The 57,671-nt window shown below is 29.6% G+C and carries 59 protein-coding genes (2 of these 59 running past the window's edge); 17 read left to right on the top strand and 42 right to left on the bottom strand.

The genetic code is table 11. The features are described from left to right. Positions 1 to 1,351, bottom strand: the 5' end (the start) of a protein-coding gene (locus EYW44_RS00710; protein ID WP_207893727.1) for a LodA/GoxA family CTQ-dependent oxidase. 1,838 nt of this gene lie to the left of the window's left edge; only the first 1,351 of its 3,189 coding nucleotides appear in the window; it begins with the start codon at positions 1,349 to 1,351; its stop codon lies beyond the left edge, outside the window. Positions 1,352 to 1,539: 188 nt separating this feature from the next. On the opposite strand from EYW44_RS00710, the gene EYW44_RS00705 reads away from it, so the two are divergent. Continuing rightward, positions 1,540 to 2,319, top strand: coding sequence for a hypothetical protein (locus EYW44_RS00705; protein ID WP_132721380.1), 780 nt, complete (start codon positions 1,540 to 1,542; stop codon positions 2,317 to 2,319). Between the two features lie 80 nt (positions 2,320 to 2,399). On the opposite strand, the gene fumC is transcribed toward EYW44_RS00705, so the two are convergent. Beyond that, positions 2,400 to 3,797, bottom strand: a complete 1,398-nt coding sequence (gene fumC, locus EYW44_RS00700; protein ID WP_132721378.1) for a class II fumarate hydratase — start codon at positions 3,795 to 3,797, stop codon at positions 2,400 to 2,402. Positions 3,798 to 4,162: 365 nt separating this feature from the next. Between fumC and EYW44_RS22040 the strand changes: the two genes are divergently transcribed. The 9 genes from EYW44_RS22040 (at position 4,163) to EYW44_RS00660 (ending at position 12,606) form a co-directional block, all read left to right on the top strand. After that, positions 4,163 to 4,336 (top strand): hypothetical protein, encoded by a 174-nt coding sequence (locus tag EYW44_RS22040; RefSeq protein WP_165872123.1) that lies wholly within the window; start codon positions 4,163 to 4,165, stop codon positions 4,334 to 4,336. Between the two features lie 98 nt (positions 4,337 to 4,434). Then, positions 4,435 to 5,586 (top strand): class I SAM-dependent methyltransferase, encoded by a 1,152-nt coding sequence (locus tag EYW44_RS00695; RefSeq protein WP_132721376.1) that lies wholly within the window; start codon positions 4,435 to 4,437, stop codon positions 5,584 to 5,586. Between the two features lie 188 nt (positions 5,587 to 5,774). Beyond that, entirely contained in the window at positions 5,775 to 7,448 is a 1,674-nt protein-coding gene (gene recN / locus EYW44_RS00690) for a DNA repair protein RecN (RefSeq protein WP_243643583.1), read from the top strand. 7 nt (positions 7,449 to 7,455) lie between these two features. Further along, positions 7,456 to 7,971, top strand: coding sequence for a hypothetical protein (locus EYW44_RS00685; protein ID WP_132721374.1), 516 nt, complete (start codon positions 7,456 to 7,458; stop codon positions 7,969 to 7,971). 11 nt (positions 7,972 to 7,982) lie between these two features. Further along, complete coding sequence (locus tag EYW44_RS00680; protein ID WP_132721372.1) at positions 7,983 to 8,795, top strand: enoyl-ACP reductase FabI; 813 nt, start codon at positions 7,983 to 7,985, stop codon at positions 8,793 to 8,795. A gap of 63 nt (positions 8,796 to 8,858) precedes the next feature. Further along, on the top strand, positions 8,859 to 9,638 hold the full coding sequence (locus EYW44_RS00675; RefSeq protein ID WP_132721370.1) for a DUF3050 domain-containing protein: 780 nt from the start codon (positions 8,859 to 8,861) through the stop codon (positions 9,636 to 9,638). After that, positions 9,635 to 10,639 carry a glycosyltransferase gene (locus EYW44_RS00670; RefSeq protein WP_132721368.1) on the top strand — a complete coding sequence of 335 codons (1,005 nt, stop codon included), beginning with the start codon at positions 9,635 to 9,637 and terminating at the stop codon, positions 10,637 to 10,639. Before EYW44_RS00675 ends, EYW44_RS00670 begins: the two co-directional genes overlap by 4 nt. Then, positions 10,640 to 11,575 carry a UDP-glucuronic acid decarboxylase family protein gene (locus tag EYW44_RS00665; RefSeq protein WP_132721367.1) on the top strand — a complete coding sequence of 312 codons (936 nt, stop codon included), beginning with the start codon at positions 10,640 to 10,642 and terminating at the stop codon, positions 11,573 to 11,575. Between the two features lie 110 nt (positions 11,576 to 11,685). Then, positions 11,686 to 12,606 carry an EamA family transporter gene (locus tag EYW44_RS00660; protein WP_132721366.1) on the top strand — a complete coding sequence of 307 codons (921 nt, stop codon included), beginning with the start codon at positions 11,686 to 11,688 and terminating at the stop codon, positions 12,604 to 12,606. A gap of 61 nt (positions 12,607 to 12,667) precedes the next feature. On the opposite strand, the gene EYW44_RS00655 is transcribed toward EYW44_RS00660, so the two are convergent. From EYW44_RS00655 to EYW44_RS00610, 10 genes are all read right to left on the bottom strand, one after another. Continuing rightward, positions 12,668 to 13,027 carry a hypothetical protein gene (locus EYW44_RS00655; protein WP_132721365.1) on the bottom strand — a complete coding sequence of 120 codons (360 nt, stop codon included), beginning with the start codon at positions 13,025 to 13,027 and terminating at the stop codon, positions 12,668 to 12,670. 162 nt (positions 13,028 to 13,189) lie between these two features. Beyond that, on the bottom strand, positions 13,190 to 14,089 hold the full coding sequence (locus tag EYW44_RS00650) for a DUF4835 family protein (protein ID WP_132721364.1): 900 nt from the start codon (positions 14,087 to 14,089) through the stop codon (positions 13,190 to 13,192). Positions 14,090 to 14,166: 77 nt separating this feature from the next. After that, positions 14,167 to 15,375, bottom strand: a complete 1,209-nt coding sequence (gene coaBC / locus EYW44_RS00645) for a bifunctional phosphopantothenoylcysteine decarboxylase/phosphopantothenate--cysteine ligase CoaBC (protein ID WP_132721363.1) — start codon at positions 15,373 to 15,375, stop codon at positions 14,167 to 14,169. Then, positions 15,376 to 15,699, bottom strand: a complete 324-nt coding sequence (locus EYW44_RS00640; RefSeq protein ID WP_132721361.1) for a DNA-directed RNA polymerase subunit omega — start codon at positions 15,697 to 15,699, stop codon at positions 15,376 to 15,378. It abuts the gene before it with no gap. 3 nt (positions 15,700 to 15,702) lie between these two features. After that, positions 15,703 to 16,530 (bottom strand): outer membrane protein assembly factor BamD, encoded by an 828-nt coding sequence (locus EYW44_RS00635; RefSeq protein ID WP_243643582.1) that lies wholly within the window; start codon positions 16,528 to 16,530, stop codon positions 15,703 to 15,705. Between the two features lie 216 nt (positions 16,531 to 16,746). Further along, positions 16,747 to 17,595, bottom strand: a complete 849-nt coding sequence (locus EYW44_RS00630; protein ID WP_132721357.1) for a hypothetical protein — start codon at positions 17,593 to 17,595, stop codon at positions 16,747 to 16,749. A gap of 128 nt (positions 17,596 to 17,723) precedes the next feature. Further along, entirely contained in the window at positions 17,724 to 18,461 is a 738-nt protein-coding gene (locus EYW44_RS00625) for a LytR/AlgR family response regulator transcription factor (protein ID WP_132721355.1), read from the bottom strand. After that, complete coding sequence (locus EYW44_RS00620) at positions 18,454 to 20,298, bottom strand: tetratricopeptide repeat-containing sensor histidine kinase (protein WP_132721353.1); 1,845 nt, start codon at positions 20,296 to 20,298, stop codon at positions 18,454 to 18,456. The genes EYW44_RS00625 and EYW44_RS00620 overlap by 8 nt, the downstream gene beginning before the upstream one ends. 161 nt (positions 20,299 to 20,459) lie before the next feature. Next, positions 20,460 to 21,152: a hypothetical protein gene (locus tag EYW44_RS00615; protein WP_132721351.1), complete on the bottom strand. Its 693-nt coding sequence runs from the start codon at positions 21,150 to 21,152 to the stop codon at positions 20,460 to 20,462. Positions 21,153 to 21,162: 10 nt separating this feature from the next. Then, positions 21,163 to 21,369, bottom strand: coding sequence for a hypothetical protein (locus EYW44_RS00610; RefSeq protein WP_132721349.1), 207 nt, complete (start codon positions 21,367 to 21,369; stop codon positions 21,163 to 21,165). 157 nt (positions 21,370 to 21,526) lie between these two features. Between EYW44_RS00610 and EYW44_RS00605 the strand changes: the two genes are divergently transcribed. After that, positions 21,527 to 22,564 (top strand): bestrophin family protein, encoded by a 1,038-nt coding sequence (locus EYW44_RS00605; RefSeq protein ID WP_132721347.1) that lies wholly within the window; start codon positions 21,527 to 21,529, stop codon positions 22,562 to 22,564. Positions 22,565 to 22,658: 94 nt separating this feature from the next. Here EYW44_RS00605 and glyA read toward each other — a convergent pair whose 3' ends face one another. Genes glyA through EYW44_RS00590 form a run of 3 tightly spaced genes read right to left on the bottom strand, consistent with a single transcriptional unit; the run spans position 22,659 to position 25,406 of the window. Further along, positions 22,659 to 23,933 (bottom strand): serine hydroxymethyltransferase, encoded by a 1,275-nt coding sequence (gene glyA, locus EYW44_RS00600; protein ID WP_132721345.1) that lies wholly within the window; start codon positions 23,931 to 23,933, stop codon positions 22,659 to 22,661. Next, positions 23,908 to 24,243, bottom strand: a complete 336-nt coding sequence (locus tag EYW44_RS00595) for an LETM1 domain-containing protein (protein ID WP_132721343.1) — start codon at positions 24,241 to 24,243, stop codon at positions 23,908 to 23,910. The genes glyA and EYW44_RS00595 overlap by 26 nt, the downstream gene beginning before the upstream one ends. Continuing rightward, positions 24,243 to 25,406, bottom strand: coding sequence for a proline dehydrogenase family protein (locus EYW44_RS00590; protein WP_132721341.1), 1,164 nt, complete (start codon positions 25,404 to 25,406; stop codon positions 24,243 to 24,245). Before EYW44_RS00590 ends, EYW44_RS00595 begins: the two co-directional genes overlap by 1 nt. Before the next feature lie 101 nt (positions 25,407 to 25,507). Here EYW44_RS00590 and aroB point away from each other — a divergent pair, with 101 nt between their 5' ends. After that, positions 25,508 to 26,566: a 3-dehydroquinate synthase gene (aroB, locus tag EYW44_RS00585; RefSeq protein WP_132721339.1), complete on the top strand. Its 1,059-nt coding sequence runs from the start codon at positions 25,508 to 25,510 to the stop codon at positions 26,564 to 26,566. Positions 26,567 to 26,570: 4 nt separating this feature from the next. Further along, on the top strand, positions 26,571 to 26,924 hold the full coding sequence (locus EYW44_RS00580) for a hypothetical protein (protein ID WP_132721337.1): 354 nt from the start codon (positions 26,571 to 26,573) through the stop codon (positions 26,922 to 26,924). Between the two features lie 67 nt (positions 26,925 to 26,991). On the opposite strand, the gene EYW44_RS00575 is transcribed toward EYW44_RS00580, so the two are convergent. From EYW44_RS00575 to hisG, 16 genes are all read right to left on the bottom strand, one after another. Continuing rightward, positions 26,992 to 28,020: a glycerophosphodiester phosphodiesterase gene (locus tag EYW44_RS00575; RefSeq protein ID WP_132721335.1), complete on the bottom strand. Its 1,029-nt coding sequence runs from the start codon at positions 28,018 to 28,020 to the stop codon at positions 26,992 to 26,994. Between the two features lie 189 nt (positions 28,021 to 28,209). Further along, a complete protein-coding gene (gene hisIE / locus EYW44_RS00570; RefSeq protein ID WP_132721333.1) occupies positions 28,210 to 28,839 on the bottom strand; it encodes a bifunctional phosphoribosyl-AMP cyclohydrolase/phosphoribosyl-ATP diphosphatase HisIE in 630 nt (209 codons plus the stop codon). Between the two features lie 73 nt (positions 28,840 to 28,912). Continuing rightward, entirely contained in the window at positions 28,913 to 29,251 is a 339-nt protein-coding gene (locus EYW44_RS00565; RefSeq protein WP_132721331.1) for a cyclic-phosphate processing receiver domain-containing protein, read from the bottom strand. 4 nt (positions 29,252 to 29,255) lie between these two features. Continuing rightward, entirely contained in the window at positions 29,256 to 29,942 is a 687-nt protein-coding gene (locus tag EYW44_RS00560; RefSeq protein WP_132721329.1) for a hypothetical protein, read from the bottom strand. A gap of 92 nt (positions 29,943 to 30,034) precedes the next feature. Next, positions 30,035 to 30,790 (bottom strand): imidazole glycerol phosphate synthase subunit HisF, encoded by a 756-nt coding sequence (gene hisF, locus EYW44_RS00555; RefSeq protein WP_132721327.1) that lies wholly within the window; start codon positions 30,788 to 30,790, stop codon positions 30,035 to 30,037. Positions 30,791 to 30,795: 5 nt separating this feature from the next. Continuing rightward, the gene (locus EYW44_RS00550; protein WP_132721325.1) at positions 30,796 to 31,305 is read right to left on the bottom strand and encodes a DinB family protein; all 510 of its coding nucleotides are present in this window, start codon (positions 31,303 to 31,305) and stop codon (positions 30,796 to 30,798) included. A 2-nt stretch (positions 31,306 to 31,307) separates the two neighbouring features. Beyond that, entirely contained in the window at positions 31,308 to 32,075 is a 768-nt protein-coding gene (gene hisA, locus EYW44_RS00545; RefSeq protein ID WP_132721323.1) for a 1-(5-phosphoribosyl)-5-[(5-phosphoribosylamino)methylideneamino]imidazole-4-carboxamide isomerase, read from the bottom strand. 143 nt (positions 32,076 to 32,218) lie between these two features. Next, positions 32,219 to 32,581 (bottom strand): four helix bundle protein, encoded by a 363-nt coding sequence (locus EYW44_RS00540; RefSeq protein WP_132721321.1) that lies wholly within the window; start codon positions 32,579 to 32,581, stop codon positions 32,219 to 32,221. A gap of 126 nt (positions 32,582 to 32,707) precedes the next feature. Then, a complete protein-coding gene (gene hisH / locus EYW44_RS00535) occupies positions 32,708 to 33,295 on the bottom strand; it encodes an imidazole glycerol phosphate synthase subunit HisH (protein WP_132721319.1) in 588 nt (195 codons plus the stop codon). 85 nt (positions 33,296 to 33,380) lie between these two features. After that, positions 33,381 to 34,520: a bifunctional histidinol-phosphatase/imidazoleglycerol-phosphate dehydratase HisB gene (gene hisB, locus EYW44_RS00530; protein WP_132721317.1), complete on the bottom strand. Its 1,140-nt coding sequence runs from the start codon at positions 34,518 to 34,520 to the stop codon at positions 33,381 to 33,383. 31 nt (positions 34,521 to 34,551) lie between these two features. Beyond that, a complete protein-coding gene (locus EYW44_RS00525; protein WP_132721315.1) occupies positions 34,552 to 34,869 on the bottom strand; it encodes a GIY-YIG nuclease family protein in 318 nt (105 codons plus the stop codon). Positions 34,870 to 34,890: 21 nt separating this feature from the next. Continuing rightward, entirely contained in the window at positions 34,891 to 35,925 is a 1,035-nt protein-coding gene (hisC, locus tag EYW44_RS00520; RefSeq protein WP_132721313.1) for a histidinol-phosphate transaminase, read from the bottom strand. Positions 35,926 to 35,958: 33 nt separating this feature from the next. Next, positions 35,959 to 36,723 (bottom strand): tRNA(His) guanylyltransferase Thg1 family protein, encoded by a 765-nt coding sequence (locus EYW44_RS00515; protein WP_132721311.1) that lies wholly within the window; start codon positions 36,721 to 36,723, stop codon positions 35,959 to 35,961. Next, positions 36,713 to 37,159: an AAA family ATPase gene (locus EYW44_RS00510; RefSeq protein ID WP_132721309.1), complete on the bottom strand. Its 447-nt coding sequence runs from the start codon at positions 37,157 to 37,159 to the stop codon at positions 36,713 to 36,715. The genes EYW44_RS00515 and EYW44_RS00510 overlap by 11 nt, the downstream gene beginning before the upstream one ends. A gap of 22 nt (positions 37,160 to 37,181) precedes the next feature. Then, the gene (hisD, locus tag EYW44_RS00505; RefSeq protein ID WP_132721307.1) at positions 37,182 to 38,465 is read right to left on the bottom strand and encodes a histidinol dehydrogenase; all 1,284 of its coding nucleotides are present in this window, start codon (positions 38,463 to 38,465) and stop codon (positions 37,182 to 37,184) included. Positions 38,466 to 38,472: 7 nt separating this feature from the next. Next, positions 38,473 to 39,330, bottom strand: coding sequence for an ATP phosphoribosyltransferase (hisG, locus tag EYW44_RS00500; RefSeq protein WP_132721305.1), 858 nt, complete (start codon positions 39,328 to 39,330; stop codon positions 38,473 to 38,475). Between the two features lie 343 nt (positions 39,331 to 39,673). On the opposite strand from hisG, the gene EYW44_RS00495 reads away from it, so the two are divergent. After that, the gene (locus EYW44_RS00495; RefSeq protein ID WP_132721303.1) at positions 39,674 to 40,690 is read left to right on the top strand and encodes a helix-turn-helix transcriptional regulator; all 1,017 of its coding nucleotides are present in this window, start codon (positions 39,674 to 39,676) and stop codon (positions 40,688 to 40,690) included. An 88-nt stretch (positions 40,691 to 40,778) separates the two neighbouring features. Here the strand turns inward: EYW44_RS00495 and EYW44_RS00490 are convergent, their stop codons facing one another. Next, the gene (locus EYW44_RS00490) at positions 40,779 to 41,378 is read right to left on the bottom strand and encodes an OmpW family outer membrane protein (RefSeq protein ID WP_132721301.1); all 600 of its coding nucleotides are present in this window, start codon (positions 41,376 to 41,378) and stop codon (positions 40,779 to 40,781) included. 669 nt (positions 41,379 to 42,047) lie between these two features. On the opposite strand from EYW44_RS00490, the gene EYW44_RS00485 reads away from it, so the two are divergent. Next, on the top strand, positions 42,048 to 44,693 hold the full coding sequence (locus EYW44_RS00485) for a starch-binding protein (RefSeq protein ID WP_132721299.1): 2,646 nt from the start codon (positions 42,048 to 42,050) through the stop codon (positions 44,691 to 44,693). Positions 44,694 to 44,789: 96 nt separating this feature from the next. Here the strand turns inward: EYW44_RS00485 and EYW44_RS00480 are convergent, their stop codons facing one another. The 3 genes from EYW44_RS00480 to guaB all read right to left on the bottom strand — a co-directional run bounded on the left by EYW44_RS00480 (position 44,790) and on the right by guaB (position 48,233). Continuing rightward, positions 44,790 to 44,975: a hypothetical protein gene (locus EYW44_RS00480; protein ID WP_132721297.1), complete on the bottom strand. Its 186-nt coding sequence runs from the start codon at positions 44,973 to 44,975 to the stop codon at positions 44,790 to 44,792. Positions 44,976 to 45,160: 185 nt separating this feature from the next. Then, a complete protein-coding gene (locus tag EYW44_RS00475; protein ID WP_132721295.1) occupies positions 45,161 to 46,480 on the bottom strand; it encodes a sugar MFS transporter in 1,320 nt (439 codons plus the stop codon). A 277-nt stretch (positions 46,481 to 46,757) separates the two neighbouring features. Then, positions 46,758 to 48,233, bottom strand: a complete 1,476-nt coding sequence (gene guaB, locus EYW44_RS00470) for an IMP dehydrogenase (RefSeq protein ID WP_132721293.1) — start codon at positions 48,231 to 48,233, stop codon at positions 46,758 to 46,760. Positions 48,234 to 48,535: 302 nt separating this feature from the next. Between guaB and EYW44_RS00465 the strand changes: the two genes are divergently transcribed. After that, positions 48,536 to 48,940 (top strand): DUF1842 domain-containing protein, encoded by a 405-nt coding sequence (locus tag EYW44_RS00465; RefSeq protein WP_132721291.1) that lies wholly within the window; start codon positions 48,536 to 48,538, stop codon positions 48,938 to 48,940. A gap of 72 nt (positions 48,941 to 49,012) precedes the next feature. Here the strand turns inward: EYW44_RS00465 and EYW44_RS00460 are convergent, their stop codons facing one another. The 6 genes from EYW44_RS00460 to EYW44_RS00435 all read right to left on the bottom strand — a co-directional run bounded on the left by EYW44_RS00460 (position 49,013) and on the right by EYW44_RS00435 (position 56,478). Next, the gene (locus EYW44_RS00460) at positions 49,013 to 49,756 is read right to left on the bottom strand and encodes a LytR/AlgR family response regulator transcription factor (protein ID WP_132721289.1); all 744 of its coding nucleotides are present in this window, start codon (positions 49,754 to 49,756) and stop codon (positions 49,013 to 49,015) included. A gap of 71 nt (positions 49,757 to 49,827) precedes the next feature. Then, positions 49,828 to 51,540, bottom strand: coding sequence for a tetratricopeptide repeat-containing sensor histidine kinase (locus tag EYW44_RS00455; protein ID WP_132721287.1), 1,713 nt, complete (start codon positions 51,538 to 51,540; stop codon positions 49,828 to 49,830). Between the two features lie 2 nt (positions 51,541 to 51,542). Then, on the bottom strand, positions 51,543 to 52,028 hold the full coding sequence (locus EYW44_RS00450) for a hypothetical protein (RefSeq protein WP_132721285.1): 486 nt from the start codon (positions 52,026 to 52,028) through the stop codon (positions 51,543 to 51,545). Between the two features lie 77 nt (positions 52,029 to 52,105). After that, complete coding sequence (locus EYW44_RS00445) at positions 52,106 to 53,698, bottom strand: tetratricopeptide repeat-containing sensor histidine kinase (RefSeq protein ID WP_132721283.1); 1,593 nt, start codon at positions 53,696 to 53,698, stop codon at positions 52,106 to 52,108. Positions 53,699 to 53,812: 114 nt separating this feature from the next. Further along, positions 53,813 to 55,276 (bottom strand): sigma 54-interacting transcriptional regulator, encoded by a 1,464-nt coding sequence (locus EYW44_RS00440; protein WP_132721281.1) that lies wholly within the window; start codon positions 55,274 to 55,276, stop codon positions 53,813 to 53,815. A 74-nt stretch (positions 55,277 to 55,350) separates the two neighbouring features. Next, positions 55,351 to 56,478, bottom strand: a complete 1,128-nt coding sequence (locus tag EYW44_RS00435) for a vWA domain-containing protein (RefSeq protein ID WP_132721279.1) — start codon at positions 56,476 to 56,478, stop codon at positions 55,351 to 55,353. Between the two features lie 83 nt (positions 56,479 to 56,561). Here EYW44_RS00435 and EYW44_RS00430 point away from each other — a divergent pair, with 83 nt between their 5' ends. Further along, on the top strand, positions 56,562 to 57,377 hold the full coding sequence (locus EYW44_RS00430; protein WP_132721277.1) for a DUF1853 family protein: 816 nt from the start codon (positions 56,562 to 56,564) through the stop codon (positions 57,375 to 57,377). A 43-nt stretch (positions 57,378 to 57,420) separates the two neighbouring features. On the opposite strand, the gene EYW44_RS00425 is transcribed toward EYW44_RS00430, so the two are convergent. Then, positions 57,421 to 57,671, bottom strand: partial view of a class I SAM-dependent methyltransferase gene (locus tag EYW44_RS00425; protein WP_243643580.1) — the final stretch only. The gene runs 334 nt beyond the window's last position; 251 of the gene's 585 nt are visible here — the last part of the coding sequence; its start codon lies off the right edge, out of view — the gene reads right to left on this strand; it ends in the stop codon at positions 57,421 to 57,423.

Genomic DNA, 57,671 nt, shown 5'->3' with positions numbered 1-57,671 from the left:
CTGCTGCTTCAGGAATATCTAATGCTAACTGAAATTGATACCAAGATGCTTTTTGATTTGCTAAATGACTATGCCAAGTTATAATTGCATTATCTGCTGTTAGTTCTTTAACCGCTTTACCAGCTGCATTAAAACCATAAATCCTAAACTGTGCCGCTTGTCTTTTTAAAGCACCTACTGAATCTCTATAAGCATATGGATCTTCTTTTGCCACTGGATCATCAACTAAAGGACCTAAAAAATAATCATTTTGACTATTACCAACTCTCATCACTCCAATAGGCGGATAAATACCTGCAGTAACAATACAATCATCATCTTCATCTGTATTTCCTTCAAATTTTGGACTTCTTTCTTTTGGTTCTTGCAGTTGTTGTCCGTTTGCTTGATGACGAGCTTCTGCACTTGCTGCATACACTACTTTTCTTACAGCTGCAATAGATCCTAATGGCTCGTGCTCTGGTAAAGTCCTCCAAATATTAAAGGCTAAATTAGTTCCAAACTCTGCTTGTCCAATACTCGCAACATCTTGCTGAGGAAGATGAAGTTTTGCAATACATATATATGGACTTTCTTCTTCACTCCATACCACCTGAGCATCATCTAAAGGCATTGTTTGATCATTGGTTCTCAACTGAATCTCAAACCTAAAAGTCGCTTCTTGTTTTAATAATCTTCTTTCTAAATCAATTGCCAAATAATTGTTCTCATCAAAAGGCACTCCTTGATAAGCATCTTCTGGTACCAATCGATATTTTACAATTTGATTATCACCCAATTTAAAAGGTAAAATTGCCCAATAATTAGCACTTAAAACACTACCTTCTTCCTTAGTCATTGCTTTTAAAATGCCAGCAAGTTCAGGATGTTTATCAATATATGAATCGTAATCTCTATCTATAACTCCTGCTGTGGTAAAACTACACATCTGTTTGGCATCACTTGCAAAAAAACGATCTATGTTTTGAAAAATAAAATCTGCATTGGTTCCTTCTCCTAACAACTTAGGACCTTCAACTCCAAACAATTTTAAACCTACTCCTAAAGTAGAATGCAAATCTGGAGAAGTTGGCGAGGTATCACTAGAAAAACGAACAGCACATTCATAAGAATTTCCTGAAAAAATCCCTAGTTTAAATTTATCGTCAATATCTTTATTAATTACAAAATTTCCATAAGCAATTCCGTGCTGCTTTCTAAAAACTGCTCTTTCTGCTGGTTGTTGTCCTTTTTCAATTCGAGTTTTTTGTCCCATTTCTACAAACATTTCTTTTAAACGTTTGGTTATAGTTTCAATATTGCTATCACAATTCCAGCATGAAGATGATTGTTCTTTTGAAGATTTAGTCATTTTAAATTTATTTTTTAGATAGTTAGGTTATTCCTATCTAAAAATAATTAATTAATCATTTCATTATTTTTTAAAAATCATGAGCGTTTTATTTTTAGGCATGAAGCACTTAAAATGTCTATTAACTGTAAAGAAATAACTATTACTAAGATTTTGATATTCATTTATATTTTAATTATTTTGCGTTTATGGTAAATCCGTACGATGACATATTTGGAAATAATGAAAAAGAAAATACAAAAGAGCAATCTAAAACGAAAAAGATTTCAGAATTAGAAATTAATCACGATATTCAGTTTGTTACTAATGGAAAAGAATTATTAGATGAAGTTTTAGATAATATTGAATTATTTAACACACAAGTTGAGCCTTTCTCTCAACTATTAACTTTAACAAGTGCCATAGACCACAAAGTAACTAAAAACATTTTTAGTTTATTTATAATAGCAAATGATCCTCACGACCAAAAGAGTTTAAAAAAGGAGCGTATATATTACAACTTATTAAAACAAAAGTTCAGTTCCATTATTTTACCAATGTCGGAATTAGCTAAAATACATTTGCAAACTGTTATACAATTTAATAATGATATAGGAAATGATTATTATTCAGTTGAAAAAACAGATAAAAAAGTAAAGCTCGATAAATTAGAAGTTATGGAAGCTATTAACAGACAAAGAAGGATTTTAGGAAATGCTGCTAGTGATTTAGAAATTCTAAAAGATGGAATAGAAAAAACAGAAAGTCGTATAAAAAAATATATCAACGTAGGAGGAATTGACAACATTTCTAGAGCTGAATATGAAGTTATAACTCAAAAAACTTCTAAATTAATATCTGGTCAAAACCATAAATTTGATTATACCTTTTTTAATATTAATATATTTGATAAAACGGCAATTACTTTAGGTGTTTATATGAAAAAAACGACATCTCAATATTTAGACAAACTAAAAGAAGTTTTTTAAAACACAGGTATTGTGTAGTAAAAAAAAAGCTGTAAGCCAATCACTTACAACTTTTTAAAACTCTTATTTTATCTGAATATTTATTTTAAACTTCCAGTCATATCTACTGGCTTAACCCAAGCGTCATACTCTTCTGCCGTAACATAACCTAAATTTACTGCTTCTTCTTTTAATGTTGTACCATTTGCATGTGCAGTATTAGCAATTTCAGCTGCCTTATAATATCCTATTTTAGTATTTAAAGCTGTCACTAACATTAATGAGTTATTTACTAATTCATTAATTCTTCCGTGGTTTGGTTCTATACCAGCCGCACAATTTTCATCAAACGATTTACATGCATCTCCAATTAATTGCGCAGATTGTAAAACATTTGCTGCCATCATTGGTTTAAATACATTTAATTCGTAGTGACCTTGTGTTCCTCCAACAGTTACTGCTACATCATTCCCCATAACTTGTGCACAAACCATAGTAATAGCTTCTGCTTGTGTTGGGTTAACTTTACCTGGCATAATTGAAGAACCTGGCTCGTTTGCAGGAATAATTAATTCTCCAATACCTGAACGAGGACCTGAAGCCATTAAACGAATATCATTTGCTATTTTATTTAAAGAAACAGCTAATTGTTTTAATGCTGCGTGTGTTTCAACTAAAGCATCGTGTGCTGCTAAAGCCTCAAATTTATTCTCTGCAGTTATAAAAGGTAAACCTGTAAAGTCTGCAATATATTTAGCTACTAACACATCATAACCAGCAGGAGTGTTTAATCCTGTTCCTACAGCTGTTCCTCCTAATGCTAATTGACTTAAATGTGCTAATGAATTTTTTAATGCTTTTAAACCGAAGTTTAATTGAGCTACATAACCAGAAAACTCTTGACCTAAAGTTAATGGAGTTGCATCCATTAAGTGTGTACGTCCAATTTTTACAACATCTTTAAATGCTTCTGATTTTGCTTGTAATGTATCACGTAATTGTTCAACACCTGGAATAGTAACTTCTACTACTTTTTTGTAAGCAGCAATATGCATTCCTGTTGGAAAAGTATCATTTGACGATTGAGATTTGTTTACATCATCATTTGGTTGAATCGTTTTCTCTCCCTCACCTATTTTTTTCCCAGCAATCTCATGGGCTCTGTTTGCAACAACCTCATTTACATTCATGTTACTTTGCGTACCAGAACCAGTTTGCCATATAACTAATGGAAATTGATCATCGTGTTTACCTGCTAAAATTTCATCACAAACCTGAGCAATTAAATCACGTTTTTCTTCAGCTAACACTCCTAATTCTGCATTTGTATAAGCAGCTGCTTTTTTTAAGTAAGCAAATCCATATACTACTTCTAAAGGCATTGTTCCTGCAGGACCAATTTTAAAATTATTACGAGAACGTTCAGTTTGTGCTCCCCAATACTTATCAGCAGGTACTTTTACCTCACCCATCGTGTCTTTCTCGATTCTATATTCCATTTGTTGTATTATTGTTTTATATAGTTTTCAAATTTAATAAAACTACAAGAATTGACGTTGCAAATACTTACTGAAAGTTGAAAGATTTTTATTTTGTTAACAAACTTATAACGACAAGAATAAATACCGATTTCTTCTATTTTTGTTTTTTAAAAGTAATCTTTACTTAAAAGAAAGCTAATTAAACTTTTAAAAAACAAAAACTTACTACCTATTTAACACAAAAACTTAATACTTTTAATAATATATAATCAAATGTAAATAATCTAGACTCCTTTTAAACAAAAAATATTTACAGCAAAACCCTTACAAAAAGAAAAATAAATTCTATTTTTGCAGACAAGTAATTTTACAAAGAAAGACAGATGTTAAATTTTTCAGAATTTTCAGGATTAGTATTATTTATGTTCATATTTACAACTGGTTTTTGGTTGTTAATATTCTTGTTAACGTTTGTAGTTCCTTATTGGATTGGTGGAACAATCTGGGAAAATTTAAAGTTAAAAAGAGAAGCTAAAAAAGCAGCAGAAGGTAAATAATAGTTTTTTTAAAAACTAATCAACAATATAAATCAAAAGGCTCACATTTAAATGTGAGCCTTTTGATTTTTTCATCTTTTTCAAAGTATATTTGCAACATGAATGCATTAGAGCCACTATTCGATACGCTAAAACAAAGTATTGAAGATAATAATTTTGTTAAACTTACTCTTAGTAAAGTAATTAGCAAAAGTTTTAAATTACAAAATGTTTATGTTCGATTTGTAAAAATTAAAAACGAAGATTTTTTTCAGTTTACTTACAGACATAATACATATGATGAAACTAAAAACTTCAAACTAGAAGATTGTATTATCGAACTAGAAAATCTATTGTTACAAAAGTTTAAAGCAGCTACTCTTTTTACTTTAGAAAAAGATTTTTTAGTGTTTGTTTCCAAGAAGAAAAAAATAAGCTTTAAAGAAAACCCTCCGAGTTTTAAAAATAAACTTCCAGAAGTACACGATAAGCCAAAAGAAAAAAGGGCTCAACTTGGAAAGTACTTACATTTTTTAGGCATTACAGATGTTAATAACAATGTAATTCCTAAAATGGCTGATAAATACCGTCAAATAAATAAGTATTTAGAAATTATTGAAGGTTTATTATCTTCTGTAGATACCAATAAACAATTACAAATTGTTGATATGGGGTCTGGAAAAGGGTATTTAACTTTTGCTTTGTATGATTATTTAGTAAACATTAAAAAATACAATGTTACTGTTACTGGTATTGAATTAAGAGAGTATTTAGTTGATTATTGTAATGATATTGCTAAAAAATGTGAGTTTAACGACTTGAACTTTATAGCACAATCTATTCAAGAATATGATAATGACAAAATAGATATTTTAATCGCACTTCACGCTTGCGACACTGCTACTGACGATGCTATTTACAAAGGTTTAGTGGCTAAATCTGAATTAATTATTTGCGCTCCTTGCTGTCATAAACAAGTTCGTCAACAAGTTAAAGGAAAAGAGCAAGAAAGTCCTTTATTGAAATTCGGAATCTTTAAAGAGCGTCAGTTTGAAATGATTACAGATACTATTAGATCTTTAATTTTAGAGAAGTTTAATTACAACACCAAAGTTTTTGAGTTTATAAGCAATGAACATACTCGAAAAAACGTAATGTTAATTGGTAGTAGATCAAAAAAGAAGAAAGATATAGAAGCTATTGATAAAAAAATAGAGAGTTTAAAAGAAATGTATCATATAGATCATCATTATTTAGAAACACTATTGTAGTTTTTACCAATAACAAAAAGATATTTTTAAAGCTAGAAACTTGGAGACTTCTTCAAGCTTCTAGCTTTTAACTTTCAATTTTATACCATTAAACTAAGTTCCCTGAACTTACTAATTTTTATCCTTAATAACTTTCCTACTTTTTAAAACACTTTACTATTTTCATTTCCCGTAAATTCCGTATTTTTATGGGCTCTAAAAGAAGGAATTTGTTATTACATTTATCAATACATAATTACGCTTTAATAGATCAACTATCTATTAATTTTTCTGAAGGTTTATCTATAATTACAGGTGAAACAGGCTCGGGTAAATCAATACTTTTAGGAGCTTTAGGACTTGTATTAGGTAATAGAGCTGATTTGGGCTCTTTAAAAGACAGCACAAAAAAGTGTGTTGTTGAAGCCGAGTTTAATATAGAAAATTATGTTCTAGAAAGCTTTTTTACTGATAATGATTTAGATTACGAACATCATACCATCATCAGAAGAGAAATTTTAGCTTCTGGTAAATCTAGGGCTTTTATAAATGATACTCCTGTTACCTTAAGTGTGTTAAATGTTCTAAAGTCTAAATTAATAGATATTCATTCACAGCATCAAACATTACAATTATCTGATAATAAGTTTCAGTTTACTGTAATTGATGCGCTAGCAAAAAATGAAAAAAGAATAGCTTCTTATAAACGAGGCTTAAAAAAATACAATACATTACAAAAAGAACTTCAGCAACTTAAAGATAATCAGGAAACTGAAAATCAACAATACGAATACAATCTACATTTATTTAAAGAATTAGAAGAAGCTGATTTTCAACCGAATGAACAACAAGATTTAGAGCAAAAACTTGATGCTTTAAATAATGTTGAAGATATTAAGTTGAATTTATCTGAAGCTATACAAATAGCTACAAATGAAGAAGCTGGAGCTCAAAACCTATTACATTCTTTAGAAAATAATCTTCAGAAAATTAGTTCTTTTGATCCATTATATGAAAATTTATCGAGTCGTATTACAAGTATCAAAATTGAATTAGATGATGTAGTTGGAGAACTTGAAAATGCTAATGAATCTGTTGAATTCAATCCTACTGAACTAGAAAAAATTAATGATCGCTTACAATTAATGTACGCGCTTCAAAAAAAGCATATGGTTAGTAGCATTGAAGAATTATTAGTAATACAAGAAAGCTTAACTGAAAAAGTTGGTAATGTTGAAAATGCTACTGAAATCATTACTAAAAAAGAAAAAGAAGTACAAGAAGTAGCGAATAAACTAGACGAAGTAGCCAAATTAATAACCAAAGCAAGAAATAAAGCCATTCCTAATTTAAAGAAAGAATTAGAGTTTTTATTATCAGAACTAGGAATGCCAAATGCTCGATTCTCTATAGAATTAAGTGATTCTGAAACCTACAATACTAATGGTAAAGATGATTTACAATTTTTATTTTCAGCTAATAAAGGAGGTAGTTTTGGAGAATTGAAAAAGGTAGCTTCTGGAGGTGAATTATCAAGAATAATGTTATCTGTAAAGAAAATTTTATCTGAAAACATAAAGTTACCTACCATTATTTTTGATGAAATTGACACCGGTGTTTCTGGAGAAGTATCAAATAAAATTGCACATATTATGCAACAAATGAGTAATTATATGCAAGTAATGGCAATTACACATTTACCTCAAATTGCTTCTAAAGGTGCGTCTCACTATAAAGTATATAAAGAAGAGAAAAAAGGAATAACAACATCTAACTTAAAACAACTAACTAAAGAAGAACGAATTGTAGAAATTGCAGAAATGCTAAGCGGAAAAGATATTTCTGAAAGCGCATTAATTCATGCAAAAGAACTTTTAAATTAAGTGTTTTATGAGTGATAATAGAGCTGAAAACCTATTTTTTGAAGCAGATCAATTAATAGATGAAAATAAAATTATAGAGGCTAAAGAAATGTTATACGAAATTATAGCTGAATTTCCTGATTATGGTAGAGCTCATAATCATTTAGGATGGCTATATAATATTAAGTTTAACAATTACCCTAAAGCCAAAAGACATTTAGAATTAGCTGTAAAGTTTGCACCAGATTATCATGCTGCTTATAGTAATTATGCTTATTTATTAATTGATATGAATATGTATGATGACATGATTAGTTTTGGAGAAAAAATAGTTCGTACTTCTGTGGTAGATAAATCAACTATTTTAAACAAAATGGGACAGGCGTATGAATTAAAAGGCGAAATTATGGAAGCCCATAAACATTATAAGCTTGCAGTTAAAGAAACTTTAAACAATAAAGCCTTAGATGCTATTTATGCATCTATAAACAGAGTGAAAGGAAAAATGAGTTTCCTTCAGAAATTGAGATTAATAAACCAATAATAAATAACAAAATGTACAATTTATTAAAAGGAAAAAAAGGAATTATTTTTGGAGCTTTAGATCAAAATTCTATTGCTTGGAAAGTAGCTGAAAGAGCCCATGAAGAAGGTGCCGAATTTGTTTTAACTAATGCTCCTATCGCTTTACGTATGGGACAATTAAATGAATTAGCTGAAAAAACTGGTTCACAAATAATTCCTGCTGATGCAACATCTATGGATGATTTAGCAAATCTTGTTGAGAAATCTATGGAAATTTTAGGTGGTAAATTAGATTTCGTATTACATTCAATTGGTATGTCTGTTAATGTACGTAAAGGAAAACATTACACAGATCCTAAATACGATTTTACTACTAAAGGCTGGGATGTATCTGCCGTTTCTTTTCATAAAACTATGAATGTGTTATACAACAAACAAGCCATGAACGAATGGGGTAGTATTGTTGCATTGACTTACATGGCGGCACAAAGAGTTTTTCCTGATTATAATGATATGGCTGATAACAAAGCTTATTTAGAATCTATTGCTCGTAGTTTTGGTTATTTCTTCGGAAGAGATCACAAAGTACGTGTAAATACAATATCACAATCTCCTACTCCAACAACAGCTGGTCAAGGAGTTAAAGGATTTGACGGTTTTATCAGTTATGCTGAAAAAATGTCTCCTTTAGGTAATGCTACTGCATTAGAATGTGCAGATTATACTATTACATTGTTTTCTGACCTTACTAAGAAAGTAACACTACAAAACTTATTTCATGATGGAGGTTTTTCTAACATGGGAGTTAGTGATGCAGTGATGGAACGTTTTGCAGAAGAATAATACTAACTAAATAATCGAATGCAAATCAATTTGATTTGCATTTTTTATTGAAAAATTTTTGGGATGAGTAGACTAAAACAAATAGAAGAAGAATTAAAGTCTTTACAAGACAAATTGGATAAACACGAATTGTATTCGGTGTTAAATGAACTAGAGGATGTGAAAGCTTTTATGGAAGAACATGTTTTTGCTGTTTGGGATTTTATGTCGCTTTTAAAAGCTCTACAACAACAACTTACATGTGTAAGCATACCATGGAAACCTGTTGAAAGCTCTGTTACTGCTCGTTTTATCAATGAAATTGTTCAGGGTGAAGAAACTGATGTTAATGAAAACGGAGTAACCAAAAGTCATTATGAAATGTACATAGATGCCATGAATGAGATTGGTGCAAGTACATCTCAAATAAACAGTTTTATTAAACAAGTCACAGATATTGAATCAATTAAAACTCTTTTAAATGAATATAATATTGCTGAAGAAACCAAAAATTTTGTCAATTTTACATTTGATGTCATAAAAACAAGAAAACCACATATTATTGCGGCTAGTTTTACGTTTGGTAGAGAGGACATTATTCCTGATATGTTTTTAAACATCATTAAAAAAGCAGAAATAGAAGAAGATAAAGAGTTTGTAAAACTGAGTTATTACCTTCATCGTCATATAGAATTGGATGGTGATGAACATGGTCCATTAGCACTTCAAATGATTGCTGAATTATGCGGTGATGATGATGAAAAATGGAATGAAGTATCAACTTATGCAAAAGCTTCTATTTTAAAACGTATTGAATTATGGGATGGTATCTCCAAAAAAATTAAAAATCCTATTCTAGCATGACGGAAATTCGTTTATCGTTAATTATTCCTGTTTATAACCGACCAGATGAAATAGAAGAACTTTTAGAAAGTTTTACCAAACAAGATTTTCAAAAAGAATATGAAATAGTAATTGTTGAAGATGGTTCTTCATTAACATCTGAAGAAATCGTTCAGAAATATAAAAAGCAATTAAATATTACTTATTTCTATAAAGAAAATTCTGGTCCTGGTGATTCTAGAAATTATGGAATGATGAGGGCTTCTGGTAACTACTTTATAATTTTAGATTCTGATGTTATTTTACCAAGTCATTATTTAAGTACTATAGACACTTATTTAACATCTAATTATCTTGATTGCTTTGGTGGTTCTGATGCTGCTCATGATAGCTTTACTGATTTACAAAAAGCTATTAATTATGTAATGACTTCCTTCTTTACCACTGGTGGAATTAGAGGAGGAAAAATGAAAGTCCAAAAATTTGAACCTCGAAGCTTCAATATGGGAATTTCTAAGGAAGCGTTTGAAGCTACAGAAGGGTTTTCAAAAATACATCCAGGGGAAGATCCTGATTTGTCACAAAGAATCGTAAACAAAGGTTTTAAAACCGGTTTTTTACCCAATGCATACGTTTATCATAAAAGACGTATTTCTTGGAAGAAATTCCACACTCAAGTAAAAAAATTCGGATTAGTTCGTCCAATATTAACAAAATGGCACCCAACAACTGCTAAAATTACTTTTTGGTTTCCGGGAGCATTTGTGTTGTTTACCATTTTATCAGTACTACTTTCAATTGTAATTACACCATTGTTTATAGCACCACTTGCTGGCTATTTATTATTACTGTTTTTACATTCTATGATACTTAATAAAAGTATTAAAGTTGCTTTTTTAAGTATTTATGCAGTATTTGTTCAATTTTTTGGATATGGATTGGCTTTTTTAAAATCTACTTTTTACATTCGCTTACTAAATAGAGATCCACAAAAACAATTTCCAAAATTATTTTTTAAATAAGTGAAAAGAATATTAGTTACAGGAGGCGCAGGCTTTATAGGTTCGCATTTATGTGAACGTTTATTAAACGAAGGAAACGAAGTTATTAGTTTAGATAATTATTTTACAGGAAGTAAAAAAAATATCATTCATTTACTAGATAACCCATATTTTGAAATTGTAAGACACGACATTACAGAACCCTATTTTGCAGAAGTAGATGAAGTGTATAATTTAGCATGCCCTGCTTCCCCTATTCACTATCAACACGATCCTATTAAAACTATTAAAACATCTGTGGTAGGTGCTACTAATATGTTAGGTTTGGCTAAACGAATTGACGCTAAAATATTACAAGCATCAACAAGTGAAGTATACGGTGATCCTAAAATACATCCTCAACCAGAAAGTTACTGGGGAAATGTAAATCCGATTGGCTTACGTTCTTGCTATGATGAAGGAAAACGTTGTGCTGAATCTTTATTCATTAATTACCACAAACAAAATGATGTTCGTATTAAAATCATTCGAATTTTTAATACCTACGGAACAAGAATGAACACTAATGATGGTAGAGTTATCTCTAATTTTATTGTACAAGCTTTAAAAGGCGAAAACATTACCATTTATGGAAAAGGAAACCAAACTAGAAGTTTTCAGTATGTAGATGATCTAATTGAAGGAATGATTCGAATGATGAATACTGATGATACTATTACCGGACCTATAAACATTGGTAATCCTGCCGAGTTTTCTATTTTAAATCTGGCTGAAAAAATCATAGAAATCACCAATTCCTCTTCAAAAATTATTTTTGAACCATTACCAGAGGATGATCCTATGCAGCGTAAACCTGATATTTCGTTAGCTAAAAAAACCTTGAATAGCTGGGAACCTAAAATATCTTTAGATGATGGGTTATTAAAAGTGATAAAATACTTTGAAAGTGTTATATAACTTTTGAACTTATAGAGTAGTTATAGCTATTATTTAAAGACTGTTTTTTATCTAAAAATTAGTATTTGATTTTGTAAGAAGTGTTTTACCTTTACACTAAAATCAACTACATGACTAGATCTAAACTTCTAATAATAATTTCTTTTTTTTCAATTTATGTAATCTGGGGATCTACATATCTTTTAAATAAGATTGCAGTTACAGAAATACCTCCTTTACTTATCTCTTCTATTCGATTTGGTATTGCAGGTATTTTAATAATGATTATAGCTAAACTATTGAATCATCCATTAAAGATTACAAAGAAACAGCTTTTAAATACAACTATTGCAGGCTTTTTATTTCTTGTGTACGGTAATGGTGTATTTGTTTGGGCGTTAAAATTTGTAGATAGTGGATTTGCTGCTTTACTGGCTTCTACACAGCCTTTATTTGTATTATTCTTACTTCGGTTAATAGATGGTAAAAAAATGCAAAGAAAATCAATTATTGGTGTGTTATTAGGTATGGTAGGTATGTACCTTTTGGTAAGCCAAGAACAAATAGCTACTTCAGATGGTATGATTATAGGAATTTTTATGATTCTTACTTGTGTATTAAGCTGGAGTTATGGAAGTGTTTTTGTTTCAAAAGCCGATTTACCTAAAAACTTTTTTGTAAGTACTGGCTATCAAATGATCATAGCTAGTTTAATGCTTTTCTTTTGTAGTTTTATTTTTAAAGAAGACACAACAGCAATATTGAATATTAGTCCAAAGGTACAGCTTGTAATGGTTGCGTTAATCTTTTTTGGCAGTATTGTAGCTTTTACTGCATTTAATTATTTACTAAAGAACGTTTCTCCAGAAAAAGTTACTACTTCTGCATATGTCAATCCAGTGATTGCCTTATTATTAGGTTGGGCTATTTTAGATGAAAAATTAACCAATCAATCTATTTTAGCTTCTGCAATTTTACTTGCAGGTGTGTACTTTATAACATCTAGAAAAAGAGTTACTAAAACAAAAGTGAATACCTCACAAAAAGCATAAAAAAAGAAAAATCTATCAAAAATTGATAGACTTTTCTTTTTAACTTTATTGATCAATTTGACTAATATTCGTCAATAGTAAATTGTGTTATTTTTTTATCTGCTGATAACTTTAAAATTAACACCATAGAAGCATTATCAAACTCTAATAGATAACAGTTGCCTGCTTCACCTTCCATCCAGAACTCTGAAGATGTTATTTGTCCTAATTCACTGAAATAATCACCCATCATTTTAATAAAATCTGCCTCTGGATTTGTTGATTGATAAGACGCATCAAAGGAAGTATAAATACTTTTAAAATCTTTACTATTAAAAGATGTTGAAATTTTTTTTAATTCTTGATCATAATCATCATCAGTTTGAGAAATACAAATTTGAATACTTAACATACATAAGATTACAGAAAAAACTTTTTTCATAAGGTATATAATAATTGGGGTAAATATATTATCTAGAGGATAACATACACAAATATAACATTTTAAAAACTCTTACTATGTTTTTAACATATGAAAGTTATTCAAAAAGTATACCAAATTAAAACACCTAATGTAAATGAAATATAATATAGTACTATAAAATTATTGCTTAATTTCTTTCCAAACTTGACCTTGAGTAGGTGCTATTCTTTGTAATGTTTCTTTAAGCTTTAGTTCTTTTCCTGAACTTTTACCTTGAGAGAAAGTAGAAGCGATTTCATTAGCCTTAGCATCTAAGAAAAGACGAATCATATAATTACCAACAGTTACATTAAATAACTCTTCTAATTGTATTAAACTTGATGCTATTGTTCTTTTAGCATTTACCTCATTGTCTAAGAAAACATCAAATCCGTTTCTATGGTAGTTGTAGTAGATTTTTCTTAATTCACTAAACTTAGTAGATAAAAAACTATCTATTAAAGCAAACCTATTTTGTTCACCAATTTTGTTTTCCCAAGCAGGATCACCACTTTGTTGCGCTTGCAACATAACATTTTGCGCTTGCTTAAAGTAATTTTCACCACCTTTTAGAGAGAAAGTATCAGCGTCTACTCCTAATATTACATAGATATAAAAAACCATCGTAGATACTAAGTTAGAATCGAATGAATTAGGATTGAATATTAATGGCTCAAACTCATTGTATTGAAAGTTTAAACTAGTGTCATTAATATTTAAAGTAGGTGTTTCGTATGTTGAATTATAAACGGGACGCGCTGATTGTATTTGTAAACTTGCAGAAAAATTATTAGAATTTTGCTCATTTATGATAATTGTGAAAGCACAATTAATTCGTTCTTGTGGTAAAAACTTTTTATTTGTCCACTTTGTTTGATTTACAAACTCTGTTAACGATTCTTGTAACGTTTTAAAAACTTGTTTATTGGTACTTTGAACTCTATCAGCGTTTACAACTACTACTGCATTTAACTCTTCTTGAGCAAAACTAGTAGCTGTATACAATAAACACAAAAAAATGATTACAAGCTTATTTTTCACAATGATAATATTTTAAACAAGGTTTTAATTTTTAAAACCTACTTTGATTGATCTTGATTACTTAAAAAAGTAGTCTTTTATGAAATTCTTTCTAAAACTTCATTGATTATATCTTTAGCTACTTCTTTTTTTGATTTTAACTCAAATGTTTTTTCGTTAAAACTTTTATCAATAATAGTAATTTTATTTGTATCAACAGCAAAACCTGCTCCTTTATCTCTTAAAGAATTTAATACAATAGCATCTAAATTCTTACTTTCTATTTTTTTCTTTGCATTAGACACTTCATCATTTGTTTCTAAAGCAAAGCCTACTAAAAATTGATCTTTTTTTATAGCTCCTAAAGATTTTAAAATATCTTTTGTAGGTGCTAACTCTATAACTAACGAAGCATCCTTCTTCTTTATTTTTTGATCAGCAACATTTTTTGGTCTATAATCTGCCACAGCAGCTGAAAGTACCGCAATATCTACCTCATTAAAGTAAGTATGACAAGCATCATACATTTCTTGTGCTGAAGTAACATCAATTCTACGAACTAGTGAATTTTTTACTGTTTGACTAGAAGGACCTGAAACCAAAAATACTTCTGCTCCCTTTTTAGCGGCAGCTTTCGCAATTTCAAATCCCATTTTTCCTGATGAATGATTCCCTATGAATCTAACAGGATCAATAGCTTCGTAAGTTGGACCAGCAGTTATTAATATTTTTTTACCTTTTAACGGTAATTTTGACTGAATATCTTTCTCTATAAAATCTACAATATCTTCTGGCTCTGCCATACGACCTTGTCCCACTAAACCACTTGCCAATTCTCCTGAAGTAGCTGGAATCATAATGTTTCCAAACTTTTGTAAACTATCTAAACTATCTTTTGTAGATGGATGAATGTACATATCTAAGTCCATTGCAGGAGCAAAATATACGGTACATTTTGCAGACAAGTATGTAGCTAATAATAAATTATCACATGTACCATTTGTCATTTTAGACAAAGTGTTGGCTGTAGCTGGAGCAATAATCATAAGATCTGCCCATAAACCTAAATCAACGTGATTATTCCATAACTCATTTTCGTCTTCTTTATCGTAGAATGTTGAGTGTACTGGATTTTTAGATAAGGTAGAAAGTGTTAAAGGGGTAATAAAATCCTTAGACGCAGGAGTCATAATAACTTTGACTTCTGCGCCTGATTTTATAAATAAACGAACTAAACTAGCTGTTTTATATGCTGCTATACCGGCTGTTATGCCAAGTAAAACTTTTTTTCCTTGAAGTACAGACATTTATTTTTTGTCTGGTGATCTGTGATAAATTTTTTCGTTTAACCACTCCTCTACTGCAATTGCTGTAGGTTTTGGTAAACGCTCGTAAAATTTAGAAACCTCTATTTGCTCCTTGTTTTCGAACACTTCCTCTAAACTATCATTATAAGTAGCAAACTCGTCTAACTTATCAACTAATTCTTTCTTTAAATCAGAATTAATTTGATTTGCTCTTTTAGCAATGATAGAAATAGCCTCATAAATATTCTCAGTTGGCTGCTCAATAGCTTCTCTATCATAAGTAATAGTACTTACTGCTGCTTTTGTTTCTTTATAGTTGTTCATTATCTAACTTTTAACTAATTGTTCTTCTAATTGTTTATTTTCTTTTTCTAATGTAGCTAACATCACTTCTGATTCTTTTGAATACTTAGAATTTGGAAAGTTACGTTTCAACTTCTCGTATGCTTTGATAGCTTCTTTTACCCTTTTTCCTCTTCTTCTTTTTGTACTTTTCATTGCAAAATCATGAGAAGCTTTCAATCTGTAAAATAAAGCTTCTTCTTTATATGTTGTTCCTAAATAATCTGATAATAAATTATCGAAAGCAGCAATAGATGCTCTGTAATAATTATCTCTTGGTCTAGATTCTGCGATTCTATAATATGTTTTAGCTATTTCAAATGCTTTAGTTTCTAACTTGTATCTTAATTCACTATAATATTTGTTTGCTTCTGCTAATTTAGGTGAATCTGGATACTTATCAATAAAAGATTGAAATGCTTCAATTGCTTTGTTTGTATCTGTAGCATCTTTACTGTAAACTGGCGCTGACTTGTAAAAACTTAATGCTGATAAAAAATCAGCTTCCTCTCTTTTAGAACTTTTAGGATAGTTTTGAGAAAAACGCTTAAAATAGTAACCTGCTAAACTATAACTTTTAATATTGAAGTTTGAATTTGCAACCATGTACTGAATACGTTCCATCTGAGGCTTACTTCTATAAGCTGGTGTTATCTTTTCAAATAAACGTAAAGCTTTGCTGTATTTTTTAGCCTCATACATCTTTACAGCCATCTTATATTGATCGTCTACCTTCCCTCTATTTAACACCTTGTGGTACTCGCTACATGAAGTTAAAACGAATACTACTAAAATAAAATATACTCTTCTCATGGATTTTTGCATTTTGCAAAATTAGTAATTAATTATGTATTATTAAAATTGTTTTCAATAACGAACTTTTATAATTCATGTTATACTAAACGTTTGTTAAATTATTCTTGAACTAATCATAATTTTTAAATGCTAATTTAACAATACAAATTAAAAAATCGCCTAATATTTAAATTAGACGATTTTTAGATATTTAATTCTTTTATAATTATCTGTTTATGGTCTCATAAAAATAGTAAAATCTTCCACATAATCTGGGTATGTACAGCTTTCTTCTAAGTTCAACTCTCTATATGGTCTTATTATAATAATGTTTTCCAAACTTGAATTAGCTAATAATTGATCATTTACTAATATTGAAGTTGATGAAATTTCATTACTTCCTGATAATGGTCTGGCTGTTTGTAGGTACCCAACATTAAACCCTTCTTGAATTAATGGATGCGCTGAAGAAACAACTATACTTGTTGAATTAGAAAATGGCTCAAGACTAAATCCTTTTGGGAAATATAACTCTAAACAATTATTATCTACCATATCAGCTACAAATGCTGTCACTAAGAAATCTACAAAACTAGATACTGGTACTCCAAATGCTGATGACCCCGAATCTGAAACTTTAGTTGGTATTGGCCTTGGTGGTGATTGATTTCCATGAACTGGATTTACTCTTGGTATGCTTGAAAAATCTACATCTAACAATATGTACTGCCTTAATAATGCATAAAAACCAGATTTAAAAGGTGAATCAAAACCTACCTGTCTCCCTATTAAATCATTTAAACTTATTACATTTTCTCCATTTAACTTTGTGTAAACTTCTTCTCTTGCTTGTTGATTTCCTAACACAACTCTAGCAGCTATATATGATGACCATTGCAATTGATTATCAAAATCAGTTATTTCTGAAGATAAAGGTCCTCCTAACAAAGGTCCGATCTTAGATTTAGAAGCCTTAGATTGTATTTCCAATGTTTCTTCTGTTACTAAATTTTCTGTATTATTTGTACAAGCAAAAAAAGTACAACACAGCAATAATGAAAAGATACTTTTAGATATATTCATAACTAGATTTATGTTTGATTAAAATAAGCAATGATAGCAAAATTAAGACATGGAAAATCACTGCTTTTCAAATACGTTTAGCAATTGATTGAATTCGTAACAACTTTTTTCAAATTCGTTTCAAGTAATTAAAAAATTTTTTTCAGAGTATAATCTTTACGTCTGCTTGAAACTGGGACTTTTGTCTCTGAATCTAACATTAAAAATCCTTGTTTATTATACTTTGTAACATATTTTTTATTTACGATGTACGATTGATGACAACGAATAAAAATATGCTCTGATAAAATTTCTTCAATTTTTTTGATAGGTTTTGAAACAACAATTTTTTCTTGGTCTTTTACATAAAAGGTAGTGTAATTACCATCAGACTTACAATATAATATATCATCTTCATATACAGCATATACACTATCTGTTGTTTTTAAAATAATTCTATTGTTTTTAGCACCATTAAAATATTCACTAGAAATTTCAATCAATTTTTCAAGATGATTTTCTTTATTTTTTTGAGCAATGGCTTTATCAACCGCCTCAATAAACTCAACTTCATCAATTGGTTTTAAAATATAATCCAACGCTCCTACCTTTATGGCTTTTAGCGCGTGCTTATCAAAACCTGTTATAAAAATAACTTCAAAGCTCTTGTAATCAACATTACTTAAAACATTAAACCCAGTACCGTCTCCCAAATCAACATCTAAAAACAATAAGTTAGGTTTAAGCTCATTAATAGCTTCAACTGCAGTGGCAACACTATTTACTTCTTTTAAAACAACAATTTTATCGTTAAAGTTCTTTTGAATTTTACTTATTACATCGGATCTAACGTGTGCTTCGTCATCTACTACAATAGCTTTAATCATTTTCTGTTAATTTATAAGGAAACTTAAACTTTATAACAACTCCTGATTCAGTACCGATACTTTTTTTATCCTGTATTTCAATACCCTTTTTAGTTGTCTTTTTCAAATAATTATTAATTAATAAGGTAGAGGTTGATTTTTTAATTTCATTGCTTTTTTTACCACTTAAACCTTTTCCATTATCTTCAACTATACATGCTATAAAATCTTTTTGCATAGATAACGATAGTTTAATTTTTCCGCGGTAATCAATTCCTGCAAAACCATGCTCAATACTATTTTCTATCATGGGTTGCATTAACATAGGAGGTATAAAAATTAGATCATCTTCTTCAATATCTTGTAATTCAATTTCAAAATCAAATTTATTTGGAAATCTTAATTTTTGTAACTCAATATATTTTTTTAATGCTTCTAACTCTTCATTTAACTGAACATAATTCTGTGTAGAATTCTCTAAAATTAAACGTAATAATCTAGAAAACTTTAATAAATAATTACTTGCTTCTTCTGGCGACTCTTTTATTTCATTTTGAATTGCGTACAATGTATTAAAAGTAAAATGCGGATTCATTTGAGATCGTAACAAACGTTGCTGCATTTGAATATTCAACTTTTCAAATCGATGCGTACGTTGGTTATACACAAAAACACTAATAACAATAACTAAAATGATCACACCAAAAAGTATAAATATTCTTTTTAAGCTTTTTATTTCAAGATCTTTCTTTTCAGCTAATATTTGTTTTTCTTTTTCATTTGCCTTTTTTAAAGCTACTAATTCTCCTGAATATTTATCTAAATACTTTCCTTCTTGATACGAGTACACAGAATCTAAATAATTATAAACTTCAGAAAAATCTTTATTTGTAAGTGAAGCAAACTCGAATTTTTGCTTTAAAATATTTCTTTGATGACTGCTTCTAATCTTATTCAAATCAAACCTAGAAGCTGAATCTAAATAAAAAGATGCTAGCCTATACTTTTCCATCTCTAAATAAGCACCAGAAATATTCGTATAAGTACCTACCAGTTCGTTGTTTTTAAAATCACCATCAGGCATCTTTTTTAAACTTTCCAATCCTTTTAAATAACTTTCTAAAGCTCCCTTATAATTTTTGTCATAAAATCGATGAATTCCGTACTCGTTATATATATTATAAAGTGTATTTAAATTCAGCTTATCTTCTAAAGAAATTAAGCTATCTAAAATTTTATACGATTTTTTTATATCGCCCTTATTATAGTTATACTGGGCTCTTGGAATTAATGCACTTCTTACATATGCGTCTGCTCCTTCAATTTTTTCTAAAGTTTTAACTTGAAGTCTATTATATTCTAAAGCTTTTTCATAATCTTTACTAGCCTTGTATGTATTTTCATACATATAATAAAGCGTAGCTAAATTTCCATAATCATTATCTTTTAACTTGCCTTTTAATATGTTGGCTGTTGAAATACAGTCTCCATATTTACCTTCGTCAATATAAGTATTCCAAGTGTCAAAAAAATAATCTACTTCTCTGTAATATTTTATAGAATCTTTTACTAAATCAGTTGCTTTATGATGATAATAGGCTGCACTATCTATATCTCCCTTAGCACGAAAAAATTTACCTAACAAATAATCATTCTCTGCCTTTAAAGAATCTTTAACAGGATTCAATGCAATTATTTTACTAGCTAATTGAAGGTATATGTATGTTGAATCTTGATTTTCTGATGATTTTTTTTGAAGAATTTTTACTTTTTCACTTGGGTCTTTTTCTGTATCATTTAGGATGCAAGCATTTAGAAAGCAACATAAAATGAAGCATAAAAAAGCATTTTTAGACATATTTGTACAGGCTGATTAGACCACAAAATTATAAAATAATTTTTTAAGAAATGAATGATTGGTACTTGTTATCTAAAATTATTTAACACTTTTATTAAATGAATCAAAAAAAATAAGGAGTGTTTAGAACACTCCCTTATTTAAAAAAGTTTATATATGAATTATTTTTTTAAATTTGAATTCAACTTTAAAAGCTTTTCTTCACTCTTTTTTAAACCTGTTTTTATTTTGGTTACTCTTTCCTCGTATTTAGCTAGTTTACCTTCAATTTTAGCTACTTTTTCCATCTTTTCTTGATACTGCTCTTCTGTAATTTTACCAGACTCTTTATCTGCTGCTAAACGTTCTTTTGTCTTTTGAATTCTTTCAGAAGCTTTTGTTTTTCTGTCTTCATAAGATGCTAACTTTTCTTTTTTATTTTCTATTCTTTGTTGAACTGTATTAGCCTTTGCATTCTTAAATTCACGTTTTTTCTCTTTTAACTCCTTACGCTTTTCTTTAGTTTCTTCTTTGTAAGCAGCTAATTTCTCTTTTAAATCAGGATTTGCATCTAAATAAGCCTTTTTTTCTTCCTTGCTCATTCCTTTCATTTTCTCTTTATGAGCTCCTAAAATTTCATTTCTACCTTCCTTTAATTCCTTTTTAACTTCTTTAAGTGCTTTTTTTTGAGCTTTCAACTCCTTCTTTTGCTCCTTCATTTCAGCACCTTTGGCTTTTCTAGCTTCTTTCATTTCTTTACGCTTCTGCTTCATTTGCTCTTTGCGTTCTTTTCTTTCTTCTTTATTTTTCTGAGCATTTGCTACACTTACAAATCCAATAAGCATTGCCATTATAAAATATTTTACTAGTTTCATTTTTTCTGTTTTAAAGGTTATCTAATTCATCTAAAGCATTCTCAATTTCTTTTGCATCTTTTTCTAAAGATTCTACATCTTGATTCACTTCCTTATCTACACTTTCGATTTGCTGTTCTAATTCAACTTCTTTCTTCTTTTGCTCTTCGGCTTTTTTATCACCGCAAGAAACCATAAAGGCACTAACCATTAATACTGTTACAAAAATTTTCTTCATGAGTTTTTGATTTTTTATTAGAAATAACAAGATACTGAATTCTATTTTTTTATTCAAAAAACACATAACAACATGTTTTTCAAACTTCTAAATAGTTATTTTTTTCTTTGATATTTATTGGTAGTATTTGTATGTTGCCAGCTTAAAATTATTAGAAATGTTAGTTAAAAAGAATTTTAGTGCGAGAAGTATTTTACTTTTCTCTGGAGCACATCTTGTTTGGTTGTCCTTATGGGCTTTTTTTGTAGCTTTTTTGTATAAATTTTCACAACTCAAAAACATTTCAATTCCTTGGCTACCCTTTTCTTTAATTGGTACTGCTGTAGCCTTTTATGTAGGTTTCAAAAATAATAATGCTTATGGTAGATTATGGGAAGCTCGTAAAATTTGGGGAGCTATTGTAAATGATAGCAGAAGTTGGGCGGCAGGAGTTGTTGGTTTTATCAATAATAATTTAAGCGAAGAAAAACTTACTGAAGAAGAATTAGATGCTATAAAAAAACGTTTAGTATATTCTCATATTGGTTGGCTATATAGTTTACGTAAACAATTACTTATTCCTACTCCATGGGAACACATTAATCAGAATAGGTTAGTTAGAATGACTACTAAAAAAAGATTAAGAAACAGAGGTGTTGGGCTGTATGACAAAGAAGTTGAAGAAAGTGAAGTTAGCAACTACCTACCGAAAGAAGATTATGACACTTTAATAAATAGCAAAAATACAGCAACACAAATTATAGCGAATCAAGCTGAATTTATTGCTGAATTAAGAAGCAAAAATATTATCAATGATTTCAGACACGTAGAGCTACAAGAATTATTAAATAACTTTTATACGCATCAAGGAAAATGTGAACGAATTAAAAAGTTCCCTTTACCTAGACAGTACTCAAGTATGAGTTTTACGTTTATTGCTATTTTTAGTTTTATACTTCCGTTTGGTATGGTGTCTGAGTTTTCTAAAATTGGTGAATATGGTGTTTGGTTATCTATTCCTTTTACCGTAGTAGTTGGATGGGTTTATTTGATGATGGAATTAATTGGTGACTATTCTGAAAACCCTTTTGAAGGTTTAAGCAATGACATTCCTATGCTTTCTTTATGCAGAACTATTGAAATTGATTTACGAGAAATGCTTGGAGAAACAGAACTTCCTGATCCTATTGAAAGTAAAAATTATGTTTTAATGTAAAAACATAATCTAGAATATTTTAAAAATATATTGTAAACAAAAAACTCTCTGAAAATTCAGAGAGTTTTTTTTATGTTTATATCTAATTGTAAAATTACATTACAAATAATCTTCTATGTTGCATTAAATCTTGTACCTTCTCTCCTACTGCATGTAACTTTTCATCATTATCAGCATTCTGAATTGCTTCATCAATAAGATCTACAATAACAAGCATGTCTTCTTCAACTAAACCTCTTGTAGTAATTGCTGGTGTACCAATACGAATACCAGAAGTAACAAAAGGAGATTCTGTATCAAAAGGAACCATGTTTTTGTTTACTGTTATATCAGCTTTTCCTAAAGCTAATTCAGCATCTTTACCTGTAATATTCTTATTTCTTAAGTCGATTAACATCATGTGGTTATCTGTTCCTCCAGAAATAATATGATATCCTTTTTCTACAAATGCAGCTGCCATTGCTTTTGCATTTTCTCTTACTTGAATTACATACTCTAAAAATTCATCTGTTAACGCTTCACCAAAAGCAACAGCCTTAGCAGCAATAACATGCTCTAAAGGTCCACCTTGGTTTCCAGGGAAAACACCTGAATTTAATAAAGATGACATCTTTTTTAATTTTCCACTCTTTAACTTTAATCCAAATGGATTTTCAAAATCTTTCCCCATCATAATCATACCTCCTCTTGGACCTCTTAACGTTTTATGAGTTGTAGTGGTTACAATATGACAATGTGGTAATGGATCGTTTAAAATTCCTTTAGCAATTAAACCTGAAGGATGTGATATATCTGCCATTAAAATAGCTCCTACGCTATCAGCAATCTCTCTAAAACGTTTAAAATCCATGTCTCTTGAGTATGCAGACGCTCCTGCTATAATTAACTTTGGTTTATGTGTTTGAGCTTGCTCATTGATATGATCGTAATCTAATAAACCTGTTTCTTTACTTACACCGTAAAAAACTGGATTATATAATTTTCCTGAGAAATTTACAGGAGAACCATGTGTTAAATGACCTCCATGGGCCAAATCAAATCCTAAAATAGTATCACCTGGCTGTAAACAAGCAGCAAAAACAGCTGTGTTTGCTTGACTACCTGAATGAGGTTGTACATTAACATACTCCGCTCCAAATAATTCTTTTGCTCTATCAATTGCTATTTGTTCTACTACATCTACTACTTCACAACCTCCGTAATAACGCTTACCTGGATATCCTTCAGCATATTTGTTTGTTAATACAGATCCTTGCGCTAGCATTACCTGATCACTTACAAAGTTTTCAGATGCTATTAATTCTAATCCATTAAGCTGACGCTCCTTCTCTTCTTGAATTAAATCAAATATTTGATGATCTTGTTGCATTGTTGTTGTTTTGTTGTTGTTTTAAATCTTCTATATCTTTTCTAAAAGAACTTGGTAATATTGTTGGTATTAACTTCACCAACAAAGGTAATAGTAATGAACCACCTGGCAATAAAAAAATAGTAAAAGCTGGAATCGTTTTACAGATATCCAACAATTGTTCTTTTACCTTATTTTTCTCTTCTTTGGTTAATTTTTTAGACAATGATTTTTTTAGTAAGAAAATAAGCTCTTTACTTTCTTCGAGTTCATTTAAAAATCGTATTTTATTTTTCTGAAGTAAAGTTTTTATTTCTTCTAATGTTGTCATTATATTTTACGTCTTTTCTTTTCCATTTTTAATAAATTTAACTCCCTTGAAGTTTGTCCTTCTACAGAAGTATTCTCTTCTGCTCTTCTTATTAGATAAGGCATTACGTCTCTTACCGGACCAAAAGGAACATATTTAGCTACGTTATAGCCTTCAGAAGCTAAATTAAAACTTATGTGATCACTCATACCGTATAGTTGACCAAACCACATACGCTTATCTTCTTTCTTTATATTATATTTTTCTGCTAATTGCATTAATAAATAAGAGCTTTCTTCGTTATGAGTTCCCGCAAATAAAGCCATATTTTTGTGCTCCATCATGTACAAAATAGCTTCGTCATAATTTTTATCAGTCGCTTCTTTGTTTTTACATATTGGCGACAAATATTCAAATTCTTCTGCTCTTTCTCTCTCTTTTTCCATGTAAGCACCACGTACCACTTTCATTCCAATATGAAATCCTTTTTGATGCGCTCTTTGATGTAACGATTTTAAATAATCCATACGATCATGCCTATACATTTGTAATGTATTAAAAACAATCGCTTTTTCTTTATTGTATACCTCCATCAATTCCTCTACCAAATCATCAGCAGCATCTTGCATCCAACTCTCTTCAGCATCAATTAATAAAGGTACGTCTTTGCTATGTGCTATCTTACATACATTATGAAACCTTTCTTTCACACGCTTCCACTCCTCTTCCTCAGCTTCTGTTAATGTTTTACCCTCTCCTATTTTTTGGTATAATCCAAACCTTCCAAAACCAGTTGGTTTAAATACGGCAAAAGGAATTGATTGCTTTTCTTCAGAAAATTGAATGATTTTTACAATAGTATCTACTGCATTATCAAAACTCTCTTCCTCTTCTTTACCCTCAACAGAATAATCTAATACACTATGTACATTTCCTTTGGTATACATTTTATCTATGTTAGGTAAACAGTCTTCTTCTGTTACACCTCCACAAAAATGATCGAAAACAGTAGATCTTATCAATCCTTCTACTGGTAAATGCGCTTTAAGTGCAAAATTTGTAACCGCTGTTCCAATACGAACCATTGGTTGATTTTGTATCAAGCGAAATAAAAAATAAGCTCTTTCTAACTCAGAATCAGTTTTTAGCTTAAAAGCAACTTCAGTATTTTCAAAAAGTTTCATTAGTAATTTGTGTCCCGTTATTTACTAAAAGACAAATATAGAAGAGAAGTCGCAAATATTTTAATAATTTCTATTTAATTTGCACTATATTTTATCAAGACATGGAATCTATAAAAGCAACTACATATTCTATTCATTTTAATGAAAAAGGTTATACTGAATTAGCAAATTTAATTACTCAAAAAAAATATTCTTCTGTATTTATTTTGGTAGATGATAATACTTTTGAATGCTGTTATTCTAGATTCATGCAACACCTTGCTGTAGAAGTTCCTATTGAAGTAATTCAAATTGATCCAGGTGAAATTCATAAAAACTTAGAAACTTGTATGGGAGTTTGGAGTGCTATGACTGAATTAGGAGCTGACAGAAAAAGTTTATTAATTACTTTGGGTGGTGGTGTTATTACTGATTTAGGTGGTTTTGTTGCCTCTACTTTTAAAAGAGGTATCGATTTTGTAAACATTCCTACAACTTTACTTTCAATGGTTGATGCTTCTGTTGGTGGTAAAACTGGAGTAGATTTAGGCGTATTAAAAAATCAAATTGGAGTTTTTGCAAATCCGCAAACTGTAATTATTGACCCTGAATATTTACACACACTTTCTCCTCGTGAAATTAGATCGGGTACTGCTGAAATCATCAAATATGGAATGACTCATGACATCCATTTATTTAATGAAATAAAAGACAATCCTAATTTAAATATCATTGACCTAATTCACAGATCTATTGAAATAAAGAATGAAGTTGTAACAGAAGACCCTAAAGAACAAGGTGTTCGAAAAGTTTTAAACTGGGGGCACACAATGGGACATGCGATTGAATCATACTTTTTAGAAAGTGAACATAAAGAAAGCTTAACTCACGGTGAGGCTATAGCTATAGGTATGGTATGTGAAGCATATATTTCTAATAAAGTTACTGGTTTTGATATTAATGAGGCTACTATTATTAAAAATGCCATCATTACTATTTACGGAAAAATTGATATTTTACCTGAAGATATTCAACCTATCATGGAACTTTTAAAACATGATAAAAAGAACGAGGCTGGAACTGTTAAGTTTGTATTACTAAATAAATACGAAGATTTTGTTATTAATTGTGAAACTTCTTCTGATGTAATTAAAGATAGTATTGATTTTTACAACAATTAACTGAGTGAAGTTTTCAATAAAAAAAACAGGGAATTATATTGCTTGGCTTCTTATTAGCGTTGTTTTAGGCATTACTAATTTCTTATATAGAGCAGGAAGTTATCCTTTTAAATCAAATTCAGAAAACATATTTTTATCAATTCTTGAGTTTGCCTTTTATATTGCTTCTTGTATTATTGGTAGCGTTATAGGAATTATTGCTTTTATTCTTTTAAGTATTATAGAAAAAAAACTATTAAAGAAATTGTCTTTTTCTACTTTCAACCTTAAATTAATAAAACTACTAACACTGATTATTTTAGTTATTATAATTGGTGTTATTCATGATATTTTAGAGTTTGATTTAGATTGGATTTAATTCAAACTAAAAACAAAATCCCCACAACTTTTTTAAAAAATTGTGGGAATTTCTTATTTAATGATGTTTAGTTTATTATTACTGGAACAACTTCTCGTTTTGATCCTGTTATTATTTCTAATAAATAATCTCCAGAATTTTGATTCACTTTAAATTCAAAATTATCAACCTCTTCTATCAATCCGTAATTAACTAATTCCTCTCCATTTCTATTAATTAATCTTACTAATGCATTTTTATAAGACTTATTGATTTTAAAGTTCGTTGAAATTGGATTTGGAAACGCCAATACAGGAATCGAATTAATTGTTGTATTGTTTCTTTCTAACTCTGATCTAACTGCTACGGCTCTTCTTGGATAATTAGTTGCTATACCATACTGCCCATTCTGAATAGCTAATCTCATCTCTCTTTCTGAATCTATGGTGTAAGAAATAATCTTAATTCCCATGTTTTCAGCCTCTGTAACTCTCGATCTAGATACTACTCCAGGAGGTCCAAAAAACTCTCCTCCTATGCTTTGTAATTGTCTTAAGTTACGACTTCCCCAAAAAAAGCTTACCAAGTACTTAACTGGAATCGTTGAAATTTGTTTTACTCTCCTTAATTCAGAAAAATTAAATGAAATGATAATTACATCATTCTCCATGTTTAATTCTCTAACTAAAGCTACAACATCATCCGCTAAACCAGATTCTTTTAGCTCTATTTCAACTTTTATCCTTCCTTTTGCTTGATTTAATACTTGACGAAGTGTTGGTATTCTTTCTCCTCTGTATAAATTACCAAACCTACTTGAGTAACCAGCATCCACATTTACTAACTGTGAATAATTGAAACTCCTTAAATATCCACGTGTATTAGTAGTTCTATTTAAACTAGAATCGTGTAAAGTTACCATTACACCGTCTCTAGTTCTTCTTACATCACATTCTACATAATCAGCTTTAGCATCTATAGCTAATTGATTTGCAATTAAGGTATTTTCTGGAGCTTCACTTGAGTTTCCTCTATGAGCACTTATGACAAAATCTTGTTGTGCCACTGATTTTACAACTATAAGAAATAACACAATTGATAATAGTTTTTGATTCATTTTATTTAATATTTTGATTAATTAATGAACCTAAAATTATCAGTTGTGTTATGTTATTTTTTTACATAAATATTAATTCCTACAACTTCAAATACAAGAATTTATTATGCTAATGTTAAGAGTTCTAAATTTCTTAACATTAATTTTATTCATGCTACAAAACAATAATTTATAGCACCAAAACAGATCTTAATGTCTACTTTTTAAAACAGCCTCAATGTCTTGCAATGTAAAACCTTTAGCTTTTAAAAGAATCAAATAATGATACATTAAATCAGCCGCTTCATTGGTAAACAAATCATCATTATCATCTTTCGCTTCAATTACTACTTCAACAGCCTCTTCCCCTACTTTTTGAGCTACTTTATTAATACCTCTTTTAAAAAGTTTGTTGGTATATGAAGACTCCACATTGTTATCAATACGATCATGAATAATACTTTCTAACTCATACAAAAATCCTTTGGAAGTCTCCTCAGCAAAACAAGAAACATCTCCTTTGTGACATGTGGGACCTTTTGGGTCTGCTTTTATTAAAATAGTATCATTATCACAATCTATCTGAATATCCTTTACAAACAAAAAGTTACCACTCTCCTCTCCTTTCGTCCATAATCTATTTTTACTTCTACTGAAAAAAGTAACTTTTTGCTCTTGTTGAGTTTTCTCAAAAGCTTCTTTATTCATGTATCCTAACATTAATACCTGTAGCGTGTTGTTATTCTGAATAATCACAGGCACTAAACCATCGCTACTTTTATTAAAATCTATATTCATTTTATTATTTTTATTGTCAGGTCGAGCGTAATCGAAACCCATTATTATATCTTTTTAAAACACTACCTCTTGTAACTTAAAAGCTTTTAAAGCACATAATACTTGAGATGACTGTTTATTGTTTATTTAAAAATTTGATATAGTTCGTTAACAATCCTTGAATCTGTTCTGCTGCTACTGGATTTGCAGAATGTACTTTGAATTGTAACTCCCTTAAATCTAACTCAGACTCATATACTAACCATTTTGCTGCTGCATATCCGTCTAAAGCTACTTCTCCTTTTTCATCTAATCCTAAATCGTTATCAAAACTAATAAAACTAGGCAATCCGTTTGTTTTTATGTAAGCTACAAATTCATCATAAGTCCTTACAATATCATATTCCTTTTCTTCTGATGCATCATAAACCATATCTATGGTTCTTAAATCATCTAAAAACAATTTTTTCTTCATAACTTTAGTTTATAAAATTACTATAATCCCTTGTCAACATAAAAGTTGATTGATAAGGAACATTTTTTTCTAATCCATCTTCTTCATAATCTTTCAATACCTTATTGATCATATTTACTTTTAGCGGATTTAACTCTGAATCTGGAAAATAAAACAACTTAGTTTCTTTATTTTCTTTATAGATAATTAAATTACTATTCATTTTTTTAGAATAATAATTTAATTTTTCATCTGTCAATTCTATCAATTCAAAAGTTCCTGTTTCTAACATTTCCTTTACTATACCACAACCTTTTTCTAATAAAGTAAAATCTACTTTTTTGGGAAACTCAATTGATTCTTTTGCAAGAAACTCAAATGAAATATTTGTTGAATAACAATCTGGAGCTCCACAATCAAAGCTATGAAGATTGAAAGGTATTTCAATTTTTACGATACCATTTACTTCTCTCACAAGATTTCTAATGTACAATTCTTCTAAAAGACCAGACTTTAAACTATTGTTATTTTTCAATTTTAAAAGTGCTGTTCTCAGAGAATCTTGTAATTCTTCAAAATTCAGTTTCTCTGTTTTTTTATTTTGAATCACTATGTTTTTTTGTTCCTTGTAATTTCTTTTTTCTTTATTAGAAGTACAAGCAATCATAAAAAAACTTAAACCTATCGTTATGAAGACTAGTACTTTCTTCATATTGTAATTAATTTACTTTAATTAAAAGAAATAAAGAATTATAAATTAACAAATCACTAAGGTGTTAACTCTAATTCTAAACTTCGTTTGAACTATATTCTAACAGGAATTCCACTATCTTTTAACTCCTTTTTTAACTCTGGAATTGGAATTTCTCCAAAGTGAAAAACACTTGCTGCCAATGCTGCATCAGACTTTCCTTCTACAAAAGTATCTATAAAGTGTTGTACTGTTCCTGCACCTCCAGAAGCAATAATTGGAATATTTAACTCGGTAGATAATTTTGCTAAAGCTTCATTAGCAAAACCTGCTTTAGTTCCATCATTATTCATAGAAGTAAACAAAATCTCTCCTGCGCCTCTTTTTTCTACTTCTTTAGCCCAGTCGAACAGATTTAATTCAGTTGGAATTGTACCTCCTGCTAAATGTACTAACCATTCTCCATCAACTTTTTTAGCATCAATTGCTACTACTACACATTGACTCCCAAACTTTTGTGATAATTCATTTACTAATTCTGGTCTTTTTACTGCTGATGAATTAATAGATATTTTATCTGCACCACATTTTAACAAAGCATCTACATGCTCTACAGATGAAATTCCACCACCTACAGTAAACGGAATATTTACTTGTTCAGCTACTTTTTCAACCATATCTAACGTAGTTCCTCTATTTTCTAATGTAGCAGCAATATCTAAAAACACTAATTCATCTGCTCCTAATTCTGCATATTGTTTTGCCAATACTACTGGATCACCAGCATCTATTAAATTTACAAAGTTGACACCTTTAACCGTTCGTCCATTTTTAATATCTAAACAAGGTATAATTCTTTTAGTTAGCATTGCTATTATTTGTTTTTAATGGTTAAATCTATTCCATCATAAAAGCCTAAGCTTTTATTTTTTATTTGTTTGGTCCAAAAAGCTATTTGTCCTGTGTGATATGAGTAATGTTCTGTTACATGAATTGCTATTCCTATTCCTGAAAATTCAAATCCTTGTACGCTTCTTTTTCTCATATACTCTTCTTCAGAAGTAGACAAAATAATCGATTTTGCTTTTTCAACCGTTATTTCTAACTTGCTTAATAATTCTTCTTTGGTAAAACCAGATGTTACTTCAAACTCATAGTCTCTATTCCTTTGATCTTCTGTTTTTCCTAAGGAAGCAATCGCATATTGTGTAATATTACCACATAAATGAATGATTAGATTTCCAATACTGTTGGACGAATCATTTATTTTTTTCCAAATATCTTCTTCCTCTAACTTTTGAAAACTTATTTTAATCATTCTAGTGCTCTCATTTAATCGATACACTATTTGCTCTTTAAACTCTTTCAACATTTCTTTTTCCATAATTACGATGCATTAAGAATAAAACTTTCTAATTGCTTTAAACTGATTTTATTTTCATAAATCGCCTTACCAATTATCACTCCTTCACAACCTAATTCTGCTAGTTTTGGTAATTCATCAAAAGTAGAAATCCCTCCAGAAGCTATTAACTTCAAACCTGTGCTAGACTGCGCTCGATCTGACATTTTACTAGTATTCAAAATCTCTTCGTAAGTTCCGAAACTTGGTCCTTGTAACATTCCGTCTTTAGAAATATCAGTACAAATCACATACTGAATTCCTTTTGATTGATAACCATTTATAAACGGAATTAATTGCAAACTACTTTCTTCTTGCCAACCATTGGTTGCTATTTTCCCTCCTGTCGCATCTGGATAAAAATCGGCTCCTAAAATAATTTTCTTAGCTCCAAATTTGCTAATCCAGTTTTCAAAAACTTCCGAATTTTTAACAGCAATACTTCCTCCTGTAATTTGATTGGCTCCTGAATTAAAAGCGATTTCTAAATCTTTATCCGATTTTAATCCTCCTCCAAAATCTATTTTTAAATTGGTTTTGGTTGCTATTTCTTCTAATACTTTATAGTTGATAATTGTGCTAGCTTTCGCTCCATCTAAATCAACTACGTGTAAATATTCAATTCCCGCATCTTCAAACTCCTTTGCAACTTCTAACGGATTTTCATTGTATATTTTTTTGGTATTGTAATCGCCCTTGGTTAAGCGAACACATTTTCCTTCTATGATGTCTATGGCTGGTATGATTCTCATTTCTTCGATATTAGATATTAAAGGTTAAATATTAGAAGTTTTTTTATGTTAAATATTAAAAATTAAATAGTAGAGTTAATTATTACTATTACATTATTAATTTCACTTCTAATATTGTAAATCTTACATTTAATATTAATGTATTAATATTTTTTATTTTGATTTTTCTTTGCTGTATTTATTGAAGCTACCATTATTGCCAATAATTCCGAACCTTCCTTTTTTAATTTTAAAATTTCTTTTTGATATTCAGGAATAACTTCTTCAAAAATTTCTAACCAATAAATACTTTCATCCGTTTCTTCTTCTACTATTTTTAATTTATTTATAAAATCAGCTGTTGATTTTGCTCTTTGTGAAGCTCTATAATTTGCACCAACAGAACTTGAACTTCGTATTAACTGATTTACATAAGCATTATACTCTCTTGATTTAGGAATTTTAAAACAAAACTTCCAACAATCCAAAGCAAATACTTTAGTCCTTTTCATAATTTGATTTTTCATAACTTTATTTTTTATATTAGATATGCGAAGTTAAATATTAGAGATTATTATACTTTTTTATATAAAGTAAATATTATTTTTTACTCATAAAGAAACTTTACATATCGTATATCTTATATTTAATATTTAACTTTTAATATTGAGAAAATTTCTCAAAATCTTCTCTCCTGCGATTCCACTTTTTTCAGGGTGAAATTGCGTTCCGTAGAAATTATCTTTTTGTAAAGCTGTAGCATAAGCAGTTTCATATGTTGTTTTAGCAATGGCATATTCACAATCTTCTGCATAAAAACTATGTACTAAATACATAAATTCCTCTTCTTTGACATCTTTGAATAAATCCGACTTTAAGTTAGAAATGGTATTCCATCCCATTTGTGGAACTTTTACATTATTCGAAAAACGTTTGATATCAACATCAAAAATTCCTAATCCTTTTGTATTACCTTCTTCTGATGAATTACACATTAATTGCATTCCCAAACAAATTCCTAAAACTGGCTGAGTTAATGTTGGTATCACAACATCCAATCCGCTTTCTTTTAGTTTTTTCATAGCAGAACTTGCTTCTCCAACTCCTGGAAAAATAACTTTATCAGCGTTTCTAATTTCATCTATGTTATTAGATAAAACCGCTTCTACACCTAATCGTTTAAAAGCAAATTGAATACTTTTTATATTCCCTGCTCCGTAGTCTATTATTACTATACTCATAGTAGATATAAAATTTTAAATATTAGATATTGCATATTAAAAATTCGACATAAAAACTTCTTACTTCTAATATTTTCTATTTAACTTACAATAATCCTTTCGTTGATGGTAAAAACATTTTATTTGCATCACGTTTTACCGCCATTTTCATTGCCTTTGCGAATGCTTTAAAAATGCCTTCTATTTTATGATGTTCATTTACACCTTCTGCTTTTACATTTAAATTACATTTTGCTCCGTCTGTAAATGATTTAAATAAATGAAAGAACATTTCCGTTGGCATATCTCCTATTTTTTCACGCTTGAATTCAGCGTCCCATTCCAACCAATTTCTTCCTCCAAAATCAACAGCAACTTGAGCTAAGCAATCATCCATTGGTAAACAGAATCCATAACGCTCAATCCCTAACTTGTTTCCTAAAGCCTTATTGAATAATTCTCCAAGAGCAATCATCGTATCTTCAATCGTGTGATGCTCATCAACTTCTAAATCTCCCTCAACTTTAATAGTTAAATCCATTGCTCCATGACGACCAATTTGATCTAACATATGATCGAAAAAGTGTAAACCTGTATCAATATCATTTTTTCCTGATCCGTCTAAATTCAACTTGATATAAATCTTCGTTTCATTTGTATTACGAGTAATTTCAGAAACACGATCTTCTAGTTTTAAAAACTCATATATCTTTTCCCAGTCAGTACTTGTTAGAGCAATACAATCATAAATTTCTTGTTTAGAACTCTCAATCTCTTCTGCTCCTAACTCAGGATTTTCAGATAAATAAATACCTTTTGCCCCTAAATTCTTAGCCAACTCCATATCTGTAATACGATCTCCTAATACAAAAGAATTTTCTAAATCGTATTCATCAGAAAAATATTGCGTTAACAAACCTGTTCTAGGCTTGCGTGTAGGTGCATTTTCATGTGGAAATGTTTTGTCGATATGTATTTCAGAAAACACAACACCTTCTTTTTCAAAAGCACTGATAATTTTATTTTGTGGTGGCCAAAAAGTATCTTCTGGAAAACTGTCTGTTCCCAATCCGTCTTGATTGGTAACCATCACTAATTCATAATCCAATTCAGCAGCTATTTTAGCCATGTATTGAAATACTTTCGGATAATATTCTAACTTTTCTAAACTATCTAATTGATAATCTACAGGCGGCTCTAACACTAAAGTTCCGTCTCTATCTATGAATAATACTTTTTTGCTCATGATTAACTTGTTAATCAATCCTGAACTTGATTCAGGATCTTTTCTTTATAATTTTAATTGTGCTTAATTCAGGGTTGTTATTTCTAACTAAATCCCATTTCCATTCTCTTTTCCAATTCTTCAACTGTTTTTCTCTTTTTTTAGCCTCACTTTTTTCTTCATATTCTTCGAAAAAAACCAACTCAACAACATTATATTTTTTTGTAAATAATGCTCCGTTTCCTCTTTTATGTTGATTTAGTCTTCTTTCTAAATTATCTGTATACCCTATATACAATACGGTTCTATTTTTATTACTCAATATGTAACAATAATATTTTTTCTTATCATCCATAATTTCATTTTTCATAGCAAAGTTCCTGAATCAAGTTCAGGATTTCGAAATTAATTGAAGGCTTTCAATTAATTTCTCATTCTCTTCTGGCGATCCTACTGTAATACGGATACAATTATCAACCAGTTTATTTCTATTTCTAATAATTACTTTTTGATCAATTAAATACTGATACGTTTCATTAGCGTTATCAACATTCACCAACAAAAAGTTTGCATCTGATGGATAAATCTTATTCACCATTTTTAAAGAAGCCAATTTTTGCTTTAAATCTTTTCTTTCCTTCAATATTACATCTACATTCGATTCAAATGTATCTAAATCATTTAATGATGCTAACACTGCTTCTTGATTTAACTGACTTACATTATAAGGTGGCTTTACACTATTGTATAAAGTAATAATTTCAGCATTTGAATATGCAACTCCAACTCTAACACCTGCCAATCCCCATGCTTTACTAAAAGTCTGACTTACAATTAAATTTGGATATTCATTAATTTTACTAATAAACGACTCTTGCTCACTAAAATCAATATATGCTTCATCTATAATTACAACACCATTGAAATTTTCTAGTATGTATTCTACATCTTGAACGTTAAAAGTATTTGCTGTTGGATTGTTAGGTGAACAAACAAAAATCATTTTTAAACTTGGATCATCTAAATATGGTTGCAATTGATTCAAATTGATTTGAAAATCATTAATCAACGGTTGCTTAATTAACTCAACATTATTAATAGCTGCAGAAACATCATACATTCCATAAGTAGGAGAAAAAGTAAGCGCTTTATCCTTACCTGGCTCACAAAAAATTCTAAAAGCCAAATCAATTACTTCATCACTTCCGTTACCCACAAAAATTTGATTGCTCACTACTTTTTTAATCGTAGATAATCTTTCTTTAATTTTTTTCTGATGTGGATCAGGATACCTATTTAAAGTACCGTAAGGATTTTCATTAGCATCTAAAAAAACGTCTGCACTTCCTTTAAACTCGTCTCTTGCTGATGAATAAGGAGTTAATTCCCATATGTTTTTACGTACTATACTTTTTAAACTAAACATTTTTTATAAACAGTTTAAGTTGGTTAATTTTTACTATTGATCTTTTTCTAAAATTCTTTCTATAAAACGACTATAATCATCTTTCATTGGCAGATCATAATCAATCTTTAATCTTCTTCTGTATGTAATTGTTTTTTCTTTTGTCTTTTGATTTACTCCTTCTTTTTCATAAAATTCCCAGTACAAACCAATTCCTCTTTTTTGCCAATTAGGTAATTCGTTAAAATTTATATTGTTTTGATACAATAGCTCATTTTTAGATGCTACTGATTTACCTTCAATGCTTTTAGTGGCTTTTGCTACAGTTTCTCCATTTTTCCTCAACATCCAATAACAATGAGCATTTAATGCATTTCTAAAAGCATCTTCATTACGCCATCTAAAATAATCAATCACTAACTTTTGAGTTGGTAATTGTGAAATTCTTGAATCAAATACACCAATATCTTTTAATAAAAGAGAGAATTTTGCACTTGCCTCTCCTGCTAATATTGAATTGTATTTTCTAGTTTTTCTATTAAATAAGTTTTCTTTTATTGAAAATAACAACGAAATTTCATCACTCTCTGTATAACCATAAACTACATTAAAACCACAATTCATTAAATGTTCTGTAGTAGCTACCTTTAAATCTCTAAACTTAACATCAAAAGGAGCTTCAAACTGGTGAACTTCTTTAGTTAACCTTGTAAAACTTCTTCCATCAATTCTGGCAACCATGTACATATTTGGTAATACACAATAATCACTAGCGGTTTCATATACCCGCACTTGTTTATCTAATTCATCAAACTTCATTGTTCCAATCTTTTACATAAAACTCATTTTCTCTTATTTCTACATAATATAATTCATCAAAACCTTCAGAAAGGTTAGGAAAAACTAGCCTTTTCTTTGTTGAGAAAATCCCTACATCTGGAATTCTCTCTTTACCTTCTCTTTTACTATTTCTTTCTAACGATTCTTCTACTTTAGAACAGAAATAATACCCTATTGTTTTATACTTTCTTTCTTTAAATTTTTGAATGTATTTAGCTCTTTCTTCAATAGTTGGATTTGTATTATCTACTACAATTTTTTGCTGTAACTCAATACAAGCATCTAATAATTTACCTTCCTTATTTCTGGTATTTAATAAATCCATACTCACTCTAAAATGTGTATTAAAAAATCGCTCTTTGTAAAAAGTTGATTTTCCTGTAGCTTGAATTCCCATAAATATTACTCCTTCCATAAGTTCTCTTTGTATTCTTTTTCTACTTTAACGACGCTAATCTTAATGTTACAGCATTTTTATGTGCTTGTAAACCTTCTGCTTCCGCCATTAATTCAATTGCATTTCCTATATTCTGAATTCCTTCTTTTGATAATTTCTGAAACGTAATTTTCTTTACAAAACTATCTAATGATACTCCACTATAATTTCTTGCATATCCGTAGGTTGGTAAAGTGTGATTTGTTCCTGAAGCATAATCTCCAGCACTTTCACAACTATAATTTCCTAAAAATACAGATCCCGCATTGGTAATTTTATCTATAAAATCATCAGCCTTTTCAGAAGCAACAATTAAGTGTTCAGGAGCATAATAATTACTGAATTCAATACACTCTTCAATAGTAGATAAATAGACAACTCTACTGTTTTCTAATGCTTTTTCTGCTATTTCTTTTCTTGGTAACTCATTTAGTTGTTTTTTTACCTGAGCTAGTACTTTATTAACGATTATTTTTCTATTAGTCACTAAAATCACCTGACTATCTGTTCCGTGTTCCGCTTGCGATAATAAATCTGCTGCCACAAAACTTGCATTTGAAGTTTCATCAGCTATTACCAATACCTCACTTGGTCCGGCTGGCATATCTATAGCTACGCCTTGCTGTTGTGCTAATTCTTTTGCTTTGGTTACAAATTGATTTCCTGGTCCAAAAATTTTATATACCTGCGGAATGGTTTCCGTACCATAAGTCATTGCTCCCACAGCCTGAGCTCCTCCAACTTTAAATATTTTTGTTACTCCTACTAAATTTGCAGCATACAAAATAGCCGGATTTACCTTTCCTTCTTTATTAGGAGGCGTACACAAAACAATCTCTTTACAGCCTGCTATTTTTGCAGGAACTCCTAACATTAAAATCGTTGAAAATAATGGTGCTGTTCCTCCTGGTATGTACAAACCAACTTTGTCTATTCCTACACTTTTTCTCCAACATTCAACTCCCTTCATCGTTTCAACCACTTTTGTTGCTTCTTTCTGAGAGTTGTGAAATTTTTCAATATTATTTTTAGCTAAAACTATTGCTGCTTTTAATTCTGAAGAAACCTCTTTTTCAGCTGCTATTAACTCTTCTACTGATACTTCTAACGAAGACAATTCAACCTTATCAAATAATGATGCATATTTATAAAGAGCTTTGTCTTTATTTTCTTTTACATCTTCTAAAATATTGGTAACCGTATCAGTTAATGTGCTTCTTTCTATTTGAGCCCTTTCTGATAATGACTCCCATTGTGTTTTATCTGGATTATTGTATTGTTTCATAATAATTTTATTGAATCATGTTCTCAATTGGACATACTAAAATTCCTTCTGCACCTGCTGCTCTTAGTTCATCTATTACATCCCAAAAATCATTTTTATTAATTACTGAGTGTACAGAACTCCATCCTTCTTGTGCTAATGGTAATATAGTAGGACTTCTCATTCCTGGTAAAATTTTAGTAATCTCTTCTATTTTGTCATTTGGAGCGTTTAGTAATACATACTTGTTTTTTCTTCCTTTTAAAACTGACTGTAATCTAAACTGAACTTTATCTAAAATTGCTTCATTTTCTGCAGAAATTTTAGGAGACTTTACTAAAACAGCTTCCGATTTTAATAAAACCTCAATTTCTTTTAAGTTGTTTTTAAATAAAGTACTTCCACTTGATACAATATCACAAATACCATCTGCCAATCCAATATTTGGAGCAATTTCAACAGATCCGTTAATTATGTGTAGGTTTGCTGAAATATTTGCTTTATCTAAAAATTTTTGAACTGTATTTGGATATGAAGTAGCTATTTTCTTTCCTGCTAAATCTGCTAAGCTAGTAGCTGTTGATGTTTTAGGTACTGCAATAGATACTTTACACTTAGAAAAACCTAATTTTTCTACTACAGAAATTCCTTCTCCTTTTTCTACAATTAAGTTTTCTCCAATAATTGCAATATCTACCACTCCGTCTCTTAAATATTGAGGAATATCTCCATTTCGTAAGAAGAAAACTTCTAAAGGAAAGTTTCTTGAAGAAGCTTTTAATTGATCTTTTCCATTATCAATAGAGATTCCGATAGCTTTTAAAAGCTTTAATGATTCTTCGTTAAGTCTTCCTGATTTTTGTACGGCTAATTTTAATTTACTCATGGTGTTTTGTGCTTTCTTGTTTGAGTAAATCTTTGGATTATTTTTGTTTAAAAAACAAAAAATCCGTTTGATTTACTCAAACGGATTTTTAATTTTATGTTCTTTAATTACATACATATCATTATCAATTCGCTTGAGTGCAAATATGATGATGATGGTGATGTAATTGAATAAAAGTCATTGTTTATTTTTAACGGTAGCAAATTTATAATATATTTTTCTATTAATGCAAATTAAATGTAACTATTTTATTAATAAAATGTAAATCGCATTTTAAACACTATTTGTAAACCTAAGTTGATATTGCTATTTTTAGCCAAAATACGATCTACAAAAAACAAAAATGGCTTCTAACAAAAATGCTTTAATACGATATAAAACAATTGACGGTTGCTTACGTAACAATATGCGAAAGTGGACTTTGAATGATTTAATTGATGCCTGTTCTGATGCTTTATACGAATATGAAGGTAAAGATGTATATGTGAGTAAACGAACTGTTCAGTTAGATATTCAAATGATGAGAAGTGATAAATTGGGCTACAATGCACCTATTGAAGTATATCAGCGTAAATATTATAGATATGCCGAAGAAGGCTATTCTATTATGAACATTCCGGTTACAGAAAAAGATGTTAAAGTTATGAACGACGCCATTCAAGTATTACGTCAGTTTAAAGATTTTTCGTTATTTAAAGAAATGGATGGTGTACTACAACGCTTAGAAGATTCTGTATACTCATCTCAGCAAAATAATAAAGCAATTATTCATTTAGATAAAAATGAGCGCTTAAAGGGATTACATTTTATAGATACATTATATGGAGCTATTCAACAAAAAAAAGTAATCGAAGTAATTTACAAATCTTTTAAAGCTAGAGAAGCAAAATCGTACATTCTTCACCCTCAACTTTTAAAAGAGTATAATAACAGATGGTTTTTATTAGCTTTTCATAATAATGATTACATCAACTTAGCTTTAGATAGAATAACTGATATTAATGTACTAACTTCTGATAATTATATTGACAAACAAATTGATGGCGATGAATATTATAAAAACATTGTTGGAGTTAGTGTTTCTAATTCTAGACCACAAAGAGTAGAATTTTGGGTTGATAAACACAACGCTCCTTATGTAATTACCAAACCTTTCCATCACACTCAAAGAACTATTAAAGAAGATGAAAATGGAGTAACTTTTAATATTTTAGTTCAAATTAATTTTGAGCTAGAAAGATTGATTCTTGGTTTTGGTGATTATATTGAAGTGTTAAAGCCAGAAAGATTACGAAGAAGAATTCAACAAAAATTAAAAAGAGCTGTAAAAAACTATCAATCACCTAATGATGATGATTAATCGTATAAACTAAGGTTTTACATATAAAAAACAAAAAGGTCGAATTTCTCTATGAAACTCGACCTTTGTTATTATTAAGCGACTCTTATTAGAACTTGTAAGTCAATCCAATATTAACGCTAGATAAATCTAAGTTAAATCCAAATCTATTGAATGAATTTGCTCCATCTACATCTTGTTTAGTAGTTGCATAAGATAATGCTCCTACAGAAGCTCTTAAAGCAAAAGATTCAGAAACGAAATAGTTTACTCCTGGTGCAGCAGCAATTACAAAAGTATTAACATCTGGTTGATCAACACTTGCAACTTCTGATCCTTGAGTGATATAAGATACACCAGCACCTACAACAAATGAAAATTTGTTAGCTGGAGTAAAATAATAATCAGCACCTAAAGTCACACCAAAAGTACTTGAAGTTGAATCACCAAAAGTACCTTCTAATTCAGAAGATCCGAAAGCTAAACCTAATTCAATTGCAATATTATCTGAAACAAAGTATCCAACAGATGGTGATAAAGTAAAGTTTGTATCACTACCTTCAACATCAGAAATTGAAGTTGAATTAAAGTTTACAGATCCTGAGATAAAAACATCTCCTTTTTCAAAACCTCCTACAGTTTCTTTTTCTTGTGCTGTAATATTAGTTAAACCGAAAACTGCAACACATGCAAATAAAAATTTTCTCATAATATTTTATAATTTTAAGATTGCGAAACTAACAAACTTTTAACAAAAAAATAAACCTTTTTAACAAATGAGTTTTTTTTCAAATCCTTATTTATTTATCAAAAAAAAACTTCAACTATAAAAAACCCTTAAAATCAATACTTAATTAACAAAATCACTGTTTTTTTTCTTTCAATCTTAAAAAAAAGTTATCAAATATCAATTTATGGTACAGTTATTGTTTAACATATTTTAACAAAAACTATTTAAACTATGCAATTATTAATTACAACTAAAAGCATATTGAAGTGGGGAAAATTGTAATAAGAAAAACTTAGAAAATAAAAAACCTTGTTAGCGCAAGGTTTTTTTATTTCATAATTCTAAAATCTACATCCATTAATTTTATTAAAAACAAAATCGATATCGGTTTAGTAATTAAAACTCCTCTTTATTCTTCTACAAAAAATATCATTTTGTTAAAAAAAACAACAAAACAAGCTTACTTATTAACACGAAAACGATGTAGTAAGTTAAAGGAAAATATTTATTGAATTTTTCGCAATAAATTGCTTGAAAAATATTTTTAAACCATTTTTTTAACGAAAAAATCAACCATCTTATACTACTGTTTTTTCATAGATTTTAAAAGTATTTTTTGAAAAATCGTAATTAAACAAACCTAAAATAATGAGAAAAACACAACCCTTTTTTCGAGTATTACTTGTACTTATAATTTCTATACAAAGTTTGTATGCACAAGATGAAGATGTACTATTTCAAGCTTTTGATTGGAATGTGCAAAATCAACCTGCAGGTCAAACTTGGTTTGATGTTGTAACACAAAATAGAAACACTATTAAAGATGCTGGTGTCGATTTAATTTGGCTACCTCCTGTTAGTGATTCTGGTGCACCGCAAGGATACTTACCAAGAGAACTTTACAATTTTAATAGTGCTTACGGTACCGAAGCGCAATTAAGAAATTTGATTAATCAATATCATAATTTAGATATCAAGATAATTGGTGATATTGTAATTAACCATAGAGTTGGAACTAATGATGCTGTGACTTTTACAAATCCTGCATGGCCAACTACTTTTATTACCGCTGATGATGAAGGTAGAAACTTTGTAAACTTTCCAGTAGAGTTTAGTATTAATTCAGATTATTTTCCTGGAACTGCTTTAAAAGCTGATGGTTCAAACGGAACTTATGGTCCAGCTAGAGATTTAGATCATAGAAATCCTGCTGTGAGACAAGAAATTAAAAATTGGATGAATTTCCTTAAAAATGATATTGGTTTTGATGGTTGGAGATATGATTTTGTGCATGGTTATGATCCTATTTACAATAAAGAATATAATGATGCTACCAATCCATATTTTGCTGTTGGTGAACTTTTAGAAAGTAGTAGAGTTCAAACAAACAATTGGGTAAACTTTACACAGGGTTCTTCTTCTGCTTTTGATTTCAACACTAAAGTTACACTTCAAAATGCTATTCGCGATAATAATTTATCATATTTAAGAGATGGCGGTGGAAATCCTTCTGGTATGATTGGAATTAACCCAACAAAATCGGTTACATTCTTAGATAACCATGATACTGGTTTTGCACAGCAATGTTGTGGTTCAAATTATGTTTTCCCAGGTGGCGAAACTAATTTAAGAAAAGGATATGCTTATATTTTAACGCACCCTGGAAATCCAATGGTATTTTGGACACACTTTTTTGATGGTGGATCAGGCGTTAGAAATGCTATTAAAGAATTAATTTCAGCAAGAAAAAATGTACGAATTTATGCTGGTTCACCTATTAGTATAGATCAAGCTAGAAATGATTTATATGCAGCATATATAGATGGTAGAAATGGGACAATTGCTATGAAATTAGGTAGCGGAAGCTGGTCTCCAAACGGAAACAACTGGGTATTAAAAGCATCAGGTACTGATTATGCTGTTTGGACTCAAGGTGGTAGTGATAATGACAACGATAACGACAACAATCCTCCTTCTGAACCTGCTACTCCTTTTACCGTTAATTTTAAAAAACCAGCAAACTGGGGTAACAATGTTACTGCTTATTTTTACAATGCATCTACTAATGCAACTATTAGCGGTACAGCTGGATGGCCTGGAGCGTCTACAACGAACATCAGTGGAACTCCTTGGTATTCATACAACTTTACTGCGACAAATAACCTTTCTAAAAATGACATTCGTATAATTTTTACTGATGGTGTAAATCAAACAGATGATTTATCTAGAAGTTCTGATGGTTGGTATGATAATGGTACTTGGACAGATACTTGTTCTTCTGATTGTACAGGAACTCCTCCTCCACCTCCACCAACTGGTTCTACTTTTACTGTAAACTTTAAAAAACCTAATGGGTGGAACAATAATGTAAATGTATATTTCTTTGATGCTTCTACGAACGCTACATTAACTGGAACTCAAGGATGGCCTGGAGCATCTACAACAAATATCAGTGGAACTCCTTGGTATTCATATCAACTTAATGTTCCTGCTGGTGTTTCTACGAACAATATTAGATTGATTTTTAATGCTGGTTCTAATCAAACTGATGATTTATCAAGAGCCTCAGATGGTTGGTTTGACAATGGTACATGGACAAATACTTGTCCTTCTGACTGTTCAGGAACTACACCTCCTCCTGCAGGAAATGATGATGTTACTTTTAACTTTTTAAAACCAAATACTTGGGGTAGTACTGTAAACTTATATTTATACAACAGAGCTACAAATACTACATTAGCTGGAACTCAAGGATGGCCTGGTCAACAAATGTCTGGCGGTGGTAATAATTGGTTTAATGCTTCATTTACCATACCTAATGGTGTTGCTGCAAATAATATTGGAGTGGTATTTAATGATGGTAATAGCCAGCAAACAATAGATTTAACTCGTGGTACTTCTGGATGGTTTGCTGTAACGGGTAGCTCAAGTGGAAAAGCTACTGGAAATTGGACGGATGCTTGTACTACTAACTGTGTTGTGCTTAGAAGTGCTAGTAAAACTAGTATTAATTCAACAGCTACTCCGTTATTAGATGAGACATTTGTGGTAGCTCCAAATCCAATTAATGTGAATTCTCAATTAATTTTAACGACAACTTCTAGTGGTGTTTTGGAAATTTCTTTATCAAATATTCTTGGACAAACTAAGACTATATACAAGGAAAGTAAAGAAGCAGGAATACATAAAATTAATATCCAAAATGATTTTATGAATAATTCTGGTATCTACTTCTTAAATGCTAAACTTAATGATACTAAACTTAAGAAGCCTTTAAAACTTATAAAAAGGTAATAAGTATGTTAATTGTTTGTTAGTTTATCAAACATCTCCCCCAAAAAAAGCCGAAACATTTGTTTCGGCTTTTCTAATATTATCTTATAATTTATTTTAGTTATAAACACACACTTTGCGTCCTCCACTAAAAAAACTAGTTCTACATGATACGTCTCCTGGACCTAAAAAGATACTAGCATCCCAACAATCTCTGTTAGTATTACATGGCATCCCTCCTACATTTCCTCCCTGTACTTGCTTTTGCTCATGTTTTGATAGTTTTCTACCTAAACTTTTCATTTTTATAAATTTAATTGGTTAATAATGTTTACAATTTATAACAATCAACAATAAAAAACAAAACAATTCACAACAATAAGAAATAATAATTACAAAATCAATAACAAAAAAGGCATTTCGATAGTAATATCATTAACAAAATCATTAAATAAAATATGTGTCCTAATAAGAACTTTCAATATTGATTACTGATTTGATACACTCTTTTTAGTTTGACCATAGAAACCAATGTAACCATAGCATAATATCACTAAAATAAAAGCCAGCTTAAATCCAATAAAATCAATTAATGATCCGAAGATAAAAGGTATAATAGCTCCACCAACAATTGACATACATAACAATCCAGAAGCTTGCGCTTTTAAATCACCTAAACCTTCTAAACTTAATGTAAAAATTGTTGGAAACATAATAGAGTTGAATAAACCAACTGCTAAAATTGCCCACATAGAAACTAAACCAGTAGTTGCTATAGAAACGACAATCATAAATACAGCTAAAGAAGCAAACATTGCAAGTACCTTACCTGGCGATAGAATTTTTGTTAAATAAGCTCCTATAAAACGACCAATCATTGCGCCTCCCCAATAAAATACAACAAAAACTCCTAAAAGTGATTTAGGATCTTTTCCTGAGAAAGATTGATTAAATAATTTAGCGATTGTATTAGCAATTGACATCATCGTTTCATTTTCAGCAACAACTGTAGCTAAATTCATATCCATAAAGTAGTTTACTAAAAAACTTCCAATAGCTACCTCAGCTCCTACATATAGAAATATACCTAGAGCTCCCATTAACATTAATTTGTTTTCAAGTAATTTAGCATATCCGCCTACTGGAGTTTTCTCTATTACTTTTGGTAGTTTAATAAAGAAAAAAACTAACGCTAACAAACCAATAAAACCAGCTATTAATAAAAATGGTTTTTGAACGGTTGCTGCTTCATTTATATAATAGTTTTGTTTTTCAACTTCATTCAATAAAGCTATTTCATCTGATGTTTTTACCGTATCGCTTAACAAAAACAACGCTCCAATAATTGGGGCAATTGTTGTACCCAAAGAATTAAAAGCTTGCGATAAATTCAACCTACTCGAAGCTCCCTCTTCATCTCCTAATAAAGCAATATATGGATTTGCAGCTACCTGTAAAATAGTAATACCTCCTGCAAGTGTAAAATATCCTATTAAAAAGACAGCAAAAATTCTACTTGATGAAGCTGGATAAAATAACAAACAACCAACCGCCATTGTTACCAAACCTAGAATAATTCCTTTTTGGTATCCTATTTTAGAAAGTAATTTACCTGCTGGCAATGAAAACACAAAATATGCTAAAAAGAAAGCAAACTGTACCAGTACTGCTTGTGCATATGATAACTCAAAAACATCTTTTAAACGTGGGACTAAAGAATCTACTAAAACAGTTATAAATCCCCATAAAAAGAATAAAGAAGTTAGAAAAATAAAAGCACTTTTGTAAGATTTCTTGGTGGTCGACATAGATTAGATGTATTAGTTTGAATGATTTGTTTACGTTAAAAGTCAATGATCAGAAAATCATTAGCGACAAACCTAACTTAGAATTTGTTGTTATTTTTATAACTTTTCAACGATTCGTTATATTATTTTATCATTATTAATAAAAATACAATTTTTAAATGATAAATTATCAATATAACTTTATTCCTGTCAGTTTTTTAATTTGCAACAAAAAAAACAGTTATCAATATGTAATACATACTGATAACTGTTTATAAGAGAAAAATAATTAAAGTAATTATCTTCTACTATAATTTGGTGCTTCTTTTGTTATTGCTACATCATGTGGATGACTTTCGTTGATACCACTTGCTGTAATACGAACAAACTTACCTGTTTCTTTTAATGTTTCAATGTCTTTAGCTCCACAGTATCCCATACCTGCACGTAAACCTCCTACAAATTGATGAATACTTTCTTGTAATTCTCCCTTATAAGGAACACGACCAACAATTCCTTCTGGAACTAATTTTTTAATATCATCTTCAACATCTTGGAAATAACGATCTTTAGAACCTTGCTTCATAGCTTCTACAGATCCCATACCTCTATATGATTTGAATTTTCTTCCTTCGTATATAATTGTTTCTCCAGGACTCTCTTTTGTACCTGCTAATAATGAACCTAACATTACACAATCTGCACCAGCTGCAATTGCTTTAGGAATATCACCAGTATAACGAATTCCTCCATCTGCAATTACAGGAACTCCACTTCCTTTAATAGCTGCAGCTACTTCTAATACAGCAGAAAACTGAGGAAAACCAACTCCGGCAACAACTCTTGTAGTACAAATAGAACCTGGTCCAATACCTACTTTAACAGCATCTGCTCCTGCTTCTACTAAGTATTTAGCTGCTTCTGGTGTAGCAATGTTACCCACAACTACATCTAAATTAGGAAACTTTGCTTTTACTTCTTTTAAAACTGTAACTACACCTTTAGTATGACCATGTGCTGTGTCAATAATTACTGCATCAACTCCAGCATTCACTAATGCCTCAGCTCTTTCTACAACATCAAAAGTTACACCTAATGCAGCTGCTACACGTAATCTACCTAAAACATCTTTATTAGCTATTGGCTTTTGAGTTGTTTTTGTAATATCTCTAAAAGTAATTAATCCTACTAAAATATCATCGTCATTTACAACTGGTAATTTTTCGATTTTATTTTCTTGAAGAATAATTTCAGCTTCTTTTAACGATGTTCCTTCAGCTACAGTGATTAAGTTATCAGAAGTCATTACTTCTGTAATCGCTCTTTCATTATTTTTTTCGAAACGTAAATCTCTATTCGTAACAATACCTACTAGTTTCTTACTGTCATCAACAACAGGTATACCTCCAATTTTATGCTCTTTCATTGCTTTTTTAGCATCTAAAACTAAAGCATCTAAAGGTAAAGTAATAGGATCTATGATCATACCACTCTCTGCTCTCTTAACTTTACGAACTTCTTGAGCTTGTTGTTCAATAGACATATTTTTGTGAAGTACTCCAATACCACCTTCTCTTGCTATTGCAATTGCCATAGCACTTTCAGTTACTGTATCCATTGCTGCAGATACTATTGGAACATTTATTGTTATATTTTTAGTAAACTTCGTTTGTATACTTACTTCTCTTGGAAGAACTTCAGAGAAAGCAGGAACTAGTAAAACATCATCATATGTTAATCCTTCTCCTACGAATTTCGATTGGTGAGCGTTCATAATGCAACTAAATCTTTGAGTTGATAATTAATTGCGTGCAAATATACTGCTTTTATTATAATTTTAAGTTTATTTAAATGTTAAACATTCTCAAACAGTTACCTCATAAAGCTTTAAAAAAAGTGATATTATTTTTTTAAAAAAACTTCTGAAAAAACAAGATTTAAATCACTATTCCAAAAATTAAAGCGTTTATGCCTTTTCTTGATACGCTTATGGAAAAAAAATGATTTTTCTTCTATTCTAATCCTAATTTAGTTACAGCGAAACAACATATTTATTAATCTTTAAATCAATGATAAATGGCTGTAATTAAAGATACTCAAACATTAATAGAAACTACATACTTGGTAAAAGGTGTTATCGGCAACGTAGGAATGCCAGGTGCTCCAATCACGCATTTTTCGTTGGTAGTTTCTCCTGAACAACAAACTGTTTCTGGAATTGTTGAAATTACGCGTGCCATTAATAGTCCTTCTATTAAATTAAATGTAGCAGGTAATATAAGATTCACTGGTTATGGAAATATTAAACAAATTATCAATTTAAGAGGAGAATATAAAATATCTGCGCCACCACCTGCAATTGGAAGCTATTTAGAAGATTTTTCTGCTTACTTAGACACTGATGAGCAATGGAATGGAAATGGAGGATTTACGTTTGGTTTTCAAAAAATAGACAACGTACCTGTAAAGGCTACCAATTAAGAATATATAGGGGATTATTATATAGCAAGGGTAATAGAAAGTGAGATAAAACTCACGGACTATTACCTTTTTTTATCTAAATATTGTATTATCTCTTACAAAAGAATTTTTATAACGTTCACTAAAAGGTATTTTTTCTAAATTATTTAATATGATCAAATTATCTTCAAGATATATTTCTTTGATACTTTTCATGTTCACTAAATAATTTCGATGTACTTGCTTAAAATCATCATTATTAAGCATTTCTTTTAGTTTTACTAAAGATAGTTTTATCAAATACCTTCCTTCATCACACTGAAGATTGCAATATTTTTCCTTAACATCGATGTAGTTTATTGCATCTACATCAACTTTTACAACACTTCTTTTATGTTTAATAAATAAGTATTTCGGACTTAAAACACCATTATCAGTATCAAAACTAATGCTATTATCTTGCTGATAACAAGACTCTATGGCTAACTCTAAAGAATACAACAACTCTAACTTATTGTAAGGTTTTAATAAATAAACTAAAGGATTGGTTAATTTGGCTTCATCAAAAACCTCTTTGCTTTGCATGCTTGTTAAAAATAAAAAAGGAATATTTATTCCTTCTCTATTAATTCGTTGTGCAAATTCAATTCCTTCTGGTTTTCCTTCAATCATTATATCCAAAATAATAATGTCAAAAAAACGATTTTTCAACTCCTTCTCTGCTTCAATACAATTTTTCACTCTAACAACCTCATAGCCATCTCCTTCAAGGAGCTCTATAACGTCTTTAGCTTCATTATCTAAGTCTTCTAATAATAGTAATCGGAGATTTTTCATTATATTCAGTGGTTAGTAATGTAAATTTAACGAAAAGTTATTAATTATTAGTTGTAGTTTATTGTTAAAAACTAAGCTAATGGCAGCTCTATACTTACTTTTGTTCCTTTATTTAACTCGCTTGTAAAAACTAAATTGCCTTCATTTTTTTTAACTAGCATCTGACACAAAATAAGTCCTAAACCAACACCTTCAGAACGATTAATCTTATCTATACTTACTCCTTGTAAAGCATTGATTTTTTGTAAGCGCTCTTCAGAAATCCCAATCCCTGTATCCTGAACTGATATATATGCTTTATTGTTATTTGTTACACCAATTTCCACAGTTATTCTCCCTTGATTTTTCATGTACTTAACTGCGTTATCTAATAAGTTTCTAAGTACAATTTTAATGGACTCACGATCGATATTCACTAATGAATTTTTAATAAAGTTTGTTTCTATTTGAATATCATTAGCTGCTATCAAATCCTCATAATCTAATAATACATGTTCTACAATAGGTTTTACAGGACATTCTTTTTTTGCAAAAACCATTTGATTACTCTGTTCTAAAGACCAATGCAATACATTGTTTAATAAATGACTGGTACTTTCTGTAACAGTTATTGCTGTATTATTAGCTTCTTTTATTCCTTCAATATCATTGTTAGCAATGTGTTTTTTAAGCTGCTCATGTTGATACTTGATGGTATTCATTGGCGATCTCAAATCATGAGACACTACCGAAAACAAATAATTTTTTGTTTTGTTAGCTACATTTAAGTCTTCTTTTTGCTGAGTTATTAATGCATTTTTAGTTTTTAGCTGTTTATAGAAATACCCCAACAAGCCTAAGAAAATTAACAGCCCTGAAGCTCCTAGAATTAAACCTCTTTGAACTACTTTTTGACGTTTTAATTTTTCGTCTTGAATCGCAATTTCTTGCTGCTTTTGAGCAATGGCTAGTTTCTTGTCACGTTCAGTTAACTCTAAAATATTATCTCTATTCCAAATAGAGTCTTTCCATTTGATGAATTCTCTGTAATATTCAACACTCTTCTCAAAGTTTTTCCTATTACGCTCTACAACTGCCATGTTTTGGGATGTGAATTGCTTTAATTCAATATCTGAAAAATCTTTCGCTATAGTATATGCTTCTTTGAATAATGGAATAGCTTCATCATCTATATATTGATTATAATACACGCTGGCTAAATCCATTTTAAACCGAACTATAGACAATGTATCATTAGACGATATTAAAGATAACTCTTTATTAAAGTATTCTTTTGCTTTATTGTAATCTTTCTTATGAATATAGCATAAAGCAAAATTGTGATAAGCATTTTTTTTTGAATTTAAATCTGTATTAGAATTAATTTTCTCCCATTTAGAATAACTTAAAATTGCATCATCAAATCTTTTCAAACTTAAATAAACTCTACCTAACTTTGATTCTCTTAAACTTTTAAAAAAACCTTCATCAGACATACTCAAAAAACCAACTAAAGACCTCTTGTACAGTTTTTTATTTAATGCACTAACTCCTTGAATATAATTTAATACATTTATATAATTTTCATCTTTGATTTGATCAAAGGAAAGCTTGTTAGAGTAGACATAACTAGAATCAAACTTTTCTTCCCTGTAAAACTTAAGTGCTTTACAAAAAGACTCATCTTTCTTATTAGCACAAATGGATTCTGCTAATTTGTAAAATTTATTTAAATCATTATTGAATGTTTCTTGAGTATAAATTAGATTGACAGATAATAATAAAAATACAGTTATTTTATTCAAAATTATTGCTTGTCAGTTGCTGGCATAGTTACAGTACCTCTATCCGTTTCAGGATCTTCATCATCATCTCTAACAATGATGGCATCAACTGGGAGTGTATCTGATGCTAATTGATATTTAAATTGAATGTAGTATAAATCAAAAAACTCTGATTTTTCTTTACATTTATACTCAACTCTAAAATCCCTACAATCAATTAATTGTCTATTATCATTTCTATCTAAATAAGTAACAACCTTTACACCATAATAAGTCAAGTAGATATAATTCTTTTTTAATTCTAACTTATCTTTTAGACTGGGAGGAAAACATACTTTATGTAAAGTATTATTTGGAAGATAAGCTAAAATAGTAACAGTAAAAGGTTCGTGATTCCCACTTTCAACATCAGACATGTTTACTAATGGTCCTTGGGGTTTATCTTTAAAAGAAATACCTTCTTTTAACTTTTCAAATTCAATTAATTCTAGTGATATTTTCTGACTCATTTTTTAATATAGTTTGGTTAGTGAACTAAGTTACAATAAAAAATGACATAGAAAAGGGAAAGTTAACTCAATGAATCTTAACAAGGAATTCTCAATTCTGTTACTGTGCCTATGTTAATTTTAGATTCAATATTTACATTACCTTTGATCTTTTTTACACGAGAAAGAATATTCTGAATACCTATTCCTTTTCTAGCTGATAAATCCACATCGAAACCAACTCCATCATCTTTTATATTTAAAACAAGATTTTCAGCTTCTTTCTTTACAAACAAACTTACATGAGTCGCTTTTGCATGTTTTACCACATTATGTAATACTTCTTGTAAAACACGGTATATATTAATCAAAATACTTGTATCAATATTTTTAAAATTAAAATCCAAAAAAAACTCCAAATTATAATTAAAATCTCCCTGTCTGCTTTTTGCCTCCATTAGTTGTTCTATTGAAAGATTAAAATTTGAAATTTCAGGAATATGTGTTCCTAATTCGTGAGAAACATTTCGTATTTCTTTCTCTACTTGCTGAAGTTCATCTAAGTAGTTATTAAATTGATTTTCTTTTTCTAGATTGTTAATCAAACCTAAATTCATTCTAATTCCAAAAAGTTTTCCTAGCACACCATCATGCAACTCTTCTGAAATTCTTTTTCGCTCCTCTTCTACAACTTTTAATTTTTGAATTTCAGCCTCAAATAACAATCGCTTTTTTCTACTCTTGTATACCAAAAATCCTATAATTAATATCAAACTAGAAATAATTATCAACGCATACATTATTATTTGCTGACGTTTCATTTTTTGTCTTTGTAAAAGCAGTTCTTGTTCTTTACTTTTAATTGCGTTGGTTTTATCTAACTCAGCTAATTCCCATACTTTATCTCTATTCCATACAGAATCTTTCCATTTGATTAACTCTCTGTAAAAAACAACACTCTTGTTATAATTTTCTCTATTGAATTCAACAACTGCTAAATTTTTTGACGTTATTCTTTTCTTATCAATATCTGAAAAAGTACTAGCTAAACTATACGCTTCATAAAATAAAGGAATAGCCTTTTCATCCATATATTGTTGATAATAAATATTAGCTAAATCTGTTTTTAATCCTATTACTGAAGCGGTATCTTTCTTATCAGTCATTTGAAGTTCTTTATCGAGGTAAATTTTCGCTTCTTTATAACTTTCATCTAACAAATAGCTGATTCCTAAATTATGATATACGTTTTTTAATTGCTCATAACTTAACTTTTCTTCACGAGAAATCAATTCTAAATAATTTTCTATTGCTTTTTTATAAGATTTATTTTGTAAATGTATATACCCTAGTTTAAGCTTCTTTAAATTTTTAAGAAGTCCATCATCTGAAATTTCATTAATGTTAAGTAGTGCCTTTTTTAGAAGTCCTTTTTGAATAGCGCTATACCCTTGAAAGTAATTAAGTATCTCTCTTTTCTCTTTGTTATTTTCGTTTCTTAAAGCCTTGCTACTAAAAATGTAACAAGAATCATAAGCATTTAAATTATAATGCTCAAATGCTTTACAAAAAAGTAGGTCTTGTTCCGTTGTGCATATTTTACTGGAAACTTGTTTAAGCTTCTCTAATTCAGTTTGAGAGTAAGTATGTAAAAATAAAAAGTAAAAGAATAGGGCTAGAAAGCTTTTCATTAAATATACATTTTAAACAAAAATACAAATGCATTACTTTTTAAACTATTAATTCCTCATAATAACCATAAAATGGTTACCATGAGGAACTAAAAAACTTTGTTTTTTAAAGGATTATATACCTCTAATATAATTTGCTAAAGGATCATTAAATTGAAAACCTTTGGTAAATCGTTCTTTATTTAAAATCTTAAACTCAGCTAAAGCCCATAAAATAAGTTCTTTTAAAAATAACTTATCTTCATTATGAAACTCTGGTTGATATTTTTGAATTAGATTTTCTAATGGAGTGATTGCATTTAATTGATCTTTAAAATAACCATCATCCATATCGTCTAACAATTCAACAGCATCTTGCGAGTAAAACCATTGTGTAATTTGATCATACGGAGTTTCTTCTCCATCTTTTTTAAGCTTTTTAATTTCTGGAAACAACTCTAAAAAGATTGTTTTAATGGCATTTTGAATTAAAATTTGAGCCACAGTTGCTGCTCCCTCCTGTTCTCCTTCGTATACCAATTCTATTTTACCTGTAATAGCCGGAATTGTTCCAAAGAAATCTAATAAACGAACAGTGGTTGAACTATCTTCTGTTAATAAACTTCTTCTTTCTGCTGTACTTAATAAGTTCTCAAAAATAGAAATACTCATTCGTGCACTTACACCACTTTTTACATCTACATATTCACTTTCTCTAGCTTCAAAACCTATTTGTTCCACCAATCGTTTTGCTAGTTTAGGTACATATACAGTTTCTTTTTGTCCTGATAATGTATTTGCTTCTTGTTCTGTAATTTTTTCAGCAATATCTACTGACTTTGGATAGTGTGTTAAAATCTGAGATCCAATTCTATCTTTTAAAGGTGTTACAATACTTCCTCTGTTGGTATAATCTTCAGGATTTGCAGTAAACACAAATTGAATATCTAACGGTAAACGTAATTTAAAACCACGTATTTGTATATCTCCTTCTTGTAAAATATTGAATAAAGCTACTTGTATACGCGCTTGTAAATCTGGAATCTCATTAATTACAAAAATCGATCTATTTGCTCTTGGTATCATTCCAAAATGAATCACACGATCGTCAGCATAATTTAATTTTAAATTCATTGCTTTAATTGGATCAATATCACCAATTAAATCAGCAACAGTAACATCTGGTGTTGCTAACTTTTCAAAAAAGCGTTCATCTCTATGCAACCAAGTAATTGGTGTTTCATCACCTTTTTCTGCAATTAACTCTATTGAATATCTAGACAAAGGTAGTAACGGATCGTCATTTATTTCAGAACCTGCAACAACTGGAATATACTCATCTAACAAAGTAACCATTAAACGCGCTAAACGTGTTTTTGCTTGTCCTCTTAACCCTAATAAATTGATATTGTGTTTTGATAAAATTGCGGTTTCTAACTCAGGTATTACCGAGTTTTCATATCCCCAAACACCTTCAAAAACAGTTTCTTGTTTTTTTAACTTCTGAATTAAATTTTTTCGTAGTTCATCTTTAATAGAGATTGACTTATATCCGCTTTCTTTTAATTCTCCTAGGGTTTTAATATCTGTTATGCTCATTTTTTTCAATTATCAGTAATACATGATCAATTATATGAATTCATAATTCAAAAACTGATCATTGTTAATTTATTCTATATTCCTCTTATTCGTTTTTTTCTATTCTGTTCGTAATCTTCGAAAATCATTTCACCCAATCCTTTCAAACCTGTGTAAAATGCTTTCCCTTGATTTGCTCTTGTAAATTGCTCTATAAATTGCATTAAGTATGGATCTTGAGCAATCATAAACGTGGTAATTGGTATGTGTAACTTTCTTGCTTGAGACGCCATATTATAGCACTTTTCTACAATGTACTTATCTAACCCGTTACTGTTTTTATAATATGTTCCGTCTGATAATCGCAAACAACTTGGTTTACCATCGGTAATCATAAAAATTTGCTTATTGGTATTTCTCTTTCTTCTAAGGATGTCCATTGCTAATTGCAAACCTGCAACAGTATTGGTATGATAAGGTCCTACTTTTAAATAAGGTAACTCTTTAACAGATATAGGCCAAGCATCATTTCCGAATACCATAATATCAATAGTATCTTTAGGATATCTGGTTTTAATTAATTCAGTTAATGCCATCGCTACTTTTTTAGCAGGAGTTATTCTATCTTCTCCATATAAAATCATACTATGACTAATATCAATCATTAACACAGTACTCATTTGCGCTTTAAAATTAGTTTCTTCTACAACCAAATCATTTTCGGTTAACGAAAAATTACCTATTCCATTGTTAATTTGTGCATTTTTAATACTCTCCGTCATCGAAATACGGTCTAGAGAATCTCCGAAATGATAATTCCTAAACTCACCTGTATGCTCGTCTCCTTGACCAATAGCTTTTGTTTTATGATTTCCTAAGCTACTTTTTCTAAGTTTACCAAAAATTTGATCCAATGCATTCTGGCGAATTGCTTGTTCTGTTTTAGCTGTAATCTTTAAGCCTCCTTTTCCATTCGGATCCTCAATTTCTTCTTTTAGATATCCTTTCTTTTTTAAATCTTCTAAAAAATCATCTAAAGTATATTCTGGAGTTGTTAGTTGATATTCTCTATCTAACTGTTCTAACCAATCAAAAGCTTCATCAAAATCTCCCGAAGTATAGGTTATTAATTCTTTAAATATGTCAAAAAGCTTCTCAAATGGAGAAACTGCTTTTGCTTCATAACTTTCGAACCGAAGTCCTTTTCTAAATTCGTTAATCATACTATAAAAATACGGTTATTTGTATTTTTATACCAACATTAGATTATAAATTGATCTTATCGTAGAATCATTATAAATAATAAATGACATTTAAAGAGAAAGAACTTCAGTTACAATACCAAGGTTTTTTGGCAACTAATTTCTTATGGAAAGGTATGCTGAACGAACAATTACTAAATAGTGATTATACATTTTTTGAAAAAGAACAGTTTGCTATTTCAATTAATCAAAAGTTACGATTGGGTAAATTAGTGGAAAAATTTGTTATCAATCAGCTTTCTGAATATAATAATATTGAAATTTTACTTGAGAATGTTCAAATTCAAGATGAAAAAATTACGCTAGGTGAATTAGATTGTATTTTATTAGAAAACAATATTCCAATTCATTTAGAAATAATTTATAAATTCTATTTATACGATAATTCTGTAGGAAATTCTGAAATTGAGCATTGGATTGGTCCAAACAGAAGGGATAGTTTTGATATGAAATATGATAAGCTAGTAAGCAAACAACTTCCAATGTTGTATCATGCAAAAACACAAGAACTTCTTAAAAAGAAAAACATTGATACTGACAAAATCATTCAAAAAGTATATTTCAAGGCACAATTATTTCCTCATTTAAATGATATTAATAAAAACTTCCCTTTAATTAACAACGACTGTATTTCTGGATTTTATATTTATAGGAATGAATTATCTCAATACAACAATTGCAAATTTTTTGTTCCCACAAAGCATAACTGGTTGATACAACCACACAGCAATGTTAATTGGTTAAATTTTGAGGAGTTTAGTAAGCAATCATCTGTTTTTTTAGAGGAAGAATATGCTCCTATGTGCTGGATGAAAAAGCCCAACGGAATGATTTTTAAGTTTTTTGTAGTTTGGTGGTGATACCACATCAAATAAAGCTGATCAATGTTTCTCTTTTCAATCTCTAAAACTTTTGAAGTACAATAGTTGCCATGCTTCTTAAATCTTCGACTACTGTAGTTTTAAAAGGCTCTATTAGTTGTAAATTATATTTTACCATAAGATTTGAAAGTAATTCTCTTTTGATTAAAAAACGTGACGAACCATCTTTCAAATCGTACACACCATTTTTATTGTTACTAATGGTATCAGCTACTCCTATATCTGTGGTCATCCTAATAAATAGAGAACCTCCAGGCTTTAAAACTCTTATTA

Origin of the sequence: Tenacibaculum sp. M341, from assembly GCF_004337695.1 — a bacterium.
Lineage (GTDB): Bacteria > Bacteroidota > Bacteroidia > Flavobacteriales > Flavobacteriaceae > Polaribacter.
Note: the sequence above shows the minus strand (reverse complement) of the source record. Positions and strands in the feature narration are given on the sequence as shown.

Excerpts from the sequence above, each read along its gene's own strand:
- EYW44_RS00705 (WP_132721380.1), top strand. The coding sequence starts at position 1,540 with ATGGTAAATCCGTACGATGACATATTTGGAAATAATGAAAAAGAAAAT.
- fumC (WP_132721378.1), bottom strand. The coding sequence starts at position 3,797 with ATGGAATATAGAATCGAGAAAGACACGATGGGTGAGGTAAAAGTACCT.
- EYW44_RS22040 (WP_165872123.1), top strand. The coding sequence starts at position 4,163 with ATGTTAAATTTTTCAGAATTTTCAGGATTAGTATTATTTATGTTCATA.
- EYW44_RS00695 (WP_132721376.1), top strand. The coding sequence starts at position 4,435 with ATGAATGCATTAGAGCCACTATTCGATACGCTAAAACAAAGTATTGAA.
- recN (WP_243643583.1), top strand. The coding sequence starts at position 5,775 with ATGGGCTCTAAAAGAAGGAATTTGTTATTACATTTATCAATACATAAT.
- EYW44_RS00685 (WP_132721374.1), top strand. The coding sequence starts at position 7,456 with ATGAGTGATAATAGAGCTGAAAACCTATTTTTTGAAGCAGATCAATTA.
- EYW44_RS00680 (WP_132721372.1), top strand. The coding sequence starts at position 7,983 with ATGTACAATTTATTAAAAGGAAAAAAAGGAATTATTTTTGGAGCTTTA.
- EYW44_RS00675 (WP_132721370.1), top strand. The coding sequence starts at position 8,859 with ATGAGTAGACTAAAACAAATAGAAGAAGAATTAAAGTCTTTACAAGAC.
- EYW44_RS00670 (WP_132721368.1), top strand. The coding sequence starts at position 9,635 with ATGACGGAAATTCGTTTATCGTTAATTATTCCTGTTTATAACCGACCA.
- EYW44_RS00660 (WP_132721366.1), top strand. The coding sequence starts at position 11,686 with ATGACTAGATCTAAACTTCTAATAATAATTTCTTTTTTTTCAATTTAT.
- EYW44_RS00655 (WP_132721365.1), bottom strand. The coding sequence starts at position 13,027 with ATGAAAAAAGTTTTTTCTGTAATCTTATGTATGTTAAGTATTCAAATT.
- coaBC (WP_132721363.1), bottom strand. The coding sequence starts at position 15,375 with ATGTCTGTACTTCAAGGAAAAAAAGTTTTACTTGGCATAACAGCCGGT.
- EYW44_RS00640 (WP_132721361.1), bottom strand. The coding sequence starts at position 15,699 with ATGAACAACTATAAAGAAACAAAAGCAGCAGTAAGTACTATTACTTAT.
- EYW44_RS00635 (WP_243643582.1), bottom strand. The coding sequence starts at position 16,530 with ATGAGAAGAGTATATTTTATTTTAGTAGTATTCGTTTTAACTTCATGT.
- EYW44_RS00630 (WP_132721357.1), bottom strand. The coding sequence starts at position 17,595 with ATGAATATATCTAAAAGTATCTTTTCATTATTGCTGTGTTGTACTTTT.
- EYW44_RS00625 (WP_132721355.1), bottom strand. The coding sequence starts at position 18,461 with ATGATTAAAGCTATTGTAGTAGATGACGAAGCACACGTTAGATCCGAT.
- EYW44_RS00620 (WP_132721353.1), bottom strand. The coding sequence starts at position 20,298 with ATGTCTAAAAATGCTTTTTTATGCTTCATTTTATGTTGCTTTCTAAAT.
- EYW44_RS00615 (WP_132721351.1), bottom strand. The coding sequence starts at position 21,152 with ATGAAACTAGTAAAATATTTTATAATGGCAATGCTTATTGGATTTGTA.
- EYW44_RS00610 (WP_132721349.1), bottom strand. The coding sequence starts at position 21,369 with ATGAAGAAAATTTTTGTAACAGTATTAATGGTTAGTGCCTTTATGGTT.
- EYW44_RS00605 (WP_132721347.1), top strand. The coding sequence starts at position 21,527 with ATGTTAGTTAAAAAGAATTTTAGTGCGAGAAGTATTTTACTTTTCTCT.
- glyA (WP_132721345.1), bottom strand. The coding sequence starts at position 23,933 with ATGCAACAAGATCATCAAATATTTGATTTAATTCAAGAAGAGAAGGAG.
- EYW44_RS00595 (WP_132721343.1), bottom strand. The coding sequence starts at position 24,243 with ATGACAACATTAGAAGAAATAAAAACTTTACTTCAGAAAAATAAAATA.
- EYW44_RS00590 (WP_132721341.1), bottom strand. The coding sequence starts at position 25,406 with ATGAAACTTTTTGAAAATACTGAAGTTGCTTTTAAGCTAAAAACTGAT.
- aroB (WP_132721339.1), top strand. The coding sequence starts at position 25,508 with ATGGAATCTATAAAAGCAACTACATATTCTATTCATTTTAATGAAAAA.
- EYW44_RS00575 (WP_132721335.1), bottom strand. The coding sequence starts at position 28,020 with ATGAATCAAAAACTATTATCAATTGTGTTATTTCTTATAGTTGTAAAA.
- hisIE (WP_132721333.1), bottom strand. The coding sequence starts at position 28,839 with ATGGGTTTCGATTACGCTCGACCTGACAATAAAAATAATAAAATGAAT.
- EYW44_RS00565 (WP_132721331.1), bottom strand. The coding sequence starts at position 29,251 with ATGAAGAAAAAATTGTTTTTAGATGATTTAAGAACCATAGATATGGTT.
- EYW44_RS00560 (WP_132721329.1), bottom strand. The coding sequence starts at position 29,942 with ATGAAGAAAGTACTAGTCTTCATAACGATAGGTTTAAGTTTTTTTATG.
- hisF (WP_132721327.1), bottom strand. The coding sequence starts at position 30,790 with ATGCTAACTAAAAGAATTATACCTTGTTTAGATATTAAAAATGGACGA.
- EYW44_RS00550 (WP_132721325.1), bottom strand. The coding sequence starts at position 31,305 with ATGGAAAAAGAAATGTTGAAAGAGTTTAAAGAGCAAATAGTGTATCGA.
- hisA (WP_132721323.1), bottom strand. The coding sequence starts at position 32,075 with ATGAGAATCATACCAGCCATAGACATCATAGAAGGAAAATGTGTTCGC.
- EYW44_RS00540 (WP_132721321.1), bottom strand. The coding sequence starts at position 32,581 with ATGAAAAATCAAATTATGAAAAGGACTAAAGTATTTGCTTTGGATTGT.
- hisH (WP_132721319.1), bottom strand. The coding sequence starts at position 33,295 with ATGAGTATAGTAATAATAGACTACGGAGCAGGGAATATAAAAAGTATT.
- hisB (WP_132721317.1), bottom strand. The coding sequence starts at position 34,520 with ATGAGCAAAAAAGTATTATTCATAGATAGAGACGGAACTTTAGTGTTA.
- EYW44_RS00525 (WP_132721315.1), bottom strand. The coding sequence starts at position 34,869 with ATGAAAAATGAAATTATGGATGATAAGAAAAAATATTATTGTTACATA.
- hisC (WP_132721313.1), bottom strand. The coding sequence starts at position 35,925 with ATGTTTAGTTTAAAAAGTATAGTACGTAAAAACATATGGGAATTAACT.
- EYW44_RS00515 (WP_132721311.1), bottom strand. The coding sequence starts at position 36,723 with ATGAAGTTTGATGAATTAGATAAACAAGTGCGGGTATATGAAACCGCT.
- EYW44_RS00510 (WP_132721309.1), bottom strand. The coding sequence starts at position 37,159 with ATGGAAGGAGTAATATTTATGGGAATTCAAGCTACAGGAAAATCAACT.
- hisD (WP_132721307.1), bottom strand. The coding sequence starts at position 38,465 with ATGAAACAATACAATAATCCAGATAAAACACAATGGGAGTCATTATCA.
- hisG (WP_132721305.1), bottom strand. The coding sequence starts at position 39,330 with ATGAGTAAATTAAAATTAGCCGTACAAAAATCAGGAAGACTTAACGAA.
- EYW44_RS00495 (WP_132721303.1), top strand. The coding sequence starts at position 39,674 with ATGGCTTCTAACAAAAATGCTTTAATACGATATAAAACAATTGACGGT.
- EYW44_RS00490 (WP_132721301.1), bottom strand. The coding sequence starts at position 41,378 with ATGAGAAAATTTTTATTTGCATGTGTTGCAGTTTTCGGTTTAACTAAT.
- EYW44_RS00485 (WP_132721299.1), top strand. The coding sequence starts at position 42,048 with ATGAGAAAAACACAACCCTTTTTTCGAGTATTACTTGTACTTATAATT.
- EYW44_RS00480 (WP_132721297.1), bottom strand. The coding sequence starts at position 44,975 with ATGAAAAGTTTAGGTAGAAAACTATCAAAACATGAGCAAAAGCAAGTA.
- EYW44_RS00475 (WP_132721295.1), bottom strand. The coding sequence starts at position 46,480 with ATGTCGACCACCAAGAAATCTTACAAAAGTGCTTTTATTTTTCTAACT.
- guaB (WP_132721293.1), bottom strand. The coding sequence starts at position 48,233 with ATGAACGCTCACCAATCGAAATTCGTAGGAGAAGGATTAACATATGAT.
- EYW44_RS00465 (WP_132721291.1), top strand. The coding sequence starts at position 48,536 with ATGGCTGTAATTAAAGATACTCAAACATTAATAGAAACTACATACTTG.
- EYW44_RS00460 (WP_132721289.1), bottom strand. The coding sequence starts at position 49,756 with ATGAAAAATCTCCGATTACTATTATTAGAAGACTTAGATAATGAAGCT.
- EYW44_RS00450 (WP_132721285.1), bottom strand. The coding sequence starts at position 52,028 with ATGAGTCAGAAAATATCACTAGAATTAATTGAATTTGAAAAGTTAAAA.
- EYW44_RS00445 (WP_132721283.1), bottom strand. The coding sequence starts at position 53,698 with ATGAAAAGCTTTCTAGCCCTATTCTTTTACTTTTTATTTTTACATACT.
- EYW44_RS00440 (WP_132721281.1), bottom strand. The coding sequence starts at position 55,276 with ATGAGCATAACAGATATTAAAACCCTAGGAGAATTAAAAGAAAGCGGA.
- EYW44_RS00435 (WP_132721279.1), bottom strand. The coding sequence starts at position 56,478 with ATGATTAACGAATTTAGAAAAGGACTTCGGTTCGAAAGTTATGAAGCA.
- EYW44_RS00430 (WP_132721277.1), top strand. The coding sequence starts at position 56,562 with ATGACATTTAAAGAGAAAGAACTTCAGTTACAATACCAAGGTTTTTTG.